Origin of the sequence: Salinivibrio sp. IB282 (assembly GCF_001995685.1) — a bacterium.
GTDB classification, from domain to species: Bacteria; Pseudomonadota; Gammaproteobacteria; order Enterobacterales; family Vibrionaceae; genus Salinivibrio; species Salinivibrio kushneri.
Genome location: NZ_MUET01000016.1, coordinates 1 through 49,400, shown reverse-complemented (window position 1 = coordinate 49,400; position 49,400 = coordinate 1). Strand labels below are relative to the sequence as shown.

The 49,400-nt window shown below is 51.7% G+C and carries 47 protein-coding genes and 1 pseudogene; 18 read left to right on the top strand and 30 right to left on the bottom strand.

The window, feature by feature from the left end; translation table 11 throughout:
- Positions 1–103 precede the first annotated feature (103 nt).
- A complete protein-coding gene (gene waaA, locus BZG14_RS05350; RefSeq protein ID WP_077485864.1) occupies positions 104–1,363 on the top strand; it encodes a lipid IV(A) 3-deoxy-D-manno-octulosonic acid transferase in 1,260 nt (419 codons plus the stop codon).
- A 7-nt stretch (positions 1,364–1,370) separates the two neighbouring features.
- Here the strand turns inward: waaA and BZG14_RS05345 are convergent, their stop codons facing one another.
- On the bottom strand, positions 1,371–2,081 hold the full coding sequence (locus BZG14_RS05345) for a 3-deoxy-D-manno-octulosonic acid kinase (protein WP_077486032.1): 711 nt from the start codon (positions 2,079–2,081) through the stop codon (positions 1,371–1,373).
- Positions 2,082–2,224: 143 nt separating this feature from the next.
- Between BZG14_RS05345 and BZG14_RS05340 the strand changes: the two genes are divergently transcribed.
- The 3 genes from BZG14_RS05340 to coaD are packed head-to-tail and all read left to right on the top strand — an operon-like array spanning position 2,225 to position 4,543.
- On the top strand, positions 2,225–3,322 hold the full coding sequence (locus tag BZG14_RS05340) for a glycosyltransferase family 4 protein (protein ID WP_077485866.1): 1,098 nt from the start codon (positions 2,225–2,227) through the stop codon (positions 3,320–3,322).
- A complete protein-coding gene (locus BZG14_RS05335; RefSeq protein ID WP_077485868.1) occupies positions 3,319–4,008 on the top strand; it encodes an acyltransferase in 690 nt (229 codons plus the stop codon). Before BZG14_RS05340 ends, BZG14_RS05335 begins: the two co-directional genes overlap by 4 nt.
- 31 nt (positions 4,009–4,039) lie before the next feature.
- Positions 4,040–4,543, top strand: a complete 504-nt coding sequence (coaD, locus tag BZG14_RS05330; protein WP_241824620.1) for a pantetheine-phosphate adenylyltransferase — start codon at positions 4,040–4,042, stop codon at positions 4,541–4,543.
- Here coaD and mutM read toward each other — a convergent pair.
- The 5 genes from mutM to radC form a co-directional block, all read right to left on the bottom strand.
- Positions 4,538–5,350 carry a bifunctional DNA-formamidopyrimidine glycosylase/DNA-(apurinic or apyrimidinic site) lyase gene (gene mutM, locus BZG14_RS05325; RefSeq protein WP_069361920.1) on the bottom strand — a complete coding sequence of 271 codons (813 nt, stop codon included), beginning with the start codon at positions 5,348–5,350 and terminating at the stop codon, positions 4,538–4,540. The genes coaD and mutM overlap by 6 nt on opposite strands.
- Before the next feature lie 17 nt (positions 5,351–5,367).
- The gene (locus tag BZG14_RS05320) at positions 5,368–5,847 is read right to left on the bottom strand and encodes a hypothetical protein (protein WP_077485872.1); all 480 of its coding nucleotides are present in this window, start codon (positions 5,845–5,847) and stop codon (positions 5,368–5,370) included.
- 116 nt (positions 5,848–5,963) lie between these two features.
- Positions 5,964–6,134 (bottom strand): 50S ribosomal protein L33, encoded by a 171-nt coding sequence (gene rpmG / locus BZG14_RS05315; protein WP_046074696.1) that lies wholly within the window; start codon positions 6,132–6,134, stop codon positions 5,964–5,966.
- A 13-nt stretch (positions 6,135–6,147) separates the two neighbouring features.
- Positions 6,148–6,384, bottom strand: a complete 237-nt coding sequence (gene rpmB, locus BZG14_RS05310; RefSeq protein WP_069361922.1) for a 50S ribosomal protein L28 — start codon at positions 6,382–6,384, stop codon at positions 6,148–6,150.
- A gap of 185 nt (positions 6,385–6,569) precedes the next feature.
- The gene (gene radC, locus BZG14_RS05305; protein ID WP_046074694.1) at positions 6,570–7,253 is read right to left on the bottom strand and encodes a RadC family protein; all 684 of its coding nucleotides are present in this window, start codon (positions 7,251–7,253) and stop codon (positions 6,570–6,572) included.
- A gap of 245 nt (positions 7,254–7,498) precedes the next feature.
- Here radC and coaBC point away from each other — a divergent pair, with 245 nt between their 5' ends.
- Both coaBC and slmA read left to right on the top strand, forming a co-directional pair.
- Positions 7,499–8,749, top strand: coding sequence for a bifunctional phosphopantothenoylcysteine decarboxylase/phosphopantothenate--cysteine ligase CoaBC (coaBC, locus tag BZG14_RS05300; RefSeq protein ID WP_077485874.1), 1,251 nt, complete (start codon positions 7,499–7,501; stop codon positions 8,747–8,749).
- 194 nt (positions 8,750–8,943) lie between these two features.
- Entirely contained in the window at positions 8,944–9,534 is a 591-nt protein-coding gene (gene slmA / locus BZG14_RS05295; RefSeq protein ID WP_077608177.1) for a nucleoid occlusion factor SlmA, read from the top strand.
- 79 nt (positions 9,535–9,613) lie between these two features.
- Here the strand turns inward: slmA and pyrE are convergent.
- Together pyrE and rph are read right to left on the bottom strand one after the other, a co-directional pair.
- A pseudogene (pyrE, locus tag BZG14_RS05290) lies at positions 9,614–10,254 on the bottom strand (orotate phosphoribosyltransferase).
- Between the two features lie 95 nt (positions 10,255–10,349).
- Positions 10,350–11,069, bottom strand: a complete 720-nt coding sequence (rph, locus tag BZG14_RS05285) for a ribonuclease PH (protein ID WP_077608176.1) — start codon at positions 11,067–11,069, stop codon at positions 10,350–10,352.
- A 160-nt stretch (positions 11,070–11,229) separates the two neighbouring features.
- Between rph and BZG14_RS05280 the strand changes: the two genes are divergently transcribed.
- The gene (locus tag BZG14_RS05280) at positions 11,230–12,093 is read left to right on the top strand and encodes a YicC/YloC family endoribonuclease (RefSeq protein ID WP_046074689.1); all 864 of its coding nucleotides are present in this window, start codon (positions 11,230–11,232) and stop codon (positions 12,091–12,093) included.
- Between the two features lie 112 nt (positions 12,094–12,205).
- Here BZG14_RS05280 and BZG14_RS05275 read toward each other — a convergent pair whose 3' ends face one another.
- The 9 genes from BZG14_RS05275 to BZG14_RS05235 form a co-directional block, all read right to left on the bottom strand.
- Positions 12,206–13,240, bottom strand: a complete 1,035-nt coding sequence (locus tag BZG14_RS05275) for a virulence RhuM family protein (protein WP_077455053.1) — start codon at positions 13,238–13,240, stop codon at positions 12,206–12,208.
- Between the two features lie 179 nt (positions 13,241–13,419).
- The gene (locus BZG14_RS05270; protein ID WP_077608175.1) at positions 13,420–16,560 is read right to left on the bottom strand and encodes a DUF3427 domain-containing protein; all 3,141 of its coding nucleotides are present in this window, start codon (positions 16,558–16,560) and stop codon (positions 13,420–13,422) included.
- Between the two features lie 252 nt (positions 16,561–16,812).
- The gene (locus tag BZG14_RS05265; protein ID WP_077608174.1) at positions 16,813–17,934 is read right to left on the bottom strand and encodes a hypothetical protein; all 1,122 of its coding nucleotides are present in this window, start codon (positions 17,932–17,934) and stop codon (positions 16,813–16,815) included.
- A 9-nt stretch (positions 17,935–17,943) separates the two neighbouring features.
- Positions 17,944–18,948, bottom strand: coding sequence for a YecA family protein (locus tag BZG14_RS05260; protein ID WP_077608173.1), 1,005 nt, complete (start codon positions 18,946–18,948; stop codon positions 17,944–17,946).
- Between the two features lie 261 nt (positions 18,949–19,209).
- Positions 19,210–20,067 carry an ABC transporter ATP-binding protein gene (locus BZG14_RS05255; RefSeq protein ID WP_077608172.1) on the bottom strand — a complete coding sequence of 286 codons (858 nt, stop codon included), beginning with the start codon at positions 20,065–20,067 and terminating at the stop codon, positions 19,210–19,212.
- A gap of 15 nt (positions 20,068–20,082) precedes the next feature.
- A complete protein-coding gene (locus BZG14_RS05250) occupies positions 20,083–20,949 on the bottom strand; it encodes an ABC transporter ATP-binding protein (protein WP_077608171.1) in 867 nt (288 codons plus the stop codon).
- Positions 20,950–20,957: 8 nt separating this feature from the next.
- Positions 20,958–22,784, bottom strand: a complete 1,827-nt coding sequence (locus BZG14_RS05245) for an extracellular solute-binding protein (protein WP_077608170.1) — start codon at positions 22,782–22,784, stop codon at positions 20,958–20,960.
- Between the two features lie 46 nt (positions 22,785–22,830).
- Entirely contained in the window at positions 22,831–23,874 is a 1,044-nt protein-coding gene (locus BZG14_RS05240; protein WP_077521958.1) for an ABC transporter permease, read from the bottom strand.
- A 1-nt stretch (position 23,875) separates the two neighbouring features.
- Positions 23,876–24,901 carry an ABC transporter permease subunit gene (locus BZG14_RS05235; protein WP_077485916.1) on the bottom strand — a complete coding sequence of 342 codons (1,026 nt, stop codon included), beginning with the start codon at positions 24,899–24,901 and terminating at the stop codon, positions 23,876–23,878.
- Between the two features lie 677 nt (positions 24,902–25,578).
- Here BZG14_RS05235 and BZG14_RS05230 point away from each other — a divergent pair.
- Entirely contained in the window at positions 25,579–26,889 is a 1,311-nt protein-coding gene (locus BZG14_RS05230) for an MATE family efflux transporter (RefSeq protein WP_077608169.1), read from the top strand.
- 206 nt (positions 26,890–27,095) lie between these two features.
- Here BZG14_RS05230 and BZG14_RS05225 read toward each other — a convergent pair whose 3' ends face one another.
- Together BZG14_RS05225 and BZG14_RS05220 are read right to left on the bottom strand one after the other, a co-directional pair.
- Positions 27,096–28,199, bottom strand: coding sequence for a glycerophosphodiester phosphodiesterase (locus BZG14_RS05225; RefSeq protein ID WP_077608168.1), 1,104 nt, complete (start codon positions 28,197–28,199; stop codon positions 27,096–27,098).
- Between the two features lie 133 nt (positions 28,200–28,332).
- Positions 28,333–29,250: a phytanoyl-CoA dioxygenase family protein gene (locus BZG14_RS05220; protein WP_077485922.1), complete on the bottom strand. Its 918-nt coding sequence runs from the start codon at positions 29,248–29,250 to the stop codon at positions 28,333–28,335.
- A 380-nt stretch (positions 29,251–29,630) separates the two neighbouring features.
- Between BZG14_RS05220 and gmk the strand changes: the two genes are divergently transcribed.
- From gmk to recG, 5 genes are all read left to right on the top strand, one after another.
- Entirely contained in the window at positions 29,631–30,254 is a 624-nt protein-coding gene (gene gmk / locus BZG14_RS05215) for a guanylate kinase (RefSeq protein ID WP_077456769.1), read from the top strand.
- A 114-nt stretch (positions 30,255–30,368) separates the two neighbouring features.
- Positions 30,369–30,641, top strand: a complete 273-nt coding sequence (gene rpoZ / locus BZG14_RS05210) for a DNA-directed RNA polymerase subunit omega (protein ID WP_046074663.1) — start codon at positions 30,369–30,371, stop codon at positions 30,639–30,641.
- 27 nt (positions 30,642–30,668) lie between these two features.
- Positions 30,669–32,768, top strand: coding sequence for a bifunctional GTP diphosphokinase/guanosine-3',5'-bis pyrophosphate 3'-pyrophosphohydrolase (gene spoT, locus BZG14_RS05205; RefSeq protein WP_077608167.1), 2,100 nt, complete (start codon positions 30,669–30,671; stop codon positions 32,766–32,768).
- Between the two features lie 80 nt (positions 32,769–32,848).
- Positions 32,849–33,550 (top strand): tRNA (guanosine(18)-2'-O)-methyltransferase TrmH, encoded by a 702-nt coding sequence (gene trmH / locus BZG14_RS05200; RefSeq protein WP_069361959.1) that lies wholly within the window; start codon positions 32,849–32,851, stop codon positions 33,548–33,550.
- Between the two features lie 38 nt (positions 33,551–33,588).
- Complete coding sequence (gene recG, locus BZG14_RS05195; RefSeq protein WP_077608166.1) at positions 33,589–35,667, top strand: ATP-dependent DNA helicase RecG; 2,079 nt, start codon at positions 33,589–33,591, stop codon at positions 35,665–35,667.
- Here the strand turns inward: recG and BZG14_RS05190 are convergent.
- The 3 genes from BZG14_RS05190 to ompR all read right to left on the bottom strand — a co-directional run bounded on the left by BZG14_RS05190 (position 35,652) and on the right by ompR (position 38,192).
- On the bottom strand, positions 35,652–36,047 hold the full coding sequence (locus BZG14_RS05190) for a GntR family transcriptional regulator (RefSeq protein WP_069361961.1): 396 nt from the start codon (positions 36,045–36,047) through the stop codon (positions 35,652–35,654). The two genes, recG and BZG14_RS05190, sit on opposite strands and share 16 nt — an antisense overlap.
- Positions 36,048–36,147: 100 nt before the next feature.
- The gene (gene envZ / locus BZG14_RS05185; RefSeq protein WP_077608165.1) at positions 36,148–37,473 is read right to left on the bottom strand and encodes a two-component system sensor histidine kinase EnvZ; all 1,326 of its coding nucleotides are present in this window, start codon (positions 37,471–37,473) and stop codon (positions 36,148–36,150) included.
- 2 nt (positions 37,474–37,475) lie between these two features.
- Positions 37,476–38,192, bottom strand: coding sequence for an osmolarity response regulator transcription factor OmpR (ompR, locus tag BZG14_RS05180; RefSeq protein WP_046074657.1), 717 nt, complete (start codon positions 38,190–38,192; stop codon positions 37,476–37,478).
- A 221-nt stretch (positions 38,193–38,413) separates the two neighbouring features.
- Between ompR and greB the strand changes: the two genes are divergently transcribed.
- Both greB and BZG14_RS05170 read left to right on the top strand, forming a co-directional pair.
- Positions 38,414–38,908 carry a transcription elongation factor GreB gene (greB, locus tag BZG14_RS05175; RefSeq protein ID WP_069361963.1) on the top strand — a complete coding sequence of 165 codons (495 nt, stop codon included), beginning with the start codon at positions 38,414–38,416 and terminating at the stop codon, positions 38,906–38,908.
- Between the two features lie 91 nt (positions 38,909–38,999).
- Positions 39,000–41,297: a Tex family protein gene (locus BZG14_RS05170; RefSeq protein ID WP_077608164.1), complete on the top strand. Its 2,298-nt coding sequence runs from the start codon at positions 39,000–39,002 to the stop codon at positions 41,295–41,297.
- 57 nt (positions 41,298–41,354) lie between these two features.
- On the opposite strand, the gene BZG14_RS05165 is transcribed toward BZG14_RS05170, so the two are convergent.
- The 3 genes from BZG14_RS05165 to bioH form a co-directional block, all read right to left on the bottom strand.
- Entirely contained in the window at positions 41,355–41,828 is a 474-nt protein-coding gene (locus BZG14_RS05165; RefSeq protein WP_077456781.1) for a hypothetical protein, read from the bottom strand.
- A 150-nt stretch (positions 41,829–41,978) separates the two neighbouring features.
- Positions 41,979–42,251, bottom strand: a complete 273-nt coding sequence (locus BZG14_RS05160) for a hypothetical protein (protein WP_077608163.1) — start codon at positions 42,249–42,251, stop codon at positions 41,979–41,981.
- A gap of 98 nt (positions 42,252–42,349) precedes the next feature.
- The gene (bioH, locus tag BZG14_RS05155; protein WP_069361967.1) at positions 42,350–43,129 is read right to left on the bottom strand and encodes a pimeloyl-ACP methyl ester esterase BioH; all 780 of its coding nucleotides are present in this window, start codon (positions 43,127–43,129) and stop codon (positions 42,350–42,352) included.
- Positions 43,130–43,168: 39 nt separating this feature from the next.
- On the opposite strand from bioH, the gene BZG14_RS05150 reads away from it, so the two are divergent.
- A complete protein-coding gene (locus BZG14_RS05150) occupies positions 43,169–43,900 on the top strand; it encodes a ComF family protein (RefSeq protein WP_077608162.1) in 732 nt (243 codons plus the stop codon).
- A 36-nt stretch (positions 43,901–43,936) separates the two neighbouring features.
- Complete coding sequence (nfuA, locus tag BZG14_RS05145; RefSeq protein ID WP_176719644.1) at positions 43,937–44,596, top strand: Fe-S biogenesis protein NfuA; 660 nt, start codon at positions 43,937–43,939, stop codon at positions 44,594–44,596.
- A gap of 61 nt (positions 44,597–44,657) precedes the next feature.
- Here nfuA and dinF read toward each other — a convergent pair whose 3' ends face one another.
- Complete coding sequence (dinF, locus tag BZG14_RS05140) at positions 44,658–45,998, bottom strand: MATE family efflux transporter DinF (RefSeq protein WP_077608161.1); 1,341 nt, start codon at positions 45,996–45,998, stop codon at positions 44,658–44,660.
- A 372-nt stretch (positions 45,999–46,370) separates the two neighbouring features.
- Between dinF and BZG14_RS05135 the strand changes: the two genes are divergently transcribed.
- Positions 46,371–46,619: a DUF3862 domain-containing protein gene (locus BZG14_RS05135; protein WP_077456791.1), complete on the top strand. Its 249-nt coding sequence runs from the start codon at positions 46,371–46,373 to the stop codon at positions 46,617–46,619.
- An 18-nt stretch (positions 46,620–46,637) separates the two neighbouring features.
- On the opposite strand, the gene cyoE is transcribed toward BZG14_RS05135, so the two are convergent.
- The 4 genes from cyoE to BZG14_RS05115 all read right to left on the bottom strand — a co-directional run.
- Positions 46,638–47,540: a heme o synthase gene (gene cyoE, locus BZG14_RS05130; RefSeq protein WP_077485941.1), complete on the bottom strand. Its 903-nt coding sequence runs from the start codon at positions 47,538–47,540 to the stop codon at positions 46,638–46,640.
- On the bottom strand, positions 47,515–48,537 hold the full coding sequence (locus tag BZG14_RS05125; RefSeq protein WP_077608160.1) for a COX15/CtaA family protein: 1,023 nt from the start codon (positions 48,535–48,537) through the stop codon (positions 47,515–47,517). Before BZG14_RS05125 ends, cyoE begins: the two co-directional genes overlap by 26 nt.
- A gap of 2 nt (positions 48,538–48,539) precedes the next feature.
- Complete coding sequence (locus tag BZG14_RS05120) at positions 48,540–49,061, bottom strand: hypothetical protein (RefSeq protein WP_069361973.1); 522 nt, start codon at positions 49,059–49,061, stop codon at positions 48,540–48,542.
- The coding region (locus BZG14_RS05115; protein WP_338012779.1) for an SURF1 family cytochrome oxidase biogenesis protein at positions 49,058–49,400 on the bottom strand (343 nt) is incomplete at its 5' end. The genes BZG14_RS05120 and BZG14_RS05115, both read right to left, overlap by 4 nt.

The window sequence follows — 49,400 nt, the reverse complement described above, 5'->3', positions numbered from 1 at the left end:
ATCCTAGATTGTATGACGAGTGTCTGATAAGTATTAGACCCTGGAGCTCGATTGGAGAGTATGCCACTATTTATCGCACCCAAACGTCCATAGGAGTTTCCCTGTGCGCTGGTTATACACATTATTACTCACGCTTGCTGCCCCTTTTTTGCTTGTCGGGCTTTATCGTAAACGGCCCGGTAAGCCGGCGGTGGGGGAGCGCTGGCAAGAGCACTTTGGTCGCACACCCAACATTGAGGGGGCGCCGATTTGGTTGCATGCGGTTTCCGTGGGGGAGGTCCTCGCGGCTAAGCCGGTGATCAGTGCACTGCAACAAGCTTATCCCGATGTTCCTATCCTCATCACCACCACCACAGCCACTGGGGCCGAGCAGGCAATGCGCATCAAAGGTGTGAACCATCGCTATATGCCGGTTGATTTTCCGTTTGCGATTCGTGGTTTTTTACGTGCAGTCTCTCCAAGGCTATGCGTGATCATGGAGACCGAGCTTTGGCCCAATACTTTGCATCATGTCGGTCGTGCCGGTGTTCCCATTACGATCATTAATGCGAGGCTTTCTGAAAAGGCATGTAACCATTATCAAAAAATTGCGCCGCTCTTTCGTGCCATGAGTCAGCATATCGATCTCATACTGTGTCAGCATACCACTGATAAAGCACGTTTTGCCGCACTGGGGGTCCCCGCAGAAAAACTAAGCGCAGTTGGGTCGGTGAAGTTTGATATCAAGGCGATAAATCCTGATTTAGGYGCTGCGCTTCGTGACGCTCGCGGTGAACGCCCTTGCTGGATAGCGGCCAGCACCCATTCAGGCGAAGATGCCATCATGTTAGCCGCCCACCGTATTTTGCTACGTGATTATCCGGATGCTTTATTGATTATGGTCCCTCGCCACCCTGAGCGCTTTGATGATGTCTCGCAACAAGTCGCGGCTCAGGGCCTCAGTATACAAAGACAGACTCAGGGCGAGACGCTTACCACGAGCACGCAAGTGTACCTTGGCGATACCATGGGTGAGATGATGATGTATCTCGCCAGTGCAGATGTGGTTGTCATGGCAGGGAGTTTTTTAGGCGCCAAAGTTGGCGGTCATAATCTGTTAGAGCCCGCAGCGCTCAGCAAACCCTTATTAAGCGGACCCAGTTACTATAACTTCCAAGTCATTGGTGATGCTTTAATAGACGCAGGCGCACTGCAAGTATGTAACGATAGCCAAGATCTCGCGGCAAAGATTGGCGCTTTTTTTAATGCACCGCCACTGGCAGCGCAAGCAGGAAAAGCCGGTTTGGCGGTGGTCGAAGAAAACCGTGGCGCCGTTGAGCGAACCTTACAAGCACTCACCCCTTGGCTTCGACACTCGCACTGAGTGGCGACTACTTTCGAATATGGTTGTAACCTTTTAAGACCGCAGCCCAATCCTCGGGCTGCCAGCGGATTTGGCGCTTCTCTTTTTCTTTTTTAAAAGAGCGATGCAAGCGTGCTAAGTTGTCTTCTTTCCATTGCTCACCTTCACGCTGTTGGCACTTATCAAAATCAATCAGCCACAGTTTGCCTTTTCTATCACGAAGGATATTATGGATATTCAGATCAGAATGGCACACGCCGGCATCATGTAAACGACGCACCAAGCGGCCAATGGCGTGATAATCGTGAGCTAGCAAGCTGTTTTCGCTTAATATCGCCACTAAGTCACGGGCTCCTGGGACTTTTTCTACCAAGATATCGGCACGATAGGTACGGCCTGTCTTTACCGCACGAGCAGCGACGGGGCGCGGTACAGGGAGCTTTTTCTCGCGCAAATAAGCCAATAAGCGCAACTCCGCACCGCAGCGCGTTTCCTCCCAGCCCGTAAACCAGTATTGGTCTTTCACCAATTTGCCGAAAAGGCCGCCGCGATAATAATGCCGCAGTGCCATCTCCATTTTCGGGCCACGGACAAAAAAGGTTATCCCTCGCCCTTTGACCGAGCCGGTGACGGCAGCCTGTTGGTGCCAAAAATGAATATCAAAATACTGGCGCGGCTCCCCGACCACCAAGGTAGGATCGTACCAGATGCACTCATTTTCTTGCTGATGAATTATCATTTCTAGCGCCACGCTTTATCTCGCTGCTTGGTAGCCATGGTTATCTGTTTGGATACGGGGTCAAGGTCATATATCATAACCGTCAGCGTACAACACAGCAAACTCATCCTATCGGACATTTCAGGTAAATAAGGTACTGATAAATGAATATCTTGGTCTTAAGCTCATACAATGACGCTTGGAATAGTGTACGGCCAGAAGCAGAAATATTTATAGCCCTCGCAAAAGCGGGTCATAACGTCACTATTTTAACGCAAGAAGATGCCGCCTATGTTCAACGATTCAAGGCCAATGGCATTACGGTTATCGACCATTATCCAAAGAGGAAGATTTGCTTAAAAACGATCAAATATCTCAGAGCATTATTTGCTAAGCAGCCAATCGATATCGTCTATGCCATGAACTCAAGAACGATTGCAAATGCTGCGTTCGCGTGTATCGGATTTGATAGTATTAAACTTGTGACCTACCGTGGGACAGTAGGTGGTGTATATCGCCTTGACCCTTCCGCATATCTGACGCATTTACATCCAAGAGTCGATGGTATCGCTTGTGTGTCCAACGCGGTGGAAAAAGATTTAAAAACCAGAGTGTGGCGTATCAAAGATAAAGTGACCACTGTCTATAAAGGGCATGATATTGCTTGGTACCAAACGAAGCCTGCCTGTCGTGAACGTTTACATATTCCCGAAGATGCTTTTTGCGTCATCTGCATCGCGAATACTAGGCCTAGTAAAGGGGTCGCTTACCTACTCGAAAGTGCCAAGCAACTCAGAGGGCTAAACCGTCTTCATCTCTTACTGGTTGGTCGCAATATGGATACCGAGGCACATAAGCAATTAGCCAATGACAGTGGCATGGTAGAGCGGATTCATTTTCTTGGCTATCGTGATGATGTGCCTGCACTCATCGCGGCCAGCAATGTACAGGTTCAACCTTCTATTTCTGGGGAAGGGCTACCAAAAACTTTTGTAGAAGCCATGGCAATGGCTATTCCATCCATTGTTACCACCACCGGTGGCGCGAAGGAGTTTATTGATGAGGCTCAGAGCGGCTTTGTGGTGCCGACTCGAGATTCCTATGCCATCAGTGAAAAAATTAAGTTTCTCTACAAACGTCCAGAACAATGCCAAACCATGGGTAACCTAGCACAAGCTAAAATGATTAAGGACTTATCTTCTCAGAAAAGTGCGTCTGACCTACTCTCATTTTTCCAATATCTTATGCAGGCTAGCTCATGAAGGCGATTGATTATATTCTATCTTTACCCAAGAGTTTGATTTTTAATTTATCCTACTTTGGTATTAAAGGATTAAAGCTACCCGTAATTATATCGCATCGCACCTACTTAAAAAAAATGTCCGGCACGGTTATCATCAGCAATACAATAAAAACGGGTGGCATACGCATTGGGTTTGGTGATGTACCTGCTTTTGATAAAAAGAGAAGTAGAAGTATCTTTTTTAATGAGGGAACGATCGTTTTTTCTGGACGCGCGAAAGTGGGTCACGGCGGAAAGTTAGTCGTATGCAAAGGGGGAAGGTTAAATTTAGGAAACAGGTTTAATCTGTCGGCGGAAAGTTTAATATACTGTACTAAATCAATAACTTTCGGCGATTACAATTTAATATCTTGGGGAGTACAAGTTATAGATAGTGATCTTCACGACATCTATTCAAAAGGTAATATTGGCTTACCAATAAACCCACCAAAAGCAATTAAAACTGAAAATTCCGTGTGGTTATGTGCTCGAAGTAACATTTTAAAAGGCAGCTATATCCCAAGCCACTCTATTATCGCATCTAATGCTAATGTATGTGGTGTACTAGATTCCACTCATAGTATATATGGTGGAAATCCTGCGAAGTTAATTAAGCAAGGGATAGCATGGGATAGCGCGGCGCGGGATTATAAGTATGACAGCTAAATTTCCGGACCTAATAAAAAGGGAGACAGCTTTGACACAAAAACAACATACCCGCGTGATTTACCCGGGCACATTTGATCCGATCACCAACGGTCACTTGGATCTGATTGAGCGCGCGGCACGAATGTTTGACGATGTGATTGTGGGCATTGCCGCCAGTCCAAGCAAACAACCGCTTTTTGATCTGAATGAACGCGTCGCCCTGACGCAAACGGTCACCGCGCACTTATCCAATGTCTCTGTGGTTGGCTTTTCAGGGTTGTTGGTCAATTTTGCCAAGCAGTACCAGGCCAACATTCTAGTGCGCGGTTTGCGGGCGGTCTCCGACTTTGAGTATGAATTTCAACTCGCCAATATGAACCGCCGGCTGATGCCGGCACTGGAAAGCGTCTTTCTGACTCCGTCAGAGGAGCATTCGTTTATTTCCTCGACGTTGGTCAAAGAAGTGGCGTTACACGACGGTGATACCAGTGAGTTTGTCGCGCCTAGCGTACTGACCGCCTTGCAAGAAAAGCTGCAAGACAAGCGTTCATAAAGGCTGGCATTGCGGGCAAAACACGGTTGCTCGCTGGCCGATGACTATGCGCTCAAGGGTCGTGTCACAGGTTGGGCACGGCTCACCCGACTTACCGTAAACACGTAGCGCTTGAGCGAAATAACCGGCCTTCCCGTCTACCTGGGTAAAGTCTTTCAGCGTGGTGCCGCCTTGCGTGATCGCCGCGGCCAACACCGTTTTTATCTCATCCACCAGCGCCGTCGCTTCTGTTTGCGTCAGGCTACCGGCAGGGCGTTTAGGGTGGATACCAGCACAAAACAGCGATTCGTTGGCGTAAATATTCCCCACACCTACCACAACGGCGTTGTCCATAATAAAGCTTTTCATCGCCATTTTTTTGCCTGCCGCCTTGGCCAGCAAATAATCTGAATTGAACGCATCGGTGAGTGGTTCAGGGCCGAGTTTTCCCAACACGGGATGCGGCAAATCTCCCTCCTGCCACAACCAGGCGCCAAAGCGGCGCGGATCGTGGTAACGAATTAAGCGACCATTGCTGAGTGTCACATCAACATGATCATGCTTTTCCGGTGCCAGTGACGTGGGAAGCACCCGCAAACTGCCTGACATCCCCAAATGCACAATCGCCGTACCGACATCCGTCTCCAATAAAAGATACTTGGCGCGACGCGTGACGCGACGTATCACCTGGCCTTTTAACTGTTGTAACGTTTCGGGAATGGGCCAGCGTAGCTTGGGCTGACGAATGGTAATCTCGGTGACCGTTTGCCCTTCGACATACGGCATGATACCTAAACGGCTTACTTCTACTTCAGGTAACTCGGGCATAACACAGCTCTTAATATTTACGACTTTGATAGCGGGAAAAGATACCGACTATCCACTGACACGGCTAACCATTGGCCGTGTTCGTTTTGCATCAACCAAAACTGGGGTTGTTGATAATAGGTAATGCGAATGGGCTCTTGGTCGGGGCTGCGGGTAAGCTCCAACGTACGGGGAGAGGTTAATTGGGGTCGCAACGACTGCAAGGTGGTGTCATCGATTTGTGTCCCAGTCAGCCCCAGCCAGCGCTGAGCAAGCTCTGTCGGGCTAATCACTAAGGGTTTATCCGATTGCCAGGCCTCTAACGTACGCGTCAGGGTTAAATGGGAAAACCGCAACGACAGCACATCACTGCGCGATTCAACCAGCGCTATCACTCCCTCAGGCGTCGCCCGTGCTTGGCGTTGATGGCGCAAATAATCTGGCAGCAACATTAAGCCAAAAAAAACCACCACTGAGAGAATCAGGATGTTATTCCATGTCTGCCGCTTTAGCTTCATGTCGGTTCACCTGAGGACGTTACGCGTGTCTTTCGCAGTATAACCGTAAATGTGACCAGATTTTAGTTATAAAAAAACCCAGCCGAAGCTGGGTCTTTCTCAAAGCGTCAATCAAATTACTTGATTTTGGCTTCTTTATACATAACGTGCTTGCGAACTACAGGATCAAATTTTTTGATCTCGAATTTGCTAGGCATGTTACGTTTGTTCTTGTCTGTGGTGTAGAAGTGACCAGTACCTGCAGAGGATACTAGACGAATCTTCTCACGAACGCCGTTTTTAGCCATTCTCTAATTCCTCTTATACGTTCTCACCGCGGGCACGCATTTCTGTCAGTACAGAACTAATGCCTTTTTTGTCGATGATGCGCATACCTTTAGTGGATAGGCGCAGTTTAACGAAGCGTTTTTCGCCTTCTACCCAGAAACGATGAGTTTGCAGGTTCGGCAGAAAACGACGCTTGGTGGCGTTCTTAGCGTGAGAGCGGTTGTTACCAACTACAGGACGCTTGCCAGTTACTTGGCATACTCGTGACATGAAAGTCTCTCCAAAATCGTTTCGGCTCGATATCAACCTTGTCCGCCAGTCCTGCATCGTTAAGGTCAGGTCGAAGGTCAAGGCTATCAAAGGTGGCGCATTATACTAACTGAATTCACATTGCTCAAGTCCCGAGCAGATCCTTTTATGCGCTTTTTGATCGTTTTTTTCGCCAATGGCGATCCTTAAGGGGATAACAACCAACCTCGTTCGGCGAACGATACCACATCTCCGTCCCCAATCACTAGGTGATCAAGCACGCGAACATCCACTAATGACAAGGCATTGGCAATTCTATCGGTAATATGTCGGTCTGCCTGGCTCGGCTCTGCCACACCGGATGGGTGGTTATGGGCCAAAATCAGTGCTGCGGCATGCAACTCAAGCGCGCGACGGACAATTTCTCGTGGATAAACGCTCGCCGCATTGTGCGTGCCTTCAAAAAGTTGCTCATCGGCTATCACGCGATGCTGATTATCAAGAAACAAAACGTAAAACGCCTCGCGAGGCCGGTCGCGCAGTAAGGTCGAGAGATAACGGCGAGTATGGTCCGGGCTGGTCAGCGCGTCGGTTTTGCTCAAGGTTTCTTTTAAATAACGTCGACTCAACTCCAGTACCGCCTGCAGCTGGGCATATTTGGCGCTACCCAGTCCTTTTCGCTGACAAAACGCCCCTTGGTCCGCGCCCATCAGCGCCCGGAGCGAGCCAAAATCCTGCAACAGATGGTCGGCCAGCGCCACCGCACTCATCCCTGTGACGCCCGTGCGTAGAAAAATCGCTAATAACTCGGCATCCGAGAGGCTCTCCGCTCCCCGTGCTAACAAGCGTTCTCTGGGGCGACAATCTTGCGGCAAGGTTTTTAGGCTCATGGTGATTCCTCTTCAACGTTGCCGCCAGTTAAAGTAAGCGCCTTTCACGCCGCAACGACTTTTCCGTGTAACTGCGGCGAGTTCGCGATTTTATCATGAGCCACCGTTAACGCTTTCAGCCGTGCGCTAGCCATATCACATCCAACGCGCATCACACCCCATGCGGATTCATGCGCTCAAACAAGCTTTTTGCGCTAAGGATTATGGTATGGTTTTGTCATTCATGTTCCAACACACAGAGCATTATGGCCAATAGTTCACAGCAGCCAGCCCAGACGCTGGCCGGTAAACGTATTCTGCTTGGCATGGGCGGCGGAATTGCCGCCTATAAGTGTGCCGATCTCACCCGCCGCCTCATCGAGCGTGGCGCTACCGTCAAGGTGGTGATGACTCATGCTGCAAAAGAGTTTATTACCCCATTGACCCTGCAAGCCGTTTCTGGCCATCCGGTATCGGATAGCTTACTCGACCCCGCGGCTGAGGCCTCTATGGGGCACATAGAATTGGCTAAATGGGCGGATCTCGTGCTGATTGCCCCCGCAACCGCCGATTTAATTGCTCGGATCCACGCTGGCATGGGCAATGATTTGCTCACTACCGTGTGCTTGGCCACCGATGCCCCTCTGGCGATTGCGCCGGCGATGAACCAGCAAATGTATCGCGCCCACGCCACCCAGGCGAACTTGAGTGGGCTACGTACACGCGGCTGCCTGATATGGGGCCCCGACAGTGGCGCGCAAGCCTGCGGCGATGTGGGCCTTGGGCGCATGCTCGAGCCGCTGGCCTTAGTAGCTGAATGCGAACGTTGGGCCGGCCCTAAACCGCTTTCAGGCAAGCGCGTGATGATTACCGCCGGCCCTACCCGCGAAGCGCTAGACCCAGTCCGATATCTGTCTAACCACAGTTCAGGGAAAATGGGCTATGCCCTCGCCGAGGCGGCAGCCCGTTTAGGGGCCGATATCACCTTAGTCTCTGGCCCAGTCGCATTGCCAGTGCCGACAGGTGTCACGCGTATTGATGTCACCAGCGCCCAACAAATGCATGATGCGGTGCATGCGAGCATCACCGACCAAGATATTTTTATCGGCTGTGCCGCGGTCGCGGACTACCGTCCACAACACATCGCCGAACAGAAAATGAAAAAGCAAGTGGATAAAGACGCGATGACGGTCACCATGGTAAAAAACCCCGATATTATTGCTTCGGTTGCGGGCTTAACGTCACATCGTCCATTTACGATCGGCTTTGCCGCCGAAACCCAAGATGTCGCGGCCTACGCGCGTGACAAGCTGGCGCGCAAAAAGCTTGATATGATTTGTGCGAACGATGTGTCCCAGTCCGACCAAGGCTTTAACAGCGATCGAAATGCCTTACACCTGTTCTGGCCTGGGGGAGACAAGGCCCTACCGGTGGCGGAAAAGCGTACATTAGCCGACGAAGTGATGACGCACATACATGCTCGCTATTTACAGCAAACCATCCAGGATGAGCACTGACGCGGGTGAGAGGGCAACCTACTTATCGCCAAAATACAAGTTCAAAAGCGTGCGCCATGGCCACGCTTTTTGCTTTTAATACAGAGACCTCGTCGCTAAGATAGGGGAAAAATCCACACATGGCGGCACCTCTCCATGATGCCTCCTTTACCGGTCGCCAGTGTGACAGATAAAAAGACAAAGGAATCGCATCCATGGCAGCCCCAAAAAAAAGTAATCGCCGCGAAGAGATCCTTCAAGCGCTCGCGCAAATGCTGGAATCCAACCAAGGCAGCCAACGCATCACCACGGCCAAACTCGCCGAGCAAGTCGGGGTTTCTGAGGCAGCCCTCTATCGCCACTTCCCCAGTAAAGCGCGGATGTTTGAGGGGCTCATCGAATTTATTGAAGATTCACTGTTGTACCGCATCAACCTGATCATTGAGGAAGAAAAGGACACCTTGGTGCGCCTCAAACTGATTTTGCAATTGCTGCTGGCCTTTGGTGAGCGCAACCCGGGGCTCACGCGCATCATGACAGGTCATGCCTTGATGTTTGAGCAAGATAGATTACAAGCGCGGATCAACCAGCTGTTTGAACGCGTCGAGGCGCAGCTAAAGCAAGTACTGCGCGAGCGTCGTTTACGCGAAGGAAAAGGGTTCCCATTGGATGAAGCGATACTCGCCAGCCAATTGATTAGCCAAGTGGAAGGCGGCTTTTGTCGCTACGTGCGCTCATCATTTAAGCAGCTACCGACTGCCAATTTCGAGCAATATTGGCAGCTGCTCACCAACCAGCTGCAGTAAATGGCGCAGTGCAACTGGCGTAGTGCAACGAGCGCAGTGCAGCTGGCGTACTCAAGCCAGCCAGCAGCACACGTGTAACTTAAATCCCGTAGCTCGCCTGGTACGCTTTCACCGCCGCTAGCTGAGCCGGATCGGCTTGGCTTTGCTCTAAGTAAGTGACCAAATCCGCTAAGCTAATGATAGACACCACCTGACAATCGAAGTCACGCTCTACTTCTTGGATCGCCGACAGCTCGCCTTGGCCACGCTCTTGGCGGTCAATTGCCACCAAGACACCGGCCAGCTGCGCCCCTTGCGCTTGAATCAGTGTCATTGACTCGCGAATGGCAGTACCGGCGGTGATCACATCATCCACCAACATCACACGGCCACTCAGCGCGCTGCCGACCAAGTTGCCGCCCTCACCATGGTTTTGGCCTCTTTGCGGTTAAAACAATAAGGCGTATCCACATCATGATGCGCAGCAAGTGCCACCGCCGTGGTGGTCGCAATCGGGATCCCTTTGTACGCCGGGCCAAACAACACATCGTAATCAATCCCTGCATCCATCAACGCGGCCGCATAAAATTCACCCAGCTTTGCCAAATCGCGCCCGGTGTTAAACAAGCCGGCATTAAAAAAGTACGGACTCTTCCGCCCTGATTTAAGGGTAAACTCGCCAAACTTTAATACCTCACGCTCTAAGGCAAACTCAATAAACTGGCGCTGATAGGCTTTCATTCGTTCCTCTCTTGGTTGTCTTGGTGACACGCCACATGTCACCCGGGGTCGGATAGATAAAAAAATAGCCCCCGATGCGGGAGCTACTTAATCTGTTAGGCGTCGGCGAGTGCCGATTTTTGCGCGACGACAATGTCATCAATGCCCTTACTGGCCAGTGCCAGCATGGCATTGAGCTCATCGGGGGTAAACGGCTCGGCTTCGGCAGTGCCCTGCACCTCAATCATACGGCCATCTTCGAGCATCACCACGTTCATGTCGGTATCTGCGGCCGAGTCTTCCACGTATTCAAGGTCGCAAATCGGCGTTTGTTGATAAATACCCACTGACACAGYGGCCACATGGCCACGCATCGGGTTGGCCGCGAGCTTGCCATCGCGTACCAGCGCATTAAGTGCGTCTGCCAGGGCGACGCTCGCCCCCGAAATGGACGCCGTGCGCGTGCCGCCATCTGCTTGAATCACGTCACAGTCAACGGTAATGGTGCGCTCACCCAGTGCTTTTAAATCAACCGCGGCGCGCAAACTGCGGCCAATCAAACGTTGAATTTCGACGGTACGGCCACCTTGCTTTCCGGTTGATGCTTCACGACGGTTACGGGTGTGGGTCGCTCGTGGCAACATGCCATACTCGGCGGTCACCCAACCTTGGCCCTTACCTTTCAAAAAGCGCGGCACGCCCTCTTCAATCGTGGCATTACAGATCACCTTGGTATCACCAAAGCACACCAACACAGAGCCTTCTGCGTGGGCCGTAAAACCGCGGGTAAAGCTAACGGGACGAATTTGCTCGAGTGCTCTTCCACTTGGGCGCATGCAAGTTWCCTTATTGACTGACAGAATGTGGGCGCGATTATACGTGTTTCTCCGCCCGCTTGCGATCCCTGTCCGCCCCACAGACCAAGACAGCTGACGACAGGGGCGTGGATGCGTATAATCTTTGCCATTCACCTTCAGCACACAAGAGCAGGTACACATGATCCACAGTATGACCGCCTACGCCCGACAAGAACTCAAGGGCGATTGGGGCAACGCGGTTTGGGAAATCCGCTCCGTCAACCAGCGCTATCTCGAAACCTACATTCGCATGCCCGAACAGCTACGTAGTCTTGAACCTGTGGTACGCGAGCGTTTTCGCAAGCGCCTAGCCCGCGGCAAAGTGGAATGCAACCTGCGCTTTGATACCTCACAAGCCAGCCAAGATAAGCTCACCATCAATGAAGCCTTGGCCAAGCAAGTGATTCACGCCGCCAAATGGGTGAAAGAAACCGCGGGTGAAGGCAACATCAATCCGTTTCAAGTCCTGAACTGGCCAGGCGTGATGGAAGCGCCGGAGCAAGACACCGACGAGCTGCACCGCGCCTTATTGGCAGGCCTTGATGACGCACTCGATGCCTTTATCGCCGCACGTGCCAGCGAAGGCGAGAACATGAAAGCCCTGATTGAGCAGCGATTGGATGCGATTAGCGCTGAAGTGATCAAAGTACGCGAAAAGATGCCCACCGTGATTGAGTGGCAGCGTGAACGTTTGACCACGCGCTTAGAAGAAGCACAAGTGGAACTCGACCCGGCCCGCGTTGAGCAAGAAATGGTGATGCTGGCACAAAAAGTGGATGTTGCAGAAGAGCTTGACCGCTTGGACTCACACGTTTCAGAAGCGCGAAAAATCCTCAAAAAAGGCGGCGCCTGCGGCCGACGTTTAGATTTTATGATGCAAGAGTTCAACCGCGAAGCTAACACCCTCGCCTCCAAATCAATCAGCACCGAGATCACCGCCTCCGGCGTCGAGCTCAAAGTGCTTATCGAACAAATGCGCGAGCAGATCCAGAATATTGAGTAATCACTAAATAATCGTTTAAGTGTGATACAGCTAGAGCCCATTTTAAGAATGGGCTCTAGCTGTTTCTTGAGAGCTGCCATGCTCGTCGCTACGAGTGACATCTCTAATACAGCTATTTGCCTTTTTTGAGCGCAGCCTTGAGCGCAGCAATGTTGACCTTTTCGCCCTCAGCCTCTTTTAAACGACGGCGCTGTTCTGCGAAATGTTCAAACTCCAATTTCGCCTTATCATTGGCTGCTTTTTTGGATATTTTTCCGGCACCGCTTAGAACCTCTCGGTCGTTAAAACTTAAGAACTGATCCAGTTTATCCGCCCAATCTTGCAAGAAAACCTGTTTTCGGCGAAGAGCTTGGTCTTCAGCAAAGTCAAGCCACATATTAACAATACGATTCAGTTCCTTGATTTCGTTCTCACGCAGATAGTTTTTGGCAACGGTCACGTCTGTCCTGCGTACTTCGTCACCTTTATAACTGGTTAACCCCATGTCTGGTTTACTGGCATCCACACGGCTAGCGATAAGCTCAGCAGCGGTCATATGCGTACAAGCATAATGCAGTTTATTCTGAATGATTTGAAAAAAACGATTAGTCTCCTGATTGGATGGCTCATAGTCCGCCGCCATTGTGAAGATCTCTTTCACCCTCAGATAAACTCGTCGTTCGCTGGCTCTAATGTCGCGAATGCGTTCCAGCATCTCATCAAAATAGTCTGGAACAGCAGACGACCCAACAGGCGGATTTTTTAAGCGCTCGTCATCCATTACGAAGCCTTTAATGAGGTATTCTTGGAGCGTTTGCGTAGCCCATTGGCGAAATTGAGTACCACGTTGTGAGCGAACTCGATAGCCCACCGCCAGAATAGCCTCCAAATTGTAATGATCGATTTCGCGAGATACTTGGCGACTCCCCTCCAATCGAACTATCCGGAATTTCCGGATGGTTGCACTTTGAGCAAGCTCGCCTTCCTTGTAAATATTGACCAAGTGTTCATTAATCGTACGAATATCTTTATCGTACAGCTCCGCCATTACAGCCTGAGAAAGCCATAATGTATCGGATTCAAAACGGCACTCAACACGAGTTTGACCGTCTGCACTCGTGAAGAGAACAAACTCTCCTTGTGGAGCTTGAGGGATATGCTCTGTCATTCATTTCACCTTCTGCATCATTGATAGAACACGCTTATTCACACCATTGCTTCTTGGTAGACTTTTTCGACCTCAGCAAACGTAGTCACACTCTCTAGGCGGGTGAGGGTTGTAAGTTTCATCGAATTTTTCATTGGGCGATGTGGCACGTTGATCACCCAATGCCACTGCCATCTCAACTAGCCTACCGCCAATTTCGCCGCTTGCTGCCACATAAAGTTTGGCATCGGAGTGACTAGCTCCCACGTAATATCCATCGGCTGAGATCCGGTGTGCGAGATATAATTCACTTCGCCAAAATTCACAAATCCCATGGTACGTCCGTACTCATCTTTAGTTTGCTCTCGTACAAACAAAAACAGGCGCTTCCCTATCTTTTGATGTTGAATGTAATCTTTGCCTCGGCCTTTATCAGGGCGCGAGCTGTTTTGCGATTGCCAATGAAAGCGTGATGCGTTGATCGCATAATCGTGATACATGGTCGTCGGGGAAAATTGCTTTTCATTTTTATCCAAGGTGACAAATAACAGTTCGATGTTTTGATCTTTCAGCGGATAGAGCCCCTCTCGTGCAGGTGGCTGCCGCTCCAACGTGGTAGCGCCAAACCCAACTAGAATTTGCTCACGCGCATATCGAGCATGAAGTCGCAATGGCACATCAGGCAAATCGTCCATCCTTAACTGCTCGTGCTTGGTTTGTGACAGTTTCCAGTCCAACACATCCATTAATTCTGCTTTGATGCCCAGCCGCCTTAACGCGGCAAAGCTTTGCGTAATGGATGAAAAGCCAAGAGCTGGCCCTGTTTGTTGCCAAACATCATAATGGCACATAAGTCGATGCCGTTCGCTACCCGTATCAGGCGCAAAGTCTGTTTGGCAAAGCTGCTTTAAAAACTCTAGATACGCATGATCATCCGTGGTTAAAATCCGCTGAAAAATCGCCTTCTTAATTGTTTTAAGTGCACTTTCATCAACAGGAGAATCATTGACCTGTAGATCTGCTTTGAACACCAGTTCTGACCAACAGCCTCGCTTGTATAGTTCGTTCAAATCAATATGCGGATACAAGGTTAGGAAGTTCGCTAGCGTCAGCGGCAGGTGGGTGTGCTGAGGATATTGCCGAACCATTGCCACTAAGGGCCTTAGCTTTAACGACGCTTTGCTAATGTTATCCAATACCATTTCTTGGGTGCGCTTAGTAAGCTCAATTCGACAGCCCAAAGGCGCATGGGGGAAGCCTTGTTCAATCTCATGGTTAATCGCTCGAGCGCTCTTACCCACCAGCGCCCGAAACTTGTTTGCAAAGTCATACTCGGGACGCGAATGACCAACAAAGTCGAGGACGGTACAGCACTCTTTGCCCTCGGCTAACCGTAAACCGCGGCCTAGCTGCTGAAGGAAAATGGTTAAACTCTCGGTGGGACGCAGAAACAATAAAGTATCGACTTCAGGGATATCGACCCCCTCGTTGAAAATATCAACCACACAAAGCACATTGATCTCACCGGCGCGCAGCGATTGCTGCTTTCGCTGGCGTTCATGCCGATTGTCGCTGGTCAACACATCCGCCTTAAGCCCTTGCAGTGAAAACTGTTGAGCCATGTAGTGAGCGTGTTCTTTACTCACACAAAAAGCGAGCGCTTTCATACGGCTAAGATCCGTGATGATCTCGTTCATGCTGAGTAATATCTTATCCACCCGCGCTTGGTTGGAAGTATAGAGGTTAGTCAGCTGTGCAATATCATAGCGGCCACGCTGCCAAGGGATGGTCCGTAGATCGGTATCATCATCAATACCAAAATATTGGAAWGRGCAAAGATGACGCCGATTAATCGCCTCTGGCAACCTAATCTCAGCCGCAATGACGCCACCAAAATCCGCGAGAATATCGCCGCCATCGTGACGCTCGGGTGTCGCCGTCAGACCCAGTAGTATTGACGGCGAAAAGTGGTGCAAAACCGCTCGATAACTGCTCGCAGCAATATGATGCACTTCATCAATCACAATGTAGTCATAGTAATCGGCCGTCAAGTTAAGCGTATCGAGCTGGTTGTTCAATGTTTGAATCGAGACAAATAGCTGGCGGTAATGATCTGGCGTGTGACCACCGACCCACAGCTCGCCAAAGGAGCTGTTACGTAATACTCCCCGATAAGCCGCGCGCGCCTGCTTAAGGATTTCTTCACGATGAGCCACAAATAAAAAGTTGGCATCAGGATGGATTTTCAAAAAACGGGCGAAATCAAACGCAGAAATCAGTGTCTTACCAGTGCCTGTTGCCGCCACCACTAAATTGCGAAAACGTTGATGCGTATGACGCTCAACCGTCAGCTGCTCCAGAATTTCATGTTGGTGTGGGAAAGGAGAGAGCTCGAAGAAAAACGTAGTACCATCTTCTTCGCCACTGCGCTGCTGCCGAAGGGCTTGATTTAGTTTTTCGGTACTTTTTGCATCTCCGTCAAATCGTTCAAATTCATTCGACGCCCAATATGTTTCAAAGGTGCTGAGTGATTTGTTGATAATATGGGGAATTTCTTGCGAGGTGATTTTGAGGTTCCACTCCAAGCCATTCGTCAGTGCAGAATGTGAGAGGTTTGACGATCCGATATAACCGGTGTGATAGCCGGTCTCGCGTAAAAACAAATAGCTTTTTGCATGCAGACGTTCACGCTCGGTATTGTAGCTTAACTTCACCTCGGTATTAGGTAGGCTGGCTAAATACTCCACCGCTTTCGCGTCTGTCGCGCCCATGTATGACGTAGTGATGATCTTTAACTCGCGACCACTGCGGGTAAATTCTTCCAGCTCTTTACGAAAAATTCTTATCCCCGCCCACTTGATGAATGATACCAACCAATAGATTTTGTCTGCGGATAAAATCTCTCTTTTCAGCTCTGACTCCAATGAAAGGCCCGCATTACTGCCACAAAAAAGCTCACTTTGCGTTAAGCCGGTGAGTGGGAAAATATCTTGCACATAGCGCGCTAAATCAGACGCTATCGGGTTTTCAAACTCATAAAGGGCCGTCAGGATTTTCCCCTGACTCGCGAGCAAATTATCGTCGATAATGTCTTTATCGTGGATCTGGGTTTTCAGCCACAGCAAGAATTGGTTGGATAGTGTGATTTGCTGCGCTAGGCGATCATCACTGGCAGGCACGGCGTCGAGCACATGGTGCAAAACATGCGATAAAAAGCGAGACAACCAAACTGACGCCTCGTTGCTGGTAAGCGTCCGCTCGCCAACATAAAATCTTTCTCGATCAATACGGCTCTCAATAAGCTGCGTTACCAGCTGCTCGTAAATTCCGATCTGCTGCATTTTTTCCTTCCACGCTATAAGCCTGCATCACCTTACAAACCACGGGTTGTAGGCGCTATGAAAGGATCACTTTTCTATACTTTTCAAACAATAGCAACAAAGAGTTAAGTCACACTCTCGTCTGAGGTCTACACAAAGTGACTTCACAGGTAACAATGTGTAGACCTAAAGGCGGGCATAAAGGCTTTCAACCAATCAAAACTCAACGATATTTTTTGCTAACAACACTGGGTCTGCCTGGGGTGGACCCAATCATTTAAGCAAATCACTCAAGCGATTTAACAGTGCTTTACGACGCCTATTAGCTGCCACAAACCGCTTAAACCGCTGTTCAAAGGACGCAGCATTATCGTGAAGCTGATAGGCCTCAAAGAGCTGATGTAAATAGCGTGACGCCGCATCATAGCCACTAGGACAAGTGCGATCCGCTTGCTCGTGCGCTTGCTGCCAGTAGTGATCACGCTGATTGTAGATGTCTGTTAAGGCTTTTTGTTTTTCTGCTTTTTCAAGCGCTAGTTTTTTTGCAAGTGCCTCAGCTTGTTGTTGCTCAAACTGTCGTTGTGCGGTTGCAATATAGGGAGCCACGAGGTCGGGGTTTAACCAATACTGATAAGTTTCGTCTTTGTTGGCTGGTTCTTTTCGCGTCAGCGCTACGGTTTGGTGACGAGTTAATTGGCCTTGCTCAAACAACGTGCGTAATAGTGTGTTTTTCTCCGCTTCCGTGAGCGTTTTGAGCCAATCTTCAAACTGAAGCTGGGTGTGTTTGGCTGGGTGACTGGGCTGTTCATTCAGCACCATCGTAAGCGCTTTAACCCAAGGTAAGGGAATCGCATACAGCGCAGCAAAAGCCTGTAATCCTTCGCTAAGGCGCTCAAAATCGAATTGGATTAACGGTATCGCGTCAAGCTCATCATCGTCATCTACCGCTTTGAGCCACGCTAAGTACATAAGCCGCCAGTCACCTTGGATTAACTGATTGCGTAGACCGGGTAAATGCTGGAAAAAATCGTCAGCATCTCCATCATCAAAATACGCACCATACTCTTCGATAGAGAAAGTGAGCAATTGCCACTCATCGGTTTGACGAACCTTAAAACCATCGTTCGATAACCCAAGCATGGCATCGGGAATGGTCCCAACAGGTAGTTTGATGTAGGCATCCACCGAGCCCCAGTTGGCATAGTAAAAACCGATATCAAAGTGCTTTAGCATGATCTCATATGCCTTAGCCTTTAGATCGCTAAAGTTGTAAACCACCTGGAAAGACGTTGCCGTGATATCGGCTCGGCGTGAAATGGCTCTGAGTGCTTGGCGCGCGGTGCTGTCTAAATGCCCATCTAAACGCTCGAATTTATAGTATTGATATTCGCTCACAATGTCCTGCTATCCGTTAAGGTGGAATTGAAAGGTTTGCTCCAACAGCGGCTGAGCCTGAGCGGTGAGCGCAATGGGTTCGCCGTTTATAAAACGCCTTGGATCCATCGTCACAAATCCCCAAAACTGCAAAAAGCGCGCAATAAATCGCGTTTCGATAAGTCCGCTTAACAACGCTTCCGGCGGGGCGTAATCGTCCGTTGGGAACGCCTTTAACACATCAGGAAAAGCAACCATCACTTCTTGAGTAAGCTGATCGACGCTGTGATGCGCTTGTATGCGCCACAACATGAATACCCAAAAGGTGCGCAAATCAACATCGTATTCAAAGCTATCTAAATACGCCCAGTTATATTTGCCGGTTGCCGCTGCCAGCATCGGCTTAAAAAAGGCTTGCACGCCCATGTCTTGATACTGTTTTTGCGCCGTTTTTTTCACATGATAACGGCCGCTGCGTCGGTAGATAATACCGCTAATTTCGGCCAGCACGCGGGTATAGTGCAAGGCATTGAATTTGTCTTCGTTAAACCCAGCAAACTCGCTGATACTAATGTGGCGTTGGAATTGAGAAACTGAAAACTCAGGCAATAATTCACTGGCTTGTTTGACCAACTTAGCCGGTAAGTTGCCTTTGCTGGTTGCTTTAAAAGCACCGCCTTGCGCCATCGCATGTTCAAGCATCAGAGCCAAATATCGCATCACTGGGCTGGCGGAAAGATCGGCGGGTGTCGTGATCGTCACCCACTGTAATTGATCAAACGGCGCATAAAGCCAATTGGTCATTTGCGTGGGTGTCACACCACAAAAATCGGGATGAGGTTGATTATTGCGATCCTGCACTTGGCGCTGTAACACAGCATTGAGTTCATCGATACTCATACCTGGGTTATTCGCCAGCATGGTTTCAGCGTCATCAACGACTTGCGCATGTTGCTTAGACACGCCGTCCATACAACAACGTTTGAATTTTTTACCACTGCCACAAGGGCAAGGCTCGTTGCGACCGAGCTTCATTACTGTCCTCTCTTATTTGTTATAGAAACAGCGCGGTATTTTCTTGTAAACGGTGATAAATTGCCAAACTGCTGCAAATAGCCGTCTGTATACTGGAAAAAAAACACCTTGCCGATTCTGAGCCAAGATCCCTACAGCAACCTGCTCTCCTGAACTTAACGTACGGGTGACAGTAAGCTTTTGCTGATGAAGCACCCCCAATGTTGGATATCCAACTACTGGGGGTTACCTCATTTTTACCAGAGGGGCCTGGGCGTGTACTTAACTCACCGCTTCAGGCTTTTTTTCGGCCACCGGTTGCTCGGCGCGACGCTTGTGTTTGCGGTATTTGGGGTGAGTGATCGGAATGGCAGAGAGTAACTTTTGCGTGTACTCGTGCTGCGGCTGATGGTAGACGGTTTCGGTCGGCCCCTCTTCCACCACATGACCAAAATACATCACCGCCACCTTATCGGAGATATGACGAACCACCGATAAGTCGTGCGAGATAAAAATCATCGCCAAGTTCATCTCTTGCTGTAACTTCAGCAGCAAGTTAAGAATCTGGGCCTGTACCGACACATCCAGTGCGGAGACGGATTCGTCACAAATCAGCAGTTTCGGTTTAAGGGCAATCGCCCGCGCAATACCAATCCGCTGGCGCTGACCGCCCGAAAACTCATGCGGATAGCGGTTAACCGCATCGTGGGGCAAGCCGACTTTATCTAATAGCTCAAGCACCCACTGGCGACGCTCTTTCGCGGTGCCAATATTGTGAATGATAAAGGGCTCTTCTAAGATCCCGCCGATGGTATGACGCTGGTTGAGCGACTCGAGCGGGTCTTGAAAGACAATCTGCATATCTTTACGCAGAGGCCGCATCTGACGTGGCGACAACTGGGTGATGTCTTTACCTTCAAAGAAGATTTTCCCTTCGGTAGGCTCAAACAGCTTAAGCATGGTACGGCCAAGAGTGCTTTTGCCACACCCCGACTCGCCCACCAGCCCGAGGGTTTCACCTTGTGACACCGACAGCGATACACTGTCGACGGCTTTAATGGTGTAGCCTTGACGAAGCAGGCCCTTGCCCGAGACAAAATACTGCTTCAGATTTTCTACTCTGAGGACTTCCTTGCTCATCGCGTTCTCCTGCAACTACGTGGATGATGGCGTGGCATCAAACTCTTCCAACGGGCGAATATCAATCATCTGCTTGGGTTGGTGGGTACGCCCCGGCATTAACCCCAGCAAACGCTTGGTGTATGGATGGGCAGGGTTGTCAAATAAGGTAAAAATATCTGCCCGTTCACGAATTTGCCCGTCGTACATCACCGCCACATCGTCACACACCTCGGCGACCACCCCCAGATCGTGGGTGATAAAAATCACCGCCATGCCGGTTTCTTCTTGCAGTTCGTTAATCAAGTCCAAAATCGAGGCCTGCACCGTCACATCCAAGGCGGTGGTTGGCTCATCACAAATCAATATATCGGGCTTGCAGGCCAGTGCCATGGCGATCATTACCCGCTGACGCATCCCGCCAGACAGATTATGCGGGTACTCGTTCAATCGCTTTTCTGGCAATGGGATTTTCACCTTGGCCAGCATGTCGAGCGCACACGCCGCGCGGGCTTTTTTATCCAGCTCCGGGCGGTGCAAGATCAAGACTTCATTGATTTGCCGACCCACGGTATGCACTGGGTTTAACGCTGTCATCGGGTCTTGAAAGATAATCGAGATCCGATTGCCACGCATCGCATAGCGCTCTTTGGCGGGCAAGGTCACCAAGTCGGTCCCGCGGTACAAGATTTCGCCGCCCGTCACCTGGCCGTAGGGCTTAGGGAGCAGGCCCATGATCGACATCGCTGTGACACTTTTGCCGCTGCCCGACTCGCCCACCAAGCCGAGCGTGCGCCCGGCTTTGACCTCAAAGCTTACCCCGTGAAGTACCTCACGGGGGCCATCGTCAGTGGTAAAATTAACGGTCAAATCCTTAACCGAAAGAATGACATCCTGCGTCATAATCGCCTCTACAGCTTGTATCTGTCATCAATGATGGTCACCGGCTCAAAGACCTTACCGTCGTCCATGGCCTCTTCGGTGGCTTCTTTCATCTCTTGATCAATCCAGAAGGTGCCAAAACCCATCACCCGGCCACTGGTGACCATGTTTTCGGTGCGCTTGGTCATCGCGTTGTCTGGGATTTGTACATAACGCCAGAAGCCTTGACGCACATACGGCACCATGTAGCCAGGTACAATCACACTGGCTTCTGAGATCTTAGCGCGGATCTGGTGCGACAGCTGGTATTTCTTCGCCATATCGAACTCAGTTTTGTACGCCATGATCAGCTTATCCAGCGCTGGGGAGCTATAATTGGTATGGTTGTTGGTTTGCTTTTTATTGGCGTTATCCGAGTGGAAGTACTCCCAATAAGCTGGGATTTCTGCGGTGCCCATATTAAGAAACGCCAGTTGATGCTTTTTCTCCAGCACGTATTTAAACGCCGATGAGCCATCAACCAGGTGAATGGTAAAGTCCAACCCTGCTTTTTTCGCTTGCTCTTTCAAGTAAGCAATGCGTGGCGTATGCTGCTGATACCCATAAGTGATGGCAAAGCTTAAACGCTCGCCTTTGTCGTTGACACGAATACCATCCGGGCCCACTTGGTCAAAGCCGGCTTTTTTGAAATAACTGATCGCTTTTTCAGGATCAAACGCTGGCGGTGTCGCACCATCGTTGTCATATTCACCATGACCAAAGCCCATCGCATGCGGTTTACGCGAGTAATCGCCACGGGTGATCTTTTCAATCATGCCGTCAAAATCGGTGGCATAGAGAATACCTTTGCGTACATTAATGTCATCCAGCATTGGCATGGCCGAGTTCATCCACAAACCGCCCGCGCCAACCGGCATTTCGTTATACCCCCAGAACTTGGTGATATAGCCTTTTTTATAGGGTTCAGATTGGGTTTTTTCATGCCAGATATCTGGAAGTACCAAATCGAACACATCCAAGTTGCCTTTTTCAAAGTGCTTCATGGCGATATCATTATCACGGATCACCCGCAGACGGATCTTATCGACGTTATAACGGTGTTGATAATAGGGGTTGGTGTAGCCCCACCAGTCATCCACATGCTCAAAGGTGACGCTACGGCCTTTTTGCACCCGCGCTAACTCGTACGGGCCCACGGTGGGGGTCGCTTTGAAGTTATAGCGACGTACAAAATCGTCGGCAATGCCATCTTGATTGTCATCTTTACGCGGATTGGCGTAAAAGTGCGCGGGACGTGGGACCAAGCTACCCAAGGTATACATCAGATCTTCGTCACTTTTCTCTATTGCGGCCGATATCGCAATGGTGTGTTGATCAATTTTCTCTACCCCACCAATGGTTTTGGTGTAATAGTCGTTGTACCAAGGCGCAACAATGTCTTTCGAGCGGTAGAACTGCATCATAAAGACAAAATCATCGGCGGTGACGGGCTCGCCATCCGACCAGGTTGCCTCAGGGTTGAGCTTAAAATAAATGGTTTTATTATCGTCGCCATAGGCCCACTCGTTGGCCAAATCCGGGATCCATGCCAGTGTATCTGGGTGGCGCTTTACCAGTGAGGGCATTTCATCAAGAAAGTAACTGCGCAGGCCTGAGTTTGAATCCGGCCCCACAGTGCGTAATGTCTGCGGAAAACTCTGCAAGTGGGTACGCAAGGTACCGCCGCGCTTGGCGTCGGGAGAGCCGATTTTAGGCGCATCCCAGTTAGTTTGCCAATTGAGGTTTTCAGGCAAATCCGCCGCCCAGCCAGTCAGGCTAAACATTGAGATTGAGGTCGCAAGGATCAGTTTTTTCATCGTGATTTCCTTATCGTGATTCAAACATTGCACATTGTGTTTAACGTTAGTCGTAACGGGTGAATTTTTTCGGGTCGAACGCAGCGCGAACCGCTTCACCAATGAAGGTCACCATCACCAATACCACCACCAGTGAGGTCACCACAGACGCAACAATCCATGGCGCGTCCAAATTTGATTTGCCTTGCTGCAACAGCTCGCCCCAACTGGGTGTGGGCGGCATAAGCCCAAGGCCGAGATAATCCAGCGCCGTTAGCGCAGTAATATTGAGCGCGATGGTAAAGGGCGCCAAAGTCACAATCATCACCATGGTGTTGGGCAAAATATGCCGGAATAAGATCCGGCTGGTCGAGGCACCCAACGCGCGCGCGGCCATCACATAATCACGCGCTGATTCTTTGTACGTCATGGTGCGCATATACCAGGTGATCGCCATCCAGCCGAATAGCACATTAATCGCAACGAACAGGGCAAAGGTGGGCTGAAGAATCGAAACCAGAATCATGATCACGTACAAAAACGGCACCATCGACCAGATTTCGATAAAGCGTTGGAAGAAAAGGTCAAACTTGCCGCCCCAAAAGCCCATCGCACAGCCGACGGCTGTACCAATCGCATAGGAAGCGGCCATGGTGAGTAACGCAAAACCCATGGCGATACGAAAGCCGTACACCAAGCGAGCGAGAATGTCGCGGCCAATCTCATCGGTACCGAGGTAATGCTGATGCTCAGCGCTCGGCGCTGTCGGCGGGAAGTCACCGCTAAAGTCTTGCTCAAGCGGGTTCCAGGGCACTAGGGGCATCACCACATAATTGTCACCGCCTTGCGCGGCAAAGGCTTTCGCGAGCTGACGATAGTTGGCCTCACTGGTTCCTACCTGCCCAAAATCGCTCGCCAAGTACACATCACTCAGTACGGGGAAATAATACTCGCCGTCGTATTTGACCATTAATGCTTTGCTATTGATAAAAAGCTCAGCAATCAGCGATAACACCAACATGGTGGTCAAGATAATAAACGACCAGTAACCGCGTTTAATTTGCTTAAAGCTGCGGATTTTCTTTTGAGTTAAAGGGCTAAACGTCAACATATCAAGATCCAAACTTCACGCGAGGGTCAACCAAGGCAACACAGATATCGGAGATAATGTTGCCGGCCAGCAGCAATAGCGCATTGATGGCGACAATGCCCATCACCACCGGATAGTCACGCTCCATAATCGACTCATAGCCAAGTAAGCCGATACCATTGATGTTGAAAATCACTTCAATCAAAAACGCGCCGGTCATAAAAAACAATAACGAGTTGCCAAAATGGCTAGCAACCGGGATCAAGCTGTTGCGCAGCGCGTGCTTGCGCACCGCCGAGCGGAACGGTAACCCTTTGGCAATCGCAGTGCGGATGTAATCCGCCGAGAGGTTTTCCATCAGGTTGTTTTTCATCGTCATGGTCAGGGTGGCAAAATCACCAATCAGATAACAAATCAGCGGCAGTACCGCATGCCACATCACATCTTTGGCGCGTTCCCAAAAACTGGTAGCGTCGTAGTAAGCATCGCCAACAAAGCCCCCCATCGGGAACCATTCGAGGTGATAGCTAAATAAGGTGATCAGCAATACCCCCACCACATAGCCAGGTAAGGCAAACCCGATAAAGATCAGTACCGAGGAGGAAGAATCAAACACCGAGCCGTGTTTGAGGGCTTTGTAATAACCGAGCGGAAGAGAGATAAAATAACTGATAAAGAAGGTCATGCCGCCGTAAAACAATGAGACGGGCAGACGCTCGGCAATCATGTCGGTAACCGGCTCGTAATAGCGAGTCGACTCACCCAAATCGAAGTTGGCCAGTTTGCCCAGCCAATCGACATAGGCTTCTAGAACGGGTTTATCGAGGCCGTAAAATGCCTTGAGTTCAGCAATCTGATCGTCCGATAACGCCGAGCTGTCACCAGCACGCTGCAAGCTCGAGCCGCCATCGGCTTGTGCCTGCATTTGCGTCATCATTCGTTCGACCGGCCCACCCGGTACTAGGCGAGTTATACCGAAAATCAAAATGGTAATGCCAAGAAATGTCGGGATCACCAACAGTAACCGGCGTAAAAAGTACGACAGCATAGTCCACTACTCCCTGTCCACTGTCTGATATTTTTGCAGGTCATGGAACCTGCCGTTGTGCTCTCTTGGCCATCCTAAGCACTGAAAGCAACAATACGTATTACACACTTACATAATATGGTCTATATTTATCTTGAATTTTGGTCACGATCAACGATAACAGCCTGTCAAAAGTAATTTTTTTGCTAAAAAGCAGCGAAAGTCATGCCGTTTCTCTACTGCGTTGTACTAGCTTTTTTATCACTAAAAGCAATAAATATTTCAATCAATAGTTAAAAAGGTTTGGTTTAAAATGCAATAAAACTGACATTTCACCTAAATATTATGTCTTCTCATCACTTCACGCACTAATAACCCACCGTGACTGCCTGTCTTGATAAAAAGGCAATCCATCTTCCCGCCTCATCTATTCTCATATTCATTCACCAAAACCGGCGCAACAGTGATAGTGATTTGTTTCACCATAACCTAGACCACCAGCACAAATCACCAACATCAATTATGGTATGCAGTAGCGCCCCTAAACGCCCTCATACACTTAGTATCAGGTGCTCAAGCACTGAATACCCGCATTCATTAGGGGTTGGTAATTTTCAGCAATCCTCTACAATTGGTGCGACTATGCCGAGCATGCCAATGCTCGGCTTTTTTCCCTTTATTAACGCAAAGAGTGCCTGATGGAGTCTGCTTCTCGCGCAAAGCGCTTGTTCTCGACCACCCTCCCCATGCTGTTTGGTGTGCTGTCGCTGATGAGTTTTCAACTTGTCGATAGTGCCTTCATTGGTCAGTTGGGCGTGCTCCCCCTCGCGGCGCAAGGCTTCACTTTGCCGATTCAGATGATCATTATCGGCATTCAAGTCGGACTCGGGATTGCGACCACGGCGGTGATCTCGCGCGCGATCGGGGCCGATCAGTGTCACTATGCCCAACAACTAGGCGGGCTGATTTTATTTATTGGCACCACAGGCGTGGCATTGTTTGCCGGCTTGCTCTATGCCTTACGCCACCCGATCTTGATGTTGCTCGATGCGCCAGACAAGGTATTTCCGGTGATTGATAGTTATTGGCAAATTTGGCTCGTCAGTGCCTGGACAGGGGCGGTGCTTTACTTCTTCTATAGCTTGGCTCGCGCTAATGGCAACACCATGTTGCCCGGCTCCATGATGGTGGTTACCAGCTTATTAAACCTTATCCTCGATCCTATCTTTATTTTTTGGCTCGATTGGGGCATCAATGGCGCGGCGGTGGCTACTCTGATTGCTTTTGGCACTGGCATTGCCATTGTCGCGCCCCGCGTGTTTAGTAAAGGTTGGGTTTCGTTTGACTGGCAGGACTTAAACATTAAACAAAGTGTGGGTTCGATTGGGCATATTATGGGGCCAGCGATGATAAGCCAGCTGCTGCCGCCTGTGTCATCCATGCTGGCCACCAAGCTGCTCGCCAGCTTTGGCTCAGCGGCAGTGGCCGCCTGGGCATTGGGTTCACGCTTTGAATTCTTTGCCATTGTCTCGGTGCTGGCGCTGACTATGTCAATGCCACCCATGGTGGGTCGTTTGCTGGGTAAAGGCGATCTGACCGAAGTGCGCCATTTGGTCAAGTTAGCGTGTCAGTTTATTCTCGGCTTTCAATTGCTGATCGCCGTGGTCACTTGGCTTGCCGCCGCTCCCCTCGCCGACTTGATGACCAGCGATCAACAAGTTACCGATATCTTGCACACTCATCTTACGCTAGTACCCTTTAGCCTGGGCGCGCTGGGGGTGTGTATGTTGATGGTGTCAATTACCAATGCATTAGGCCGCTCATACACCGCGCTGACCATTTCTGCGCTCCGCCTATTTGCGTTTTTCCTGCCCTGCCTTTGGTTAGGGGCACAAATTGGCGAGCTGTTTGGCCTGTTTGCCGGTGCCTTAATCGGTAACCTACTTGCGGGCGCCGTGGCTTATGGCATGTACCGACGTACGCTGGCTAAACTAATGGCGAGCGAGTAGATAGCCAAAACGTTAACCTTGGGGCATCGGCTCAGTTCGCACACAGACACGCCGTCAATCCTTCCCTGGAGGCTCCGCCGCGCCATCCATGGCGCGGAGGGTCTGCTTAGCGAAATAAGCCGATCCCTCTCTAGCGTTTGCCCCCAACGAAAAAAGTCCGCTAATAACAGGCGGGCTCAAAGGGTAGCGACGATTGGCGCGCGGGGTTAATAACCCAATTGCGTCAAGGTCGCTTCAATGTCTTTACCGTCGCTGTCGGTTAAGGCTTTAACCGCCACGTTAGGACGATTGGTAAAGAAGCCATCCACGCCGCGCTCACGGTAACGGATCAAATCTTCGCGATCGTCCAAGGTATACATGTGCATCAGCAAGCCTTTTTCATGGCTCATGTCCACCATCCATTTCTTCGCCAGATCCATGTAGCTAAACTGGCTTGACCAAGCATCATCAAAGTTGGCTTGGGTGCCTGAAGGGCCTACACCGATGGCACCGTGCTCCTTGGCATAATCCAACCACTCTGCGTAGTCCGCTTTCGAGGCCACTTCTTGACGCGCGTAGTACTGGGCGTAGGACTCATCATCCGCTTTCGGTGCGCTATCTTTGGTGGGAATATAGCCATCACCTGCCCATAGCAGCAAGATTTTTGGCACATTCGGCATCACATCTTGCAATGCTTCAAGGCTCGATTTGTTAAAAGTCTGCAGGATCACTTTGCCTTTGGCGTCGTCATCTAACCAACCATGCTCGGTCAAGTCTTGCTTCAAATCCTGCTCAATCCCTGGGAAGAACTCCGGCACCTTGGTTTCAATATAAAGCCCAGGCTGGTGCGCACAGTTTTCGGCGATTTSACGTACCTGATCTAGCGTCACTAGCTTCAAGCCGCGGAAGCTTTCACGCGCACGCTCTGGGTATGACTGATTAAACCAGCTGCCCGCATCCAGCTTTTCTAGCTCTGCCCAAGTAAAGGTATTGACCGGGTCGCCGGCACGCTCAGGATAGACTGTCTCAATATTGGTGTTGCGCTTAAGGTTGTCGTCATGCACCGCGATCAGTTTGCCGTCTTTTGTGCGCTGCAGGTCAAGCTCGAGATAATCGGCGYCCACTTCACAGGCAAGTTGGTAGGCCGGCAAGGTCGACTCTGGCGCATTGTAAGAGTCACCACGGTGAGCAATCACCGCATGATCAGCAATGCCAAGTTGTTCGCTAAGCGCACTGTCACTGGCTTGAGCAAAAGAAGAGAAGGATACGGCACTGGCTACACTCAGGGCGGCAACAGTCACGCTCAGGGTCGTTTTTGATGATGTGTTCAACGGAAACTCCTTAATGTCGTTGAAATTAGCGAGATAATTAAACGCTTGTTCAATTATCGAGACAGCATAGCAAAACCCTGATTCAAAGCGAAAAAAACTAAAAACGCCCACAACAAGGTGGGCGTTAGCACGGTTAAGAGGCCAGCGGCCAGAGTGACTCAACCGCCTGCAGAGGGCGTTGGTCGGGATTGGATAAATAGTGGGGGCGCGGTGGCAACCCACTAAATGGCGTCACCGGTTTATTCTCCACACTGTTATAGACAAACATTAAAATCGAACGTGGGTCGTTGGCGATATTATCGGGCGAGCCATGCATCAAGTTACAATCATGGAACACCAAGGTACCGGCTTGTCCCGTTACCGAGGCAATGCCATTGTCTTCTAACAATGCCTCCATGGTCTCTGGCTTAGGCACGCCCAGCATTTGTTTTTTCAGCGACTGCTGATAGTTCTTCTCGCCGGTATTGCCTTCACAAGACGCATAGTGATGGTGCGAGCCGGGGATCACATACAAAGGCCCATTATGCTCGGTGTTATCGGTTAACATCAGCCATACAGTCACGGCTCGCATCCGTGGCATTCCATCCTCAACGTGCCAAGTCTCGAAGTCAGAATGCCAAGGAAACGACTTGCCTTTAAACGCAGGCTTAATATTGACGCGCGATTGCATCAAATATGCATCCGAGCCCAAAATTTGCCGAACTTTATTGAGAATGCGCGGATCACGTGAGAAGCGATCAATTAAGTCACTGTAGGCAAAGGGTTTAAAAATAGTACGCAGCTCGTCACTATCCGGCTCGGTATATAGCTCTTCATAGCCGGCCATATCATCGCGTAAACGGGCGATTTCACGTTTAAGCGGTGCCACCATTTCCGGCATATAGTCATTCATCACCAAAAAGCCTTGGCGATCAAACGTATCCAGCTCGTGCGGGCTTAAGCTATGTGGTACCTCTGGCTGCGCACCGCCGTACACAACAGGGTCTAGACGTGGGGAGAGGGTTTCTTTTCCATTGACGCGTGAGGGATACAAATCGGGTGTACCTTCCATTATTGACACCTCCTTCATGTCGTTCGTTTTTTAGTGATATCTTCTCGCTGTTTAAGGCCCTAAAGGGCGTGAATTGCGCACAACACAAATGTGGGTGACTGATTGAAAATCAACCCCCAACGCGTGCTATGCATCTTCTTGGATAACGGCGACCTACCCTATCAGCTCAGCATCGAACAGTGAACCTTTGTCACACCACAACCTCATCATGCCTCTCGAAGGATCCTGCGGATCGCTTTCACACCGTTCCCGTTCAAATCCTAATGAGTTCGTGCTACCCTGCGCACCTCCCACGGGGAACAACTATCTATTCGTCGATCGACGCCTGTACGTATACGCTATACTGCGGATGGGCATCAGCCAGTGAAAGTGATCAATCCATGAGCCAAGGTACGCTTTACATTGTTTCCGCCCCAAGTGGTGCGGGCAAATCTAGTCTGATTTCAGCGCTGCTGAATGATAACCCTCGCTATGACATGAAAGTGTCTGTGTCTCACACGACGCGCGCTATGCGTCCTGGTGAAGAAAACGGTGTGCATTATCATTTTGTCTCCGAGGAAGAATTTCAGTCACTGATTGCACAGGAAGCGTTCTTAGAGCACGCGCAAGTGTTTGGCAATTATTACGGCACCTCGCGCGTATGGATTGAAAAAATGCTTAATAATGGTGTCGATATTTTTCTCGATATCGATTGGCAAGGCGCTGAGCAAATTCGTCAGCAAATGCCGAACAGCAAGAGTATTTTCATTTTGCCACCCAGCCGTGAAGAGTTAGAACGACGCCTCACGACACGTGGTCAAGACAGTGAGGAAGTGATTGCGCAACGCATGCAGGAAGCACGCACCGAGATCTCTCACTATGCTGATTATGATTACCTGATTATTAATGATGACTTTGATGTCGCATTGATGGATATTAAGGCCATCATCCGTGCCGAGCGGATGGCACAAGCCAAACAAGCCAGCAAGTATCATGCAATGATCGACGAACTGTTGGCTGACTAACCACCACATTGAGACGTGGCCATTGCCCCAGCCAACGCTGGCAATAGGTCGCGGCCTTTTGTATACTTTTCGGTCATTTTGAATGACCTATTGATGACATAGCTGGAGTCCTTCATGGCACGCGTAACTGTTCAAGACGCCGTTGAAAAAATTGGTAACCGCTTCGATCTCGTTCTGGTTGCGGCTCGCCGCGCCCGTCAAATGCAAACGGGCGGCAAAGATGCCCTCGTCGCAGAAGAAAACGACAAGTACACAGTGATCTCTTTGCGTGAAGTTGAAGAAGGACTGATCAACAAAGAAGTCCTCGACGCACGTGAGCGTCAGGAGAAGCAAGAGCAAGAAGCCGCTGAAATGGCCGCGGTAAGCACCATTTCTGGTCAACGTTAAACGCTGCATTTATCAGGGACAGGCCGTTTGTATCTATTTGATAGCCTGAAAGAAGTTGCTAGCCAGTATTTGCCGGAGTCACAGCTTGAAGCGCTTCGGCAAGCTTATCTAGTAGCCAGGGATGCCCACGACGGGCAAACTCGCTCAACCGGCGAACCTTATATTATTCACCCCATCGCGGTAGCACGGATCTTGGCAGAAATGCGCTTGGACTGTGAAACCTTGATGGCGGCATTGCTGCATGATGTGATTGAGGACACTGAGGTGACCAAAGACGATCTGCAGCAACGCTTTGGTGATGTGGTAGCCGACTTGGTGGACGGGGTGTCTAAGCTTGATAAGCTTAAATTCCGCGATCGCAAAGAGGCCCAGGCCGAGAACTTCCGCAAAATGGTCATGGCGATGGCCCATGACATTCGCGTGATCCTGATAAAACTGAGTGACCGCACCCACAATATGCGTACCTTGGGCGCCCTACGCCCAGATAAAAAGCGCCGTATCGCCCGTGAAACGCTAGAAATCTTCGCGCCCCTCGCCCATCGTCTGGGTATCCATAATATAAAAGTCGAGCTTGAAGAGCTCGGCTTTGAGGCCTTGTACCCCAATCGCTACCGCGTGCTTAAAAAGGTGATCGCGCAAGCGCGGGGCAACCGCAAAGAGATGATCCAAAAAATCCATGCGGAAATTGAAGGCCGCTTGGAAGATGCAGGAATTAAAGCCCGTGTGTTGGGCCGAGAGAAAAATCTCTACTCCATCTATAACAAGATGAAGAACAAAGAGCAGCGTTTCCACACCATCATGGATTTATACGCGTTTCGGGTGATTGTGGGTGATCTCGATACCTGCTACCGCGTGCTGGGGCAAATGCATAACTTGTATAAGCCACGCCCAGGCCGGCTCAAAGACTATATCGCGGTGCCCAAAGCCAACGGATACCAGTCACTGCACACCTCTATGATTGGCCCACATGGTGTCCCGGTGGAAGTACAAATTCGTACCGAAGACATGGATCAAATGGCGGATAAAGGGGTGGCCGCACACTGGGCGTACAAAAGTGGCACCGACAGACCCTCTGGCACCACCGCGCAAAAACGGGCGCAGCGTTGGATGCAGAACATTATCGAGCTGCAGCAAAGCGCCGGCAGCTCGTTCGAATTTATCGAGAGCGTCAAATCGGATCTCTTCCCTGACGAGCTGTACGTCTTTACCCCCAAAGGGCGGATTGTCGAGCTGCCTGTCGATGCCACCGCGGTCGACTTTGCCTATGCCGTCCACACCGATGTCGGCAACACCTGTGTTGGGGCAAGGGTTAATCGTCAGCCTTACCCGCTGAGCCAGCCGCTCAAAAATGGTCAAACGGTTGAGATTATCACCGCACCGGGGGCGCGTCCGAATGCCGCTTGGCTTAACTATGTGGTCACCGCGCGAGCACGAACGAAAATCCGTCAGGTGTTAAAAACCATGCGCCGAGAAGAGTCGGTCACCCTAGGGCGTCGCCTGCTCAATCACGCGCTCGGAGAGAAAAATCTAGCGGATATTAATCCTGAACGCGTTGACGCTGTACTGAGCGACTTGAAGCTCAAAACCAGTGACGACTWACTGGCATCGATTGGTCTTGGCGAACTCATGAGCGTGGTGATCGCTCGTCGCTTGCTAGATCAAGATCCGGCCGCCCCTACCGAGGGCAAAATGCCGATTCGCGGGGCAGATGGCATCTTGGTCACTTATGCCAATTGCTGTCGTCCTATCCCAGGTGACCCCATCATTGCGCATGTCAGCCCAGGTAAAGGCTTGGTTATCCACCGTGAAACCTGTGCTAACATCCGCGGCCACCGCCAAGAGCCGGATAAATATATGCCGGTCGAGTGGGCGGACGATTTTGAACAAGAGTTCAGCACCCGGGTACGCGTGGATATGCAAAACCACCAGGGAGCATTGGCCGACCTCACCAACACCATCGCCGCAACCGGATCCAATATCCAAGGGTTAACCACCGAAGAGCGTGATGGTCGCCTATACACTATCTTTGTTCGCTTAACGACCAAAGACAGAGTGCATTTGGCCAACATTATGCGTCGACTTCGCGTGATGCCTAATGTGGTGAAAGTAAGCCGCCAGAAAAACTGAGTGCCCCAACCCATCATTACCCGTCGCCCGCCCTTTGGCGGGCGTCACCGTTTTTTGCCTGTTATTGACGGAATTGAATCATGACCCCTGAACGCTTTGAACGCATTCATCAGGTCTTGGCCCAACGCCAGCCTGATCTCACTGTCTGCATGGAGCAAGTTCACAAGCCCAATAATATTTCCGCTATCATTCGCACGGCCGACGCGGTAGGCATTCACCGCATGCATGCGGTATGGCCAGAAGGCACCAAGATGCGCACTCTCGGCGGCACATCGGCCGGCTCGCGCAACTGGATAGATGTGGTCACTCACAACACCACGGAAGAAGCCTTTGATGCCATGCACGCCCAAGGGATGCAGGTGTTAGTCACTAACTTGTCGGATACCGCGGTCGATTTTCGCGAGATCGACTACACCCGTCCGACGGCCATCGTGCTGGGGCAAGAAAAACAAGGCATCAGTCGCGAAGCGCTCGACAAAGCGGACCAAGACATCCTCATTCCTATGGTAGGTATGGTACAGTCACTCAATGTGTCAGTGGCCAGTGCCTTGATTTTGTACGAAGCACAGCGCCAACGCCAAGCGGCTGGCATGTATCAGTTGGATAAGACACGCTTGCCCGACCACGAGGTTCACCACATTTTGTTCGAGCGTGGTCACCCGGTGCTTGCCCGCGTGGCAAAACAAAAAGGCTTGCCTTATCCGCCCTTAGATGAACACGGTCAAATTGTGGCCGACGAGGCGTGGTGGGCACAGATGCAGGCGGCCAAACATCCACGTTAGTCCGACACGCGAGCCAGAGCGAACCCATAGAGAAACGGATGCGATCTTCGATGCTAAGTGCGGTGACTGTTGATACCTTAAGTGGCGTTGGCAGCAAAATGGCAGAAAAACTGGCGAAAATAGGCCTGCATACGGTGCAGGATGTTTTATTTCACCTGCCTTATCGTTATGAAGATCGCACCCGTGTGTGGCCGGTCGCAAGTCTCTTACCGGGCCAACATGCCACCATCGAAGGTGAAATCACCCACAATGACACCGTGTTTGGTCGTCGCAGGATGCTCACGGTTCGGGTGCAAGATAGCAGTGGCGCATTAACGCTGCGATTTTTCAACTTTAATGCCGCAATGAAAAACAGTTTAGCCGTAGGCAAGCAAGTAAAAGCCTACGGTGAGCTCAAGCGCGGAAAGCACGGGCTGGAGATCATTCACCCCGAGTATCAGGTATTTTCCGAGCCTACCGAGTTGGTGATGGAAGAAACCCTCACCCCCGTGTATCCCACCACGGAGGGGCTTCGCCAAGCGACGCTGCGTAGCCTGACCGATCAAGCCCTGGCTTTGTTAGACAAAAGTGGCGTCGACGAGCTGCTGCCCGAAGGCTTGTACGATAGACAGCTTTCGCTGCGCGATGCATTACACCTTTTGCATCGTCCGCCGCCCGAGACCGTGTTGGAAGACTTATTAGCAGGGCAACACCCTGCTCAGCGACGCTTGATCATTGAAGAGCTCCTTGCCCAACACCTGTCGATGCTGTCTGTGCGCCACCAAGCCCAACAAGTGAAAGGCTTTGCCCTCGCACCCAGTCAGTCATTAGGGCAGCGCCTTTTAGACAACCTGCCTTTCACTCCCACCGGCGCACAAACTCGGGTGGTGAGCGAGATCAGCGCCGATTTGGCCAAGCCGTTTCCGATGATGCGCCTCGTGCAAGGCGATGTGGGGGCAGGTAAAACCTTGGTCGCCGTGCTCGCCGCCTTGCAAGCGATTGAACAAGGCCATCAAGTTGCGTTGATGGCACCGACCGAGCTATTGGCCGAGCAACACGCCACTAACTTCGCTCAGTGGCTCGAACCACTGGGCATTCAAGTCGGTTGGCTGGCCGGCAAGCTAAAAGGGAAAGCGCGGGAGCAAACCCTGGCAAGCATTGCTGACGGCGAAGCGAAAATGGTGGTCGGTACCCATGCTTTGTTTCAAGCGAGCGTCCAGTTCGACAGCCTAGCGTTGGTCATTATTGATGAACAACACCGCTTTGGCGTTCACCAACGTCTCGCGCTGCGTGAAAAAGGCGAGCAGCAAGGCGCCCATCCGCACCAGCTTATCATGACCGCGACCCCCATTCCCCGTACCTTGGCGATGACCGCGTATGCGGATCTTGAAACGTCCGTCATCGATGAATTACCCCCGGGGCGCACACCCATCCAAACCGTCGCCGTCCCCGACACCCGCCGCGACGATATCATCGCCCGCGTCAGTGCCGCATGTGCAGCCGGTCGACAAGCATATTGGGTGTGCACCTTGATTGAAGAGTCCGACGCCTTAGAAGCGCAAGCCGCGGAAGACACAGCCACCGCGCTTAAAGAAGCCCTCCCCAACCTGGAGATTGGCTTAGTTCACGGGCGAATGAAAGCGGCAGAAAAGCAAGCGGTCATGGAAGCCTTTAAACAAGGCGAGTTACAGTTATTGGTGGCCACAACGGTTATTGAAGTGGGCGTCGATGTCCCTAACGCCAGCCTAATGATTATCGAAAACCCCGAGCGACTCGGGCTGGCACAACTCCACCAGCTACGTGGCCGTGTCGGCCGTGGTTCCGTCGCCAGTCATTGTGTGCTGCTTTACCATGCCCCTTTATCCAAAACCGCCAGTCAGCGGCTTGGGGTGCTGCGCGATAGCAATGACGGCTTTGTGATTGCGCAGCGCGATCTCGATATTCGTGGACCTGGCGAGCTTCTCGGCACCCGCCAGACCGGGCTGGCTGAGTTTAAGATTGCCGATTTGGTCAGAGATCAGGGGCTGATCCCTGAAGTGCAAAAACTGGCCACGCACCTACATCAACACTACCCACAACATGCTCAAGCGATTATTCGCCGCTGGCTGGGGCATAAAACCCACTACTCCAATGCCTGATCGCCGCTATAACGCTCCCAATGCGTCATGATCAGCGCCATGGTTTCTGACTTGCTGTATCCCGCTTCACTGGCCGCCTGGATAAAGTGCGCCAGTGCGCCTTCAACGTAGTGCAAACGCTGCTCGGGTTCAGCCGGGCGCATGGTTTCACTCACCTGCATGCCCACTCCAGGCAAGCGCTCAAGCCACCCCTCATCGGCCAATTGTTGATAGCTGCGCGACACCGTCATTGGGTTCATCGCCAATGTTTTGGCCAGTTGCCGCACTGAGGGAAGTCGCGCACCGGGGTAGAGGGTGCCGCTGGCAATTTGCCGTTGAATTTGATCAATCAGCTGCTGAAATTTAGGCGTCGGATCCTGACTGTCTAGCGATAAACGCATGGCCGTTTCCCAGTGTATTGAGTCTCTATGACAGTATGGCCTACCCCCCTGGTTCCGCGACTTCCGCGGCTAAAAACGTGGTCACACGCACACAAGGGCGTTATTTTTTATTGCCCACAGGAAACGTCATCTGAATTCTTAACCCACCTTCAGTGCGTGACGACAAGCGAATATCACCATGAAGCTGTTCCACAATCCGTTTCACGATCGCTAGTCCTAGCCCCGTTCCTTCGCTGCCGCGAGCGGTGTCACCGCGAGTAAAAGGTTGAAATAGCGAATTCTCTAAACTCGCCTCGATCCCCGGGCCATTGTCTTCCACTTCCACCCACTGATAGGTGTGATCGGCATTGCTGCCACAACCGAGACGGACCCAGCCATGACCGTATCGCACCGCATTAACCACCAAATTGGTCACCGCACGCTTTAACGCTACCGAGTTAGCAAATAACTCTCCGTGCAATGCCCCTAAATCGAGATCAATATCGACCCCCATTTGTTGCTGATTACTCGCCACATCGTGGCAAATGCTCGCTAAGTCGACAGGATCAGGGTCTTGCTGCTGCACGGCGCGCAAGTAATCCATAAACTGGTTGATGATTTCATTACACTCTTCGGTGTCCTCGGTAATGCTATCGGCCAAATAGGCGTCATCCGATGACATCATTTCAGTGGCAAGGCGAATGCGCGTTAGTGGCGTGCGCAAATCATGGCTCACGCCCGCCATCAGCAAGGCGCGGTCTTCTTCCAACTTACGGATACCGGCTGACATTTTATTAAACGCGACCGTCACCGCMTGAATTTCTGATGCCCCTCGTGGTGGGACAGGGTCAGGAAAACGGCCATCCGCCACATCTAACGCCGCGCGCTCAAGGGCCACAAGTGGGCGGTTTTGCATCTTGATAAATAGCCACCCGCCCGCTATCACCAACAGGGCAATCACTAAGCTGTATTGAAATAAAGGCGCAAAGTCGTCTTGATGCAGCTCGGAAAGCGGGATCCGCATTAAAAAATCGTCAATCTGGTCAAACTTCAGCCACAGCACGTAGCTGTCTTCACCACTGACCAAGCGCACTTCGGTTTGGGTGCCCAACTCCTCGCTGATATGTTCGCTTAAATAATCAATTTCCATGGCGTCTTTAAACGCCGCCGCAGGCTCACTGTTGGGCGCATGCAAGGTGACCCCAATCTGCTCCAACAATTGCCGCCGCACGGGTTCACCCAGGTGAAGGACTTCACCACCCTTAAGATACCAGTCCTCTTCCAGCATCAAGCGTACTTCAAAAGCGAGGATCTTGTTGAACTGCTGCAAACTGGGCAGCAAGGCATAATTAACGATGGTTAGATAAGAAAAAACTTGGCTGGCAATTAATAAGCCAGCCAAGATAAACAAGGTACGTGCAAAGTTAGTCCGCGGTGACATCCGCATCGCTATACCTCTCCATCCGGCACGAATACGTAGCCGAGCCCCCATACGGTTTGAATGTAACGCGGTTTACTCGGGTCTTCTTCTATCATCCGACGCAAACGCGAGATTTGTACATCAATCGAGCGCTCCATCGCCGAATACTCACGGCCACGCGCCATGTTCATCAGCTTATCACGTGACAAAGGTTCTCGCGCATTGGTGACCAAGGCCTTAAGCACTGCGAACTCGCCGGATGTGAGCGTCATGGGCTCATCATTGCGAAACATTTCCCGGGTGCCGAGGTTGAGACGAAACTCGCCAAAGGTCACCGTGGTAGAGTCTGCACTCGGGGCGCCTGGCGCTTCAATGGTCTGTCGGCGCAATACTGCGCGTACCCGCGCCAATAGTTCACGCGGGTTAAAAGGCTTGGGTAGGTAATCATCGGCACCCACTTCTAAACCGACAATGCGATCAATCTCATCGCCCTTGGCGGTCAACATCAAAATGGGCAACTGGTTATTCGCTTGACGTAAACGGCGACACACGGACAGGCCATCTTCCCCCGGCAACATCAGATCCAGCACCATCAGGTGAAAGGCTTCACGCGCGAGTAAGCGATCCATTTGCTCGGCATTGGCCACACTACGCACCTGAAAACCTTGCTCGGTCAGGTAGCGTTCCAGTAGCGAGCGCAGACGCATATCATCATCCACCACTAGAATTTTATAGTTCTCTTGCATGCTAAGCCCTCAATGCTGATCGTTGCCCGGCCATCGATTGACCGTCACTTATATCATACTGAATTTTGCCACAGTTCTCTTTCAGACCGCGTGTTTGTCTGACGCCAAGCCAAGGGTAAATTGTTACCGAGTGTTGCCTCGACAAGTTTGCCCGCTTCTTGTACTTTCCTGGACAAGGTTATATCGCGCGACGCCGAATGGCTAGCGAAAGGAGAGGTAACGTGAAAACCAAATTGGTGACCCGAGAAGGGTTTAACGCGCTCAAAGCCGAGCACGATTACCTGTGGCACGAACGGCGCCCAGAAGTGACCAAAATTGTCAGTTGGGCCGCCAGTTTGGGTGATCGCTCAGAAAATGCAGACTACACCTACAACAAACGTTTGTTACGCCAAATAGACCGCCGCGTCCGTTATCTGCGCAAACGCCTCAATGACTTAACTATTGTTGATTACGCGCCCGAGCAAGAAGGACGGGTCTTTTTTGGCGCCTGGGTGGAAATTGAAAACGAAGCCGGCGACACCAAGCAATTTCGAATCGTTGGTCCTGATGAGATTTATGAACGCAAAGATTACATTTCTATCGATGCCCCCATGGCGCGGGCGCTATTAAAAAAAGCCGTTGATGACGAGGTGGTGGTCTCAACCCCTGAAGGCGAAAAGCAATGGTTTGTGAATACCATTACCTACCCGAAACCCAGTGACAGCGACGCTCAGTAACACCTGAGGGAACCTTCGTCCCCWTCGCGGTCAAAAATGCTATCCCTTGGCAGGGCGTTCCCCTGCCGTGCTTGTAGAGAAAAGGAAACACATGCACACATCCATTACACACACCCTGGCGCACGAACTCAATGTCGCACCAGGTCAAGTTAAGACGGCGGTCGATCTGCTTGACGATGGTAACACTGTCCCTTTTATCGCCCGCTATCGTAAAGAAGCGACCCAGGGCCTGGATGACTCGCAATTGCGCACCCTTGAGACCCGTTTGGTCTATCTGCGCGAATTGGACGCTCGTCGTGATACCATTCTCAAATCGATTGACGAGCAAGGCAAACTGACCGAGAGCTTGCGCCGCGATATTCTCGCTGCCGAGAGTAAAAACCGCTTAGAAGATCTCTATCTGCCTTACAAACCCAAGCGCCGAACCAAAGGCCAAATTGCGATTGAGGCCGGCCTAGCACCCTTGGCCGAGACCTTATGGCAAGATGCCTCGCACGACCCTGACACACTTGCTGAGCAATACATCAATGCGGAAAAGGGCGTCGCCGACACCAAAGCGGCACTCGAGGGGGCCCGAGCCATCATGATGGAGCGCCTTGCCGAAGATGCGAGCTTATTAGAAACGCTGCGCCAATACCTTAAGCAATACGCGGTGCTGCGCGCTACCGTGGTTGCTGGCCAGGAAGAATCCGGTGCCAAGTTCAAAGACTACTTTGCTCACCAAGAGCCAATTGCCAAAGTGCCGTCTCATCGTGCCTTAGCCATGCTTCGTGGTCGCAATGAAGGCGTGCTACAGCTGGCACTGGTTGCTGACCCCGACCAAGCACCAGACAGCAAGCAAAGCGTGTGCGAAACCATGATTGCTCAACACTATCAGCTGTCTTTGGGCACCGCCCCGGCAGACCGTTGGCGCAAACAAGTCATCGCCTTTGCCTGGCGAGTAAAAATCTTGATGCATCTTGAGACCGAGTTCATGGCCAACCTGAAAGAGCGCGCAGAGAACGACGCCATTGATGTGTTTGCCGCCAACTTAAAAGATGTATTGATGGCTGCACCGGCTGGCCCTCGCTGCACCATGGGGATAGACCCAGGCCTACGTACCGGCTGTAAAGTGGCGGTGGTGGATGGCACGGGCAAACTGCTCGACACCGCCACCATTTACCCCACCGCGCCTAAACACGATATTGAAGGGGCGAGTAAAACACTACGCCGTTTTATTGATCGCCATGGCGTGAACTTGATTGCGGTCGGCAATGGCACCGCCTCACGTGAAACCGAACACTTTGTCACCACCATGCTCAAACAAGCCGATTTGAGCATCCAAACCGTGATGGTCAGTGAGGCCGGTGCCTCGGTTTACTCAGCGTCAGAGCTGGCAGCCAAAGAATTTCCCGATCTGGATGTCTCGCTACGTGGCGCGGTTTCTATCGCTCGCCGCCTGCAAGACCCCCTCGCCGAGCTGGTTAAAATTGATCCTAAATCGATTGGCGTCGGTCAGTACCAGCACGATGTCTCTCAACACCAGCTGGCGAAAAAGCTTGATGCAGTGGTGGAAGACTGTGTGAACGCCGTAGGGGTCGATGTCAATATCGCGTCCGCGCCGCTGCTCACCCGGGTGGCAGGCCTTAGCCAAACCATGGCGCAAAACATTGTTGCCTTTCGCGATGAAAATGGTCGATTTGGCGATCGTAAAACCCTGCTGAAAGTGCCGCGTCTTGGCCCCAAAGCCTATGAGCAATGCGCTGGCTTTTTACGGGTAATGGATGGCGCCAACCCGCTTGACCGCTCGGGTGTCCACCCAGAGACCTATCCATTGGTCAAACATATCGCCCAAAAGACTGGCAAGGCCATCGATGCCTTAGTGGGTAACACGGGCTTATTACAAAGCTTAACCGCCAGTGACTACGCGGATGACACCTTTGGCCAAATCACCGTCACCGATGTATTGAACGAGCTGGCCAAACCCGGCCGCGATCCGCGCCCTGAGTTTAAAACCGCAACCTTTGCCGAGGGCGTGAATCAAATCAGTGACTTAAAACCAGGCATGCAACTCGAAGGCGTGGTCACGAATGTCACGCACTTTGGTGCGTTCGTCGATATCGGCGTTCACCAAGACGGCCTCGTACACATCTCCGCGCTATCAAACCGCTTTATTAGCGATCCACGCGACGTGGTCAAAGCCGGTGACGTGGTGAAAGTGAAAGTCATGGAGGTGGATGCGCCGCGCAAGCGAATTGGGTTATCGATGCGCCTCGACGATACCCCAGCCGCCAGCGAACCCTCAGCCGCCGCCCCTAAGCCGCGTGACAAAAGTCCGAAAAAGCGCCAGGACAAACCCGCTGCAATGGGCAGCATGGCCGATGCMTTTGCCCGCGCCAAGCGCTCCTAACCAAAAAGCCCCACGAAACATCGTGGGGCTTTTTCATCGTGGCATCATTGACACCACTTAAATCACAATCAGCACCTCTGAGGGCATGTTCGCCACGGTTGCTTGCTGATAACGCATGGCAACCACCGCACGCGTTTGCTCGAACCTTTTCAGCTCTTCAACTTTCTCCAGCACCTCTTCCGGCATTTTCAACCCCAAGGGGTAGCCGTTGTCTTTGCGTGCTTGCTCTCCAGGTTCATTACGTGCCATGGCATCAACACGCCCAGCAATATTGGCACCGTCGTAATCAGCGTCGGACAAGGACTCGCGACTGTAGTCGAGCGAATAGTTGGGGTGCTGTGACGGATCCCAAGATGAGCGGCCGAGCTGCTTGCCTTGATCGGTGGCCGCTTTGCCGTGTTCTGGCTCTGGGGCTTGCTTGGTAGGGACAATTTTTTCGCGCATGCGATTGTCCCGCGCAACTTGTTCAGTTGGCGGGTTCACCGATGGCGCGACAGTTGGGATACTGACGCTTGCTGGCGATATATTCATCTGATGCTACCTCCCAACATCAGCTGAAGGCCTAATTGTCAGTGCGGCCTCGTCTCCTTATAGTTTAGACGACAACCGCGAGTATGGTACCTATTGTGCCCAGCGCAGACAAAAATTGTCCCGCACCATAGGCCGCATCATCGTTTTCTTTCACTTTGTCCGGGTGGTCCATGCCCAACGCACCATAGGTAAAGGATTCAACCGATGATTTATCTTCTGGCTTTTTAACACCTTCAGCGTTTTCGCTGCTTTCACATCTTTGCTTTCTTTTGCTGCCTCGGCAGCGGAAAGCGTCTCAGCCGCCTTGGCTGTTTTCGTGTCTTTGGCCGCGTTGTCCGCATTTTGTTGCGGTTGTGTCGGCGCTTTTGGCTTCATCGTTTGTTGATGATACGCCTGAGACTGCCCAACGTTACCTACGTTCATTATGGTCTCTCCTAATGTCAGAGCAAGTGACATAGTTAACTTATCGGCAGAACCATGACAGGATTTAGTCAATTCTACCAAAAAACGATCAGCGCACACTATTTGGGCGGCAAGTTTGTGCCTAAAAAGGCAAGTAGCTTGTCCACCACTTCGTCAGGCTCCGTCACAAAGGGGGCATGAGCACTGTGTGCCAATACCGCACATTGCGAATGAGGCGCTAACGCAGAGACAGCTTCCGCCACCGACGCAGGCACCAAACCGTCTAGCCGCCCGTATAACCGCAGCCACGGCACACAAATCGCCTCACACTGCTGGCGCAGATCCGTGTTTGCCAGCATCGCCAAGCCATCCGCCAACGCGCGAGGGTCGGGCGCCGGGCGCGAAAATACCGCTTGTTTGAGCGCTTTCACATCTTTTCTCGCCGTGGGAGACCCCATAGCTTGTAGCGCCATAAAGCGCTCCACCGTTTGCGAAAAATCACGCTCAAGCTGGTCGGCAAAGTCGGTGAGTACCGCCGACTTGATCCCACGCCACCCTGGCTCTGCGACAAACTTGGGTGAGCTGGCGATAGTGACCAATCCAGTCACGCGCTGTGGCGATAACAGTGCGGCTTGTGTTGCCACTAATCCGCCCAGTGACCAACCTATCCAAGTTGCATGCGCTGGTGATTCTTTAAGCAACACTTGTGCCAGTTTCTCGATATCAAGATCCGGTTGATGGGCGCTGTCACCAAAACCCGGCAGGTCAACACAGTGAACACGATAGTGCGCGGTCAAGTAAGGGAGCAACATTGACCAGACAGCGCTGTTCATTCCCCAGCCATGAATGAGAACCAGATCGGGACCTTGCCCGTGAGATTGCCAATCACATAACGCCATGCTTTACACTGCCTTGGTTGCTTTTCAATCAAGGTGCCTATGATATCAGCAATCACACCACGGCGCTTCACGCGTTTACTCACCCACTGGAGAGGCAAACTCTTGCCCTCTCAGTGTCCGGTTTGCCACTTGTCATTGGATGCCGCACCCGAGAGTGCCACCCCGGCTTTATGCTGTGCCGCTTGCTGGGATGCGCACTACTCTTATTGTCTATGCCAATGTTGCGGCCTGCCGGTCCCAACCCCACAAGCACGCTGTGGTGTCTGCCTTAGCCACCCTCCAGCATGGGACCGCTTGGTCGCGATCAGTGCCTACGAGGATCCGCTGCCGCAGCTTATCCATGCATTTAAATACCAACAGGCCTTTGAATTGGCGATACCTTTTGCCCGCCAGTTAAGTGAACGCATCCATCACCCCGCCCCCGTATTGCTGCCTGTTCCACTCCATTGGCGGCGCCGCTGGCAGCGCGGCTTTAATCAAAGCGGGCATTTAGCCTGGGCACTGGCCGACTACCTGGATACTCACGTCGTCGATAACGTTTTAGTCCGACATCGCCATACTGCGCCACAACAAGGTTTAAGCCGACAGGCGCGGCTCTCTAACCTGAAACATGCGTTTGCGATCAGCGGCGAGCTGCCAGGTTCGCATGTGGCTATCATTGACGACGTGGTAACAACCGGACAAACGGTGTCGCAGCTGTGCCGATTATTACGCCGTGCGGGAGCAGAAACGATCGATATTTACTGTTTGGCACGTACCGATCTACCCTAACGGAAAGCGTGCTATCCATGCTCATAAAGTAGCCACATGCTTCAAGGGGTGATAGCCAACGCAAACCGGAGTACACTGTATAAAACACACTGGATTAGTCAGGTATTTGTCGTGTCAGAAGTCAATATTTCAGAAAATGCACAAAGCCACTTTGTAAAGCTGCTTGAGCAACAGCCCGAGGGCACCAATATTCGCGTGTTTGTGGTTAACCCAGGCACGCCAAACGCCGAGTGCGGTGTTTCTTATTGCCCACCCGAAGCGATAGAAGGCAGCGATACCGAACTCAAATTTAACGGCTTTTCGGCCTTTATCGATGAGATGAGCCTGCCCTTTTTAGACGAAGCGGAAATCGACTTTGTCACCGATAAAATGGGCTCACAGCTGACGCTGAAAGCACCGAATGCGAAAATGCGGAAAGTGGCCTCCGATGCGCCTTTGATGGAGCGGGTTGATTACGTGATTCAAAGCCAAGTTAACCCACAGCTTGCCAGCCATGGCGGCCATGTGAACTTGATTGAAATCACCGATGACGCGGTGGCGATTTTGCAATTCGGTGGCGGTTGTAATGGTTGCTCAATGGTAGACGTGACCTTAAAAGAAGGGATCGAAAAGCAGTTGCTGGCTGAGTTCAGCGGCGAGTTAAACGGCGTGCGTGATGTCACCGAGCACGCCCGTGGCGATCATTCTTACTACTAATAAACGCCGTCTCTTATCGCAAAAACAGGCCAACTGGCCTGTTTTTTTTGGTTGATAGGACTCAGCGGGTGACATCAAAAAAGCTATCTCGTCGCCAGTGGTATACAAAGCACACCGCGAGGCTGAGCCCTCTTAGCGCCATAAAAGTAAGCATCGCTAACCACAATGCGTGATTGCCCCATCCTTGCGCTAGCCACCAGGCAGCAAAAAAACCTGCAGTGGCGACAAACATCCCATTGCGCATGTCTTTACCCCGCGTCGCGCCAATAAAGATACCGTCGAGCAAAAAGCACCACATCGACACCAAAGGCATGGCCACCAGCCAAGGTAAATAACGCGCCGCTTGGTCACGCACCGCCTCAATATCGGAAATCAGCGCAATGATGTGATGGCCTGCCAGGCCAAACGCCAGCGTGATCGCCAAGCAAATCACCAACGACCAAAAAGTGCTGCCTATCAGTGACACCAACAACGCAGACTTGCTCTGCGCGCCAACCGCTTTACCCACCATCGCCTCCATCGCATAAGCAAAGCCGTCCATCGCAAAGGAAATCAGCATCAGAAAGCTCATCAAGACCGCATTGGCGGCCACAATCTCGTCACCAAGCGTAGCCCCTTGGAAGGTCATAAAAGTAAACGCCAACTGCAAACTAAGGCTGCGCAAAAAGATGTCTCGATTAAGCTTTAGCAAACGGCTCATCCCAGTCAGCCCGCGCTCAAACACCGACCGAACGGTCGGTAACTGGCGCGATTGCCAGATGCCTTTAACAAAATAGAGCCCCAGCATGAGGCCGAGATAATCGGCAACCACACTCGCCGCCGCGGCCCCCTCGACTTTCATATCGAGACCCACTACAAACAGCAAATCAAGGATAATATTGGCACTATTAACCACAATCAGCAGCCACATCGGCTGACGCGCATTTTGCGCCCCTAGTAGCCAGCCCATGACCACCAAGTTCATCAAGGTCGCTGGCGCACTAAAGATCCGAATGGAGAAATACTGGCTCGCGTAATGTTTGACTTCAGCACTGGCGTCACTAAAGTGCATGACCCCCTCTAAAATGGGCACATGCAGTGCGATTAATAGCGTAGCCAACAGACCCGCTAAGGTCGCGCCACGCACAAAGGTCGCTGCCAGCTCACGGTTATCATTCGCGCCATAGGCTTGCGCGGTAAACCCGGTGGTCGCCATGCGCAAAAAGCCCAACAACCAAAAGGTGACATTAATCATGGTGCTGCCAACCGCCACGCCACCTAGATACCACGCATGCTCCAAATGGCCGATCACCGCGGCATCCACGAGCCCTAACAAGGGGACGGTAATGTTGGAGATCACCATGGGTAAAGCCAGCGATAAAACGCGCCAGTGAAGTTCACGCTGGGTTAAAGACTGCCACATACTGCCTCGTTTTGAATCTTAAAGAACCCACACTGAGTGAGGGAGGTAATCTATTTTTGATAAAGAACATGATTGCACCGACAAGCGCTCACATCCTTGGGTAGCCCTGATGGGTGCAGCAGTGTACCATTGCAGCAATCTCATCGACGAGCGGCAGCCTCACTGCGCCAGTTACACTGGGTCAGTTGCACTGCGCCAGTTACACTGCGCCAGTTGCACTGCGCCAGTTGCACTGCGCCAGTTGCACTGCGCCAGTTGCACTGCGYCAGTTACACTGCGTCAGTTACACTGCGTCAGTTACACTGCGTCAGTTACACTGCGTCAGTTACACTGCGTCAACTGCCCTCATCACTGAATGAATAAGGAAGGGTTATGCGTGTATTTTTTGCTTGTGTGTTGGTGGTATTACTCGCGGGCTGCTCGAAAGTCACCAAGCAAAACTATGATCAACTTGAAGTCGGCATGAGCTATGACGTGGTTGTGAGCCACATTGGCGAGCCAAGCCAATGCGACGACACCATGGGATTGACCCACTGTGTATGGGGTGGCGATGGTCAACACATCAAAGTCTCGTTTGTCGCCGACAAAGCCACCGTGCTGTCGGCAAAAGGGCTAAAATAGTCCCTCCCATAGCGCAACTCAATAGCGCAACGCGTGGTCGGCAAGCAGCACCAAAAAGGTCGCGAAGATATGCCATATCGAGAACTTAAAGGTCTGCCACGCGATGCCTTTTTGCGACTGGGTTTTCAGTCGCCACGCATAGCCAACAAAGACCAGGTTTAGCGTGGTCGCCCCTACCAGATACAGCCAACCACTCATTCCAGTCAGCCAAGGAAAAATGCCCACGATGACCAGCAGTAGGGTATAAAGCAACACCATGGTTTGGGTAAACCCTACCCCGTGAGTGACCGGCAGCATTGGCACATCGGCTTTGGCATAATCATGGCGACGATGTATCGCTAACGCCCAAAAGTGAGGCGGCGTCCAGGTAAAAATGATCATCACCAACAGCAACGCATGCGCGTGAAGCTCTCCGGTCACCGCGGTCCAGCCTAGTAGTGGTGGCATTGCACCRGCCAAACCACCAATCACGATATTTTGCGGGGTCGCGGGTTTAAGCCACTGGGTATACACCAACGCATACCCGACCAGGCTAGCAAACGTTAGCCAAGCCGTGAGCGGGTTCAGCCACCAACAGGCGATAAAACCGCTCACCATCAGCCCTACCGCAAAGGCCAACGCGGCGCCTTGAGTGACTCGTCCCTCGGCAACGGGGCGATGGCGGGTGCGCTGCATTTTCGTGTCAATTTTCCAGTCGATCACGTGATTAAACACCGCCGCGGCACTGGCTTGCGCGCCAATGCCAAATAACCCTACCAATACGGCCGACCAAGGTGGCCAGCCGGGAGTGGCTAAACACATACCCACCAGCGCGGTGAGAAGCAACATAGCGACCACGCGCGGCTTGGTCAGCTCATAATAATCTCGCCAACTGGCGCCAGCAGGCGTCGAAACACTAGCGGTACGTTGAAACTGTGCCATCACGGGCTCCTTGTCGGGTCGACGGTGAAAGACATAAAAATCGGGTGAGGAGTAATGTGGCCAATAGCGACAATCCACCGAGGTTATGCGCCACCGCCACACTCAGCGGCAGTAGCGCAACCACATTGGTCACCCCCAGCGTAATTTGAATCGCCAACACACCACTCACCGTCATTGCCAGCGCGCGCCCCCCAGCACGCCACAGCATCCATGCCCAAGCGAGCACTAATGCGGTGACCACCATGGCGCCAAGACGGTGGGTGGCATGGATGGTCACCCGCTCGGCATGGTTCAGCACGCCAAACTGATAGGTGTCGCTAAGCGGACTGACAGGATGAAAGGCGGAAGGGGTGAAAAGCTGCCACCAAGGGCTTTCGCAGATAGGTAGCTGGGTGCAGACAGTGGCGGCATAGTTGGCGGAGGTCCAACCGCCGAGCCCGATTTGAACAATCACCGCCACCAAAGCTAAAGTGCCCACGCGGCGCGCGGATGACGACATTGCAATTGCCGGCAATCGGAGCGCGCCTGTTGCCACCGCCAGCCAAACCAGCAAGCATACCGTGGTGAAACCACCGAGTAAGTGCGCCATTACCACCACCGGCATTAAACTTAGGGTCACCGTCCACATCCCTAGGGCGGCTTGCGCGATGACCACCACACTGAGCAAGGTGGTCAGCGGTCGCAACACCTGATAGTCAGGACGTCGCCAGCTGATCCAGGCCAACGCAAAAATCGCCAGCCCTAGGGTGCCGGCCACGTAGCGGTGCAGCATTTCATTCCACGCTTTATTGATATCGAGCGGCGCATCTGGGAAGCGCGACATGGCGACCGATTGCGCGCTGTCACTGGCCGGCACTCCTAAATGGCCATAGCAGCCGGGCCAGTCTGGGCAGCCCAGCCCCGCTTCAGTCAGGCGGGTATACGCGCCGAGCCCAACCACCAGCACGGCTAGCATCAGTGTCGATAAGACGGCGAGTTGGTAGCGACGCGTTGCCATAATCAGCCTACCTTAGACAACTTGAGAAGCCGTTTGAGATCGCGCAATAAGCCTTTACCTTGCGCCACCCACTGGGTTTTATCGTCACTGACTGGATACGCCAGCACCACATTGTTCATCGGGTCGCTAAGATAAATGGTATTTTTATCAAACGCTTGCTGCTGCCATGCCTGCGCCTGCTCCGTCGTCAGGGTTTGCCGTGTCAGTACCTCCGGCGCTTTCTGGGCGGTGCTCATCAGTGCCACGCTACTGACCCGGTCTCGCTCTTTGCCTACCGCAATGGGAATTTGTGTTAACTGAAACAGCGCTTGTTCACACACAGAATCACATTGCTCTGGCACCCGATAAATCAACCGCCACTGGCCTTGTTCGGGTAACCAATTTAGGGTCGCTGGCTCAGAGAGAAACTGTCCGTAATTGGTGACCCCTTTTTCATACCAGCTTTTCTCCAGCACCAATTTCGCCACCACCACGGGCAGGACAAAAATGCCAATCAATGCCACCAGCGTCATGCGTCCTTTCACATCGCTTCCCTCTGTTTTGTTTTGTACCACCAAATACCTGCGCCAATACTGACCGCGAGCGCCATCAATGCCCATTGCAAAGCATAGCCATAATGTTTTGCTGGCGGCATCACCACCGGCTGCCACACTGGCGTCACCCCAGCTTGCGCCAAGGCATCTGTGCTCGGCGTGGTCACATCCACCAGTTTTTCTGTCCGTATCAGCCACTGCGGATTAAGCGTTGGCAATTGGGCCTTCAAGGCTTGTAAGTCAATGCGCTGCCTCCGAGCGGGCCAATCATGCGATGCCGTTTCTTTTTTGAGTACAACCCGCTTAGACGGTGTATCAACGAAGCCAGAC

Coding starts and splice junctions, on each gene's coding strand:
- BZG14_RS05345 (WP_077486032.1), bottom strand. CDS start 2,081: ATGATAATTCATCAGCAAGAAAATGAGTGCATCTGGTACGATCCTACC.
- BZG14_RS05340 (WP_077485866.1), top strand. CDS start 2,225: ATGAATATCTTGGTCTTAAGCTCATACAATGACGCTTGGAATAGTGTA.
- BZG14_RS05335 (WP_077485868.1), top strand. CDS start 3,319: ATGAAGGCGATTGATTATATTCTATCTTTACCCAAGAGTTTGATTTTT.
- mutM (WP_069361920.1), bottom strand. CDS start 5,350: ATGCCCGAGTTACCTGAAGTAGAAGTAAGCCGTTTAGGTATCATGCCG.
- BZG14_RS05320 (WP_077485872.1), bottom strand. CDS start 5,847: ATGAAGCTAAAGCGGCAGACATGGAATAACATCCTGATTCTCTCAGTG.
- rpmG (WP_046074696.1), bottom strand. CDS start 6,134: ATGGCTAAAAACGGCGTTCGTGAGAAGATTCGTCTAGTATCCTCTGCA.
- rpmB (WP_069361922.1), bottom strand. CDS start 6,384: ATGTCACGAGTATGCCAAGTAACTGGCAAGCGTCCTGTAGTTGGTAAC.
- radC (WP_046074694.1), bottom strand. CDS start 7,253: ATGAGCCTAAAAACCTTGCCGCAAGATTGTCGCCCCAGAGAACGCTTG.
- coaBC (WP_077485874.1), top strand. CDS start 7,499: ATGGCCAATAGTTCACAGCAGCCAGCCCAGACGCTGGCCGGTAAACGT.
- slmA (WP_077608177.1), top strand. CDS start 8,944: ATGGCAGCCCCAAAAAAAAGTAATCGCCGCGAAGAGATCCTTCAAGCG.
- BZG14_RS05280 (WP_046074689.1), top strand. CDS start 11,230: ATGATCCACAGTATGACCGCCTACGCCCGACAAGAACTCAAGGGCGAT.
- BZG14_RS05275 (WP_077455053.1), bottom strand. CDS start 13,240: ATGACAGAGCATATCCCTCAAGCTCCACAAGGAGAGTTTGTTCTCTTC.
- BZG14_RS05260 (WP_077608173.1), bottom strand. CDS start 18,948: ATGAAGCTCGGTCGCAACGAGCCTTGCCCTTGTGGCAGTGGTAAAAAA.
- BZG14_RS05255 (WP_077608172.1), bottom strand. CDS start 20,067: ATGAGCAAGGAAGTCCTCAGAGTAGAAAATCTGAAGCAGTATTTTGTC.
- BZG14_RS05250 (WP_077608171.1), bottom strand. CDS start 20,949: ATGACGCAGGATGTCATTCTTTCGGTTAAGGATTTGACCGTTAATTTT.
- BZG14_RS05245 (WP_077608170.1), bottom strand. CDS start 22,784: ATGAAAAAACTGATCCTTGCGACCTCAATCTCAATGTTTAGCCTGACT.
- BZG14_RS05240 (WP_077521958.1), bottom strand. CDS start 23,874: ATGTTGACGTTTAGCCCTTTAACTCAAAAGAAAATCCGCAGCTTTAAG.
- BZG14_RS05235 (WP_077485916.1), bottom strand. CDS start 24,901: ATGCTGTCGTACTTTTTACGCCGGTTACTGTTGGTGATCCCGACATTT.
- BZG14_RS05230 (WP_077608169.1), top strand. CDS start 25,579: ATGGAGTCTGCTTCTCGCGCAAAGCGCTTGTTCTCGACCACCCTCCCC.
- BZG14_RS05220 (WP_077485922.1), bottom strand. CDS start 29,250: ATGGAAGGTACACCCGATTTGTATCCCTCACGCGTCAATGGAAAAGAA.
- gmk (WP_077456769.1), top strand. CDS start 29,631: ATGAGCCAAGGTACGCTTTACATTGTTTCCGCCCCAAGTGGTGCGGGC.
- rpoZ (WP_046074663.1), top strand. CDS start 30,369: ATGGCACGCGTAACTGTTCAAGACGCCGTTGAAAAAATTGGTAACCGC.
- trmH (WP_069361959.1), top strand. CDS start 32,849: ATGACCCCTGAACGCTTTGAACGCATTCATCAGGTCTTGGCCCAACGC.
- recG (WP_077608166.1), top strand. CDS start 33,589: ATGCGATCTTCGATGCTAAGTGCGGTGACTGTTGATACCTTAAGTGGC.
- BZG14_RS05190 (WP_069361961.1), bottom strand. CDS start 36,047: ATGCGTTTATCGCTAGACAGTCAGGATCCGACGCCTAAATTTCAGCAG.
- ompR (WP_046074657.1), bottom strand. CDS start 38,192: ATGCAAGAGAACTATAAAATTCTAGTGGTGGATGATGATATGCGTCTG.
- BZG14_RS05165 (WP_077456781.1), bottom strand. CDS start 41,828: ATGAATATATCGCCAGCAAGCGTCAGTATCCCAACTGTCGCGCCATCG.
- BZG14_RS05160 (WP_077608163.1), bottom strand. CDS start 42,251: ATGAACGTAGGTAACGTTGGGCAGTCTCAGGCGTATCATCAACAAACG.
- bioH (WP_069361967.1), bottom strand. CDS start 43,129: ATGGCGTTATGTGATTGGCAATCTCACGGGCAAGGTCCCGATCTGGTT.
- BZG14_RS05150 (WP_077608162.1), top strand. CDS start 43,169: ATGATATCAGCAATCACACCACGGCGCTTCACGCGTTTACTCACCCAC.
- nfuA (WP_176719644.1), top strand. CDS start 43,937: ATGCTTCAAGGGGTGATAGCCAACGCAAACCGGAGTACACTGTATAAA.
- dinF (WP_077608161.1), bottom strand. CDS start 45,998: ATGTGGCAGTCTTTAACCCAGCGTGAACTTCACTGGCGCGTTTTATCG.
- BZG14_RS05135 (WP_077456791.1), top strand. CDS start 46,371: ATGCGTGTATTTTTTGCTTGTGTGTTGGTGGTATTACTCGCGGGCTGC.
- BZG14_RS05125 (WP_077608160.1), bottom strand. CDS start 48,537: ATGGCAACGCGTCGCTACCAACTCGCCGTCTTATCGACACTGATGCTA.